The 54,133-nt window shown below is 62.9% G+C and carries 62 protein-coding genes and 1 tRNA gene (2 of these 63 only partly in view); 33 read left to right on the top strand and 30 right to left on the bottom strand.

Going from position 1 to position 54,133, the window contains the following annotated elements; all coding sequences use genetic code 11:
* Window positions 1-637, bottom strand: partial view of a LysR family transcriptional regulator gene (locus RBH77_RS12410; protein WP_311032524.1) — the 5' portion only. The gene continues 317 nt to the left of window position 1, outside the view; only the first 637 of its 954 coding nucleotides appear in the window; the start codon lies at window positions 635-637; its stop codon lies beyond the left edge, outside the window.
* Between the two features lie 128 nt (window positions 638-765).
* Here RBH77_RS12410 and RBH77_RS12405 point away from each other — a divergent pair, with 128 nt between their 5' ends.
* From RBH77_RS12405 to gph, 11 genes are all read left to right on the top strand, one after another.
* Window positions 766-1,827, top strand: a complete 1,062-nt coding sequence (locus RBH77_RS12405) for a class 1 fructose-bisphosphatase (protein WP_311027897.1) — start codon at window positions 766-768, stop codon at window positions 1,825-1,827.
* A 14-nt stretch (window positions 1,828-1,841) separates the two neighbouring features.
* Window positions 1,842-2,714 (top strand): phosphoribulokinase, encoded by an 873-nt coding sequence (locus RBH77_RS12400; RefSeq protein ID WP_311027896.1) that lies wholly within the window; start codon window positions 1,842-1,844, stop codon window positions 2,712-2,714.
* A 20-nt stretch (window positions 2,715-2,734) separates the two neighbouring features.
* Window positions 2,735-2,881 (top strand): hypothetical protein, encoded by a 147-nt coding sequence (locus RBH77_RS12395; RefSeq protein ID WP_311027895.1) that lies wholly within the window; start codon window positions 2,735-2,737, stop codon window positions 2,879-2,881.
* Window positions 2,878-4,884 carry a transketolase gene (tkt, locus tag RBH77_RS12390; RefSeq protein WP_311027894.1) on the top strand — a complete coding sequence of 669 codons (2,007 nt, stop codon included), beginning with the start codon at window positions 2,878-2,880 and terminating at the stop codon, window positions 4,882-4,884. The genes RBH77_RS12395 and tkt overlap by 4 nt, the downstream gene beginning before the upstream one ends.
* Window positions 4,885-4,895: 11 nt before the next feature.
* Entirely contained in the window at window positions 4,896-5,975 is a 1,080-nt protein-coding gene (fba, locus tag RBH77_RS12385) for a class II fructose-bisphosphate aldolase (RefSeq protein WP_311027893.1), read from the top strand.
* Window positions 5,976-6,007: 32 nt separating this feature from the next.
* Window positions 6,008-7,468 (top strand): form I ribulose bisphosphate carboxylase large subunit, encoded by a 1,461-nt coding sequence (locus RBH77_RS12380; RefSeq protein WP_311027892.1) that lies wholly within the window; start codon window positions 6,008-6,010, stop codon window positions 7,466-7,468.
* Between the two features lie 11 nt (window positions 7,469-7,479).
* On the top strand, window positions 7,480-7,899 hold the full coding sequence (locus RBH77_RS12375; protein ID WP_311027891.1) for a ribulose bisphosphate carboxylase small subunit: 420 nt from the start codon (window positions 7,480-7,482) through the stop codon (window positions 7,897-7,899).
* Between the two features lie 211 nt (window positions 7,900-8,110).
* Complete coding sequence (cbbX, locus tag RBH77_RS12370; protein ID WP_311027890.1) at window positions 8,111-9,052, top strand: CbbX protein; 942 nt, start codon at window positions 8,111-8,113, stop codon at window positions 9,050-9,052.
* The gene (rpe, locus tag RBH77_RS12365; RefSeq protein ID WP_311027889.1) at window positions 9,049-9,735 is read left to right on the top strand and encodes a ribulose-phosphate 3-epimerase; all 687 of its coding nucleotides are present in this window, start codon (window positions 9,049-9,051) and stop codon (window positions 9,733-9,735) included. The genes cbbX and rpe overlap by 4 nt, the downstream gene beginning before the upstream one ends.
* 41 nt (window positions 9,736-9,776) lie before the next feature.
* The gene (locus tag RBH77_RS12360; RefSeq protein WP_311027888.1) at window positions 9,777-10,334 is read left to right on the top strand and encodes a thioredoxin family protein; all 558 of its coding nucleotides are present in this window, start codon (window positions 9,777-9,779) and stop codon (window positions 10,332-10,334) included.
* Window positions 10,331-11,035 carry a phosphoglycolate phosphatase gene (gph, locus tag RBH77_RS12355; RefSeq protein ID WP_311027887.1) on the top strand — a complete coding sequence of 235 codons (705 nt, stop codon included), beginning with the start codon at window positions 10,331-10,333 and terminating at the stop codon, window positions 11,033-11,035. The genes RBH77_RS12360 and gph overlap by 4 nt, the downstream gene beginning before the upstream one ends.
* Window positions 11,036-11,090: 55 nt before the next feature.
* Here gph and RBH77_RS12350 read toward each other — a convergent pair whose 3' ends face one another.
* Complete coding sequence (locus RBH77_RS12350) at window positions 11,091-11,474, bottom strand: c-type cytochrome (protein ID WP_311027886.1); 384 nt, start codon at window positions 11,472-11,474, stop codon at window positions 11,091-11,093.
* Between the two features lie 386 nt (window positions 11,475-11,860).
* On the opposite strand from RBH77_RS12350, the gene RBH77_RS12345 reads away from it, so the two are divergent.
* The 6 genes from RBH77_RS12345 (at window position 11,861) to RBH77_RS12320 (ending at window position 16,578) form a co-directional block, all read left to right on the top strand.
* Window positions 11,861-12,070: a hypothetical protein gene (locus RBH77_RS12345; protein WP_311032523.1), complete on the top strand. Its 210-nt coding sequence runs from the start codon at window positions 11,861-11,863 to the stop codon at window positions 12,068-12,070.
* Between the two features lie 35 nt (window positions 12,071-12,105).
* Window positions 12,106-13,089 carry an ABC transporter substrate-binding protein gene (locus RBH77_RS12340; RefSeq protein WP_311027885.1) on the top strand — a complete coding sequence of 328 codons (984 nt, stop codon included), beginning with the start codon at window positions 12,106-12,108 and terminating at the stop codon, window positions 13,087-13,089.
* Window positions 13,086-13,904: an ABC transporter permease gene (locus RBH77_RS12335; protein ID WP_311027884.1), complete on the top strand. Its 819-nt coding sequence runs from the start codon at window positions 13,086-13,088 to the stop codon at window positions 13,902-13,904. Before RBH77_RS12340 ends, RBH77_RS12335 begins: the two co-directional genes overlap by 4 nt.
* Complete coding sequence (locus tag RBH77_RS12330; RefSeq protein WP_311032522.1) at window positions 13,873-14,631, top strand: ABC transporter ATP-binding protein; 759 nt, start codon at window positions 13,873-13,875, stop codon at window positions 14,629-14,631. Before RBH77_RS12335 ends, RBH77_RS12330 begins: the two co-directional genes overlap by 32 nt.
* Window positions 14,624-15,628: a quinoprotein relay system zinc metallohydrolase 2 gene (locus tag RBH77_RS12325; RefSeq protein ID WP_311027883.1), complete on the top strand. Its 1,005-nt coding sequence runs from the start codon at window positions 14,624-14,626 to the stop codon at window positions 15,626-15,628. The genes RBH77_RS12330 and RBH77_RS12325 overlap by 8 nt, the downstream gene beginning before the upstream one ends.
* A gap of 92 nt (window positions 15,629-15,720) precedes the next feature.
* Complete coding sequence (locus RBH77_RS12320; protein ID WP_311027882.1) at window positions 15,721-16,578, top strand: quinoprotein dehydrogenase-associated SoxYZ-like carrier; 858 nt, start codon at window positions 15,721-15,723, stop codon at window positions 16,576-16,578.
* Between the two features lie 69 nt (window positions 16,579-16,647).
* Here the strand turns inward: RBH77_RS12320 and RBH77_RS12315 are convergent, their stop codons facing one another.
* Window positions 16,648-17,010, bottom strand: coding sequence for a hypothetical protein (locus tag RBH77_RS12315; protein WP_311027881.1), 363 nt, complete (start codon window positions 17,008-17,010; stop codon window positions 16,648-16,650).
* A 690-nt stretch (window positions 17,011-17,700) separates the two neighbouring features.
* Between RBH77_RS12315 and RBH77_RS12310 the strand changes: the two genes are divergently transcribed.
* The 9 genes from RBH77_RS12310 (at window position 17,701) to pqqE (ending at window position 25,300) form a co-directional block, all read left to right on the top strand.
* On the top strand, window positions 17,701-19,617 hold the full coding sequence (locus RBH77_RS12310) for a methanol/ethanol family PQQ-dependent dehydrogenase (RefSeq protein WP_371832771.1): 1,917 nt from the start codon (window positions 17,701-17,703) through the stop codon (window positions 19,615-19,617).
* 180 nt (window positions 19,618-19,797) lie between these two features.
* Window positions 19,798-20,322 carry a c-type cytochrome, methanol metabolism-related gene (locus RBH77_RS12305; protein WP_311027880.1) on the top strand — a complete coding sequence of 175 codons (525 nt, stop codon included), beginning with the start codon at window positions 19,798-19,800 and terminating at the stop codon, window positions 20,320-20,322.
* Between the two features lies 1 nt (window position 20,323).
* On the top strand, window positions 20,324-21,199 hold the full coding sequence (locus tag RBH77_RS12300) for a substrate-binding domain-containing protein (RefSeq protein ID WP_311027879.1): 876 nt from the start codon (window positions 20,324-20,326) through the stop codon (window positions 21,197-21,199).
* 42 nt (window positions 21,200-21,241) lie between these two features.
* Window positions 21,242-21,808 carry a PQQ-dependent catabolism-associated CXXCW motif protein gene (locus tag RBH77_RS12295; protein WP_311027878.1) on the top strand — a complete coding sequence of 189 codons (567 nt, stop codon included), beginning with the start codon at window positions 21,242-21,244 and terminating at the stop codon, window positions 21,806-21,808.
* Window positions 21,809-21,951: 143 nt separating this feature from the next.
* Complete coding sequence (locus tag RBH77_RS12290) at window positions 21,952-22,047, top strand: pyrroloquinoline quinone precursor peptide PqqA (RefSeq protein ID WP_311027877.1); 96 nt, start codon at window positions 21,952-21,954, stop codon at window positions 22,045-22,047.
* Between the two features lie 151 nt (window positions 22,048-22,198).
* Window positions 22,199-23,137, top strand: a complete 939-nt coding sequence (pqqB, locus tag RBH77_RS12285) for a pyrroloquinoline quinone biosynthesis protein PqqB (RefSeq protein WP_311027876.1) — start codon at window positions 22,199-22,201, stop codon at window positions 23,135-23,137.
* Window positions 23,134-23,889 (top strand): pyrroloquinoline-quinone synthase PqqC, encoded by a 756-nt coding sequence (pqqC, locus tag RBH77_RS12280; protein ID WP_311027875.1) that lies wholly within the window; start codon window positions 23,134-23,136, stop codon window positions 23,887-23,889. Before pqqB ends, pqqC begins: the two co-directional genes overlap by 4 nt.
* The gene (pqqD, locus tag RBH77_RS12275) at window positions 23,889-24,185 is read left to right on the top strand and encodes a pyrroloquinoline quinone biosynthesis peptide chaperone PqqD (protein WP_311027874.1); all 297 of its coding nucleotides are present in this window, start codon (window positions 23,889-23,891) and stop codon (window positions 24,183-24,185) included. Before pqqC ends, pqqD begins: the two co-directional genes overlap by 1 nt.
* Window positions 24,182-25,300 carry a pyrroloquinoline quinone biosynthesis protein PqqE gene (gene pqqE / locus RBH77_RS12270; protein WP_311027873.1) on the top strand — a complete coding sequence of 373 codons (1,119 nt, stop codon included), beginning with the start codon at window positions 24,182-24,184 and terminating at the stop codon, window positions 25,298-25,300. Before pqqD ends, pqqE begins: the two co-directional genes overlap by 4 nt.
* Before the next feature lie 21 nt (window positions 25,301-25,321).
* Here pqqE and folP read toward each other — a convergent pair whose 3' ends face one another.
* The 5 genes from folP to RBH77_RS12245 all read right to left on the bottom strand — a co-directional run bounded on the left by folP (window position 25,322) and on the right by RBH77_RS12245 (window position 29,119).
* Entirely contained in the window at window positions 25,322-26,170 is an 849-nt protein-coding gene (gene folP, locus RBH77_RS12265) for a dihydropteroate synthase (protein WP_311027872.1), read from the bottom strand.
* A 163-nt stretch (window positions 26,171-26,333) separates the two neighbouring features.
* Window positions 26,334-27,155 (bottom strand): transporter substrate-binding domain-containing protein, encoded by an 822-nt coding sequence (locus RBH77_RS12260; RefSeq protein ID WP_311027871.1) that lies wholly within the window; start codon window positions 27,153-27,155, stop codon window positions 26,334-26,336.
* 45 nt (window positions 27,156-27,200) lie between these two features.
* Window positions 27,201-27,851 carry an amino acid ABC transporter permease gene (locus RBH77_RS12255; RefSeq protein WP_311027870.1) on the bottom strand — a complete coding sequence of 217 codons (651 nt, stop codon included), beginning with the start codon at window positions 27,849-27,851 and terminating at the stop codon, window positions 27,201-27,203.
* 6 nt (window positions 27,852-27,857) lie between these two features.
* Window positions 27,858-28,526, bottom strand: a complete 669-nt coding sequence (locus RBH77_RS12250; protein ID WP_311027869.1) for an amino acid ABC transporter permease — start codon at window positions 28,524-28,526, stop codon at window positions 27,858-27,860.
* A 32-nt stretch (window positions 28,527-28,558) separates the two neighbouring features.
* Complete coding sequence (locus tag RBH77_RS12245) at window positions 28,559-29,119, bottom strand: RraA family protein (RefSeq protein ID WP_311032520.1); 561 nt, start codon at window positions 29,117-29,119, stop codon at window positions 28,559-28,561.
* Here RBH77_RS12245 and RBH77_RS12240 point away from each other — a divergent pair.
* Entirely contained in the window at window positions 29,036-30,151 is a 1,116-nt protein-coding gene (locus RBH77_RS12240) for an IclR family transcriptional regulator (RefSeq protein WP_311027868.1), read from the top strand. The two genes, RBH77_RS12245 and RBH77_RS12240, sit on opposite strands and share 84 nt — an antisense overlap.
* 62 nt (window positions 30,152-30,213) lie before the next feature.
* Here the strand turns inward: RBH77_RS12240 and RBH77_RS12235 are convergent, their stop codons facing one another.
* The 12 genes from RBH77_RS12235 to RBH77_RS12180 all read right to left on the bottom strand — a co-directional run bounded on the left by RBH77_RS12235 (window position 30,214) and on the right by RBH77_RS12180 (window position 42,042).
* Window positions 30,214-30,666: a pseudoazurin gene (locus tag RBH77_RS12235; RefSeq protein ID WP_311027867.1), complete on the bottom strand. Its 453-nt coding sequence runs from the start codon at window positions 30,664-30,666 to the stop codon at window positions 30,214-30,216.
* Window positions 30,667-30,714: 48 nt separating this feature from the next.
* The gene (gene ccmE, locus RBH77_RS12230) at window positions 30,715-31,164 is read right to left on the bottom strand and encodes a cytochrome c maturation protein CcmE (RefSeq protein ID WP_311027866.1); all 450 of its coding nucleotides are present in this window, start codon (window positions 31,162-31,164) and stop codon (window positions 30,715-30,717) included.
* A complete protein-coding gene (hemA, locus tag RBH77_RS12225) occupies window positions 31,165-32,448 on the bottom strand; it encodes a 5-aminolevulinate synthase (RefSeq protein ID WP_311027865.1) in 1,284 nt (427 codons plus the stop codon).
* A gap of 14 nt (window positions 32,449-32,462) precedes the next feature.
* Window positions 32,463-33,413: a tetratricopeptide repeat protein gene (locus tag RBH77_RS12220; protein WP_311027864.1), complete on the bottom strand. Its 951-nt coding sequence runs from the start codon at window positions 33,411-33,413 to the stop codon at window positions 32,463-32,465.
* Window positions 33,410-33,868 carry a cytochrome c-type biogenesis protein gene (locus tag RBH77_RS12215; RefSeq protein ID WP_311027863.1) on the bottom strand — a complete coding sequence of 153 codons (459 nt, stop codon included), beginning with the start codon at window positions 33,866-33,868 and terminating at the stop codon, window positions 33,410-33,412. Before RBH77_RS12215 ends, RBH77_RS12220 begins: the two co-directional genes overlap by 4 nt.
* A complete protein-coding gene (locus RBH77_RS12210; protein ID WP_311027862.1) occupies window positions 33,865-34,425 on the bottom strand; it encodes a DsbE family thiol:disulfide interchange protein in 561 nt (186 codons plus the stop codon). Before RBH77_RS12210 ends, RBH77_RS12215 begins: the two co-directional genes overlap by 4 nt.
* Window positions 34,422-36,425 (bottom strand): heme lyase CcmF/NrfE family subunit, encoded by a 2,004-nt coding sequence (locus tag RBH77_RS12205; RefSeq protein WP_311027861.1) that lies wholly within the window; start codon window positions 36,423-36,425, stop codon window positions 34,422-34,424. The genes RBH77_RS12210 and RBH77_RS12205 overlap by 4 nt, the downstream gene beginning before the upstream one ends.
* Complete coding sequence (gene pdxR, locus RBH77_RS12200) at window positions 36,418-37,917, bottom strand: MocR-like pyridoxine biosynthesis transcription factor PdxR (protein ID WP_311027860.1); 1,500 nt, start codon at window positions 37,915-37,917, stop codon at window positions 36,418-36,420. The genes RBH77_RS12205 and pdxR overlap by 8 nt, the downstream gene beginning before the upstream one ends.
* An 82-nt stretch (window positions 37,918-37,999) precedes the next feature.
* The gene (haoB, locus tag RBH77_RS12195; RefSeq protein ID WP_311027859.1) at window positions 38,000-39,007 is read right to left on the bottom strand and encodes a hydroxylamine oxidation protein HaoB; all 1,008 of its coding nucleotides are present in this window, start codon (window positions 39,005-39,007) and stop codon (window positions 38,000-38,002) included.
* Between the two features lie 21 nt (window positions 39,008-39,028).
* Entirely contained in the window at window positions 39,029-40,732 is a 1,704-nt protein-coding gene (locus tag RBH77_RS12190; RefSeq protein WP_311027858.1) for a multiheme c-type cytochrome, read from the bottom strand.
* Window positions 40,733-40,966: 234 nt separating this feature from the next.
* Window positions 40,967-41,042 (bottom strand) — tRNA-Lys (locus RBH77_RS12185).
* A gap of 82 nt (window positions 41,043-41,124) precedes the next feature.
* Window positions 41,125-42,042 carry a PhzF family phenazine biosynthesis protein gene (locus RBH77_RS12180; RefSeq protein WP_311027857.1) on the bottom strand — a complete coding sequence of 306 codons (918 nt, stop codon included), beginning with the start codon at window positions 42,040-42,042 and terminating at the stop codon, window positions 41,125-41,127.
* Between the two features lie 121 nt (window positions 42,043-42,163).
* On the opposite strand from RBH77_RS12180, the gene RBH77_RS12175 reads away from it, so the two are divergent.
* The 3 genes from RBH77_RS12175 to RBH77_RS12165 are packed head-to-tail and all read left to right on the top strand — an operon-like array spanning window position 42,164 to window position 45,402.
* Entirely contained in the window at window positions 42,164-43,465 is a 1,302-nt protein-coding gene (locus tag RBH77_RS12175; RefSeq protein WP_311027856.1) for an efflux RND transporter periplasmic adaptor subunit, read from the top strand.
* Complete coding sequence (locus RBH77_RS12170) at window positions 43,466-44,194, top strand: ABC transporter ATP-binding protein (protein WP_311027855.1); 729 nt, start codon at window positions 43,466-43,468, stop codon at window positions 44,192-44,194. It begins immediately after the preceding gene.
* Complete coding sequence (locus RBH77_RS12165; RefSeq protein WP_311027854.1) at window positions 44,194-45,402, top strand: ABC transporter permease; 1,209 nt, start codon at window positions 44,194-44,196, stop codon at window positions 45,400-45,402. The genes RBH77_RS12170 and RBH77_RS12165 overlap by 1 nt, the downstream gene beginning before the upstream one ends.
* 246 nt (window positions 45,403-45,648) lie before the next feature.
* Here RBH77_RS12165 and RBH77_RS12160 read toward each other — a convergent pair whose 3' ends face one another.
* Both RBH77_RS12160 and RBH77_RS12155 read right to left on the bottom strand, forming a co-directional pair.
* Window positions 45,649-46,371: an NUDIX hydrolase gene (locus RBH77_RS12160; protein ID WP_311027853.1), complete on the bottom strand. Its 723-nt coding sequence runs from the start codon at window positions 46,369-46,371 to the stop codon at window positions 45,649-45,651.
* A 14-nt stretch (window positions 46,372-46,385) separates the two neighbouring features.
* Entirely contained in the window at window positions 46,386-47,498 is a 1,113-nt protein-coding gene (locus RBH77_RS12155) for an endonuclease/exonuclease/phosphatase family protein (protein ID WP_311027852.1), read from the bottom strand.
* Here RBH77_RS12155 and RBH77_RS12150 point away from each other — a divergent pair.
* Together RBH77_RS12150 and RBH77_RS12145 are read left to right on the top strand one after the other, a co-directional pair.
* Entirely contained in the window at window positions 47,497-47,727 is a 231-nt protein-coding gene (locus RBH77_RS12150) for a hypothetical protein (RefSeq protein ID WP_311027851.1), read from the top strand. The genes RBH77_RS12155 and RBH77_RS12150 overlap by 2 nt on opposite strands.
* A 12-nt stretch (window positions 47,728-47,739) precedes the next feature.
* A complete protein-coding gene (locus RBH77_RS12145) occupies window positions 47,740-48,174 on the top strand; it encodes a BA14K family protein (protein ID WP_311027850.1) in 435 nt (144 codons plus the stop codon).
* A gap of 48 nt (window positions 48,175-48,222) precedes the next feature.
* On the opposite strand, the gene RBH77_RS12140 is transcribed toward RBH77_RS12145, so the two are convergent.
* From RBH77_RS12140 to RBH77_RS12110, 7 genes are all read right to left on the bottom strand, one after another.
* Entirely contained in the window at window positions 48,223-48,513 is a 291-nt protein-coding gene (locus tag RBH77_RS12140; protein WP_311027849.1) for a PilZ domain-containing protein, read from the bottom strand.
* Between the two features lie 80 nt (window positions 48,514-48,593).
* Window positions 48,594-49,382, bottom strand: coding sequence for a DeoR/GlpR family DNA-binding transcription regulator (locus tag RBH77_RS12135; protein ID WP_311027848.1), 789 nt, complete (start codon window positions 49,380-49,382; stop codon window positions 48,594-48,596).
* A 155-nt stretch (window positions 49,383-49,537) separates the two neighbouring features.
* Window positions 49,538-49,864, bottom strand: coding sequence for an integration host factor subunit alpha (locus RBH77_RS12130; protein WP_311032519.1), 327 nt, complete (start codon window positions 49,862-49,864; stop codon window positions 49,538-49,540).
* A gap of 172 nt (window positions 49,865-50,036) precedes the next feature.
* Window positions 50,037-51,008, bottom strand: a complete 972-nt coding sequence (locus RBH77_RS12125; protein WP_311027847.1) for a beta-ketoacyl-ACP synthase III — start codon at window positions 51,006-51,008, stop codon at window positions 50,037-50,039.
* A 12-nt stretch (window positions 51,009-51,020) separates the two neighbouring features.
* Window positions 51,021-52,100 (bottom strand): phosphate acyltransferase PlsX, encoded by a 1,080-nt coding sequence (plsX, locus tag RBH77_RS12120; RefSeq protein ID WP_311027846.1) that lies wholly within the window; start codon window positions 52,098-52,100, stop codon window positions 51,021-51,023.
* Window positions 52,101-52,206: 106 nt separating this feature from the next.
* Window positions 52,207-52,761 (bottom strand): YceD family protein, encoded by a 555-nt coding sequence (locus tag RBH77_RS12115; RefSeq protein ID WP_311027845.1) that lies wholly within the window; start codon window positions 52,759-52,761, stop codon window positions 52,207-52,209.
* Entirely contained in the window at window positions 52,758-53,312 is a 555-nt protein-coding gene (locus RBH77_RS12110; RefSeq protein ID WP_311027844.1) for a ubiquinol-cytochrome C chaperone family protein, read from the bottom strand. Before RBH77_RS12110 ends, RBH77_RS12115 begins: the two co-directional genes overlap by 4 nt.
* Window positions 53,313-53,535: 223 nt before the next feature.
* On the opposite strand from RBH77_RS12110, the gene RBH77_RS12105 reads away from it, so the two are divergent.
* Window positions 53,536-53,958: an outer membrane protein assembly factor BamE gene (locus tag RBH77_RS12105; RefSeq protein ID WP_311027843.1), complete on the top strand. Its 423-nt coding sequence runs from the start codon at window positions 53,536-53,538 to the stop codon at window positions 53,956-53,958.
* A 22-nt stretch (window positions 53,959-53,980) separates the two neighbouring features.
* Here RBH77_RS12105 and RBH77_RS12100 read toward each other — a convergent pair whose 3' ends face one another.
* Window positions 53,981-54,133, bottom strand: partial view of an NAD+ synthase gene (locus RBH77_RS12100; protein ID WP_311027842.1) — the final stretch only. 1,521 nt of this gene lie beyond the right edge of the window; the window shows 153 of its 1,674 coding nt (coding positions 1,522-1,674); its start codon lies off the right edge, out of view; its stop codon occupies window positions 53,981-53,983.

The raw sequence follows: 54,133 nt of genomic DNA, 5'->3' as shown, positions 1-54,133 counted from the left end.
CTTCGCCCAGGAAGATTTCCAGCGAGATGCGTGTGCCGGAGCCCGGCTCGCGGATGATGAAATGCTCTTCGGCAATGCGCTCCTTGGAGATGTCGCGGGTTCCGGCGAGCGGATGATCCGGCGGCGCGATGATAACCAGCGGGTGGTCGCCGAAGGCGGAGGCGCGCACCGGCACGTCCTTCGCCGGTCGGCCCATCAGGGCGATGTCGATATCGCGGTTCTTCAAGCTGGCGATCGTCTCGGCGCGGTTCCCGATGACGAGCCGCATCTCGATGTCCGGATATTCCTTCATGAAGGCCGCCATCAGCCGCGGCGCGAAATATTTCGCCGTCGAGACCGCGCCGAGACGGATGCTTCCCGTCTTGACGCCCCTGATCGCATCCATCTGGTCGTCCAGCATCCGCAGCCGCTCCTCGATCGCCTGCGCTGCATCGAGAAAGGCCAGCCCTGCGGCAGTGGGACGCATACCGTCCGTCGTGCGGTCGAACAGGGTAAGCCCGGCCTCTTCCTCCAACTGCCTTAGCTGGATCGTGACGGCCGGCGGAGAAAGGCCCAAGGCATTGGCGGCATTGATGATTTTCCCGTGGTCAACGATCGCCTGAACCGCCTTCAACTGCTTTAGGGTGAGGTTGCGCATGGCGAAAGATAAATTCATTTTAGCTTGTAAGTAAAGTTATTCAAATTTCCTTATGAAGTATCGTCTGCTCTCATTTTCCCGATCCGGTCGGCCCCAGAAAGGCGGCGCGACCGGTTCGGGAGAGAACGATGTCGGCCGCTACGCTCGATGCATTCCTGAATTCCTGGCTCGATCCTGAGGACCAAATCCGGACGGCGGTCGTGGCCACGATCCGCGAACTGACACAGGCCGCCATCAAGGTCCGCCGCACCATCGATCAGGGCGCGCTCGGCACCGCTTTTGCCCGCGCGCGCGGCAGGAACGCGGACGGCGATGAGCAGAAGGATCTCGACGTCTTCGCCGACGACATCTTCCTCGATGCGATGCGTCACGCGCCGGTTGCGCTCTACGTTTCCGAAGAGCTGGAACTGCCCGTCCTGCTCGACAGCACGGCTCCGCTCGCCATTGCGATCGATCCGCTCGACGGCTCCTCCAACATCGACACCAATGTTTCCATCGGCACGATTTTCTCGCTCCTCCCCGCGACTGGCCTCCCTGTAACTGGCGCGCCGGATGCCGATCCGGCCGCCCCTTTTTTGCAGGCGGGAGTGAACCAGCTTGGCGCCGGCTTCTTCATCTACGGGCCGCAACTGGCGCTGGTACTTTCGCTCGGCAGCGGCACGCATGTCTTCGTCTTGTCGACCCGGCTGGGCACTTTCGTCCAGGCCTATGAAAGCCGCCTCATCCCTGCCCGCACGCAGGAATTCGCCATCAATGCCGCCAACTACCGGCATTGGGACGAGGCTGTCCGGCTCTACATCGACGACTGCATGGAAGGCACCGAGGGGCCGCGCGGCAAGGACTTCAACATGCGCTGGATCGCATCGCTGGTGGCCGACTGCTATCGCATCCTGATGCGCGGCGGCGTGTTCCTCTATCCCGCCGATCAGCGCAGGGGCTACCATCAGGGCCGACTGCGCCTCGTCTACGAAGCCAACCCGATCGCCTATCTCGTCGAGCAGGCCTCCGGCGGCGCCACCGACAGCGTCAACCGCATCCTCGAGATCACGCCCTCCGACCTGCACCAGCGCGTGCCGGTCGTGTTCGGATCGGCGCGGGAAGTCGAGCGTATTGCACGCTACCACACCTCGCCCTCCGGCATCGGCGAGCGTTCGCCTCTGTTCGGCAATCGCGGCCTTTTCCGCGCCTGACCGGAGATTAACCCATGTCGGCCAGGCATCCCATCATCTCGATCACCGGCTCCTCGGGAGCCGGCACGACGTCGGTCAAGCGCATCTTCGAGCAGATCTTTCGGCGCGAGCAGATCGAGGCCGCCTTCATCGAGGGTGACGCCTTCCATCGCTACGACCGCGAAGCGATGAAGAAGAAGGTCGCCGCGGAGGAAAAAGCGGGCAACCCGAACTTCAACCATTTCAACGTCGAAGCCAACGAACTCGAAAAGCTCGAAGAGATATTCGAGGAATATGGCCGCCGGGGCTCGGGGCGGACACGCACCTATGTCCATGACGAGGAAGAGGGCGAGCTTTACGGCACGCCGCCCGGCACCTTCACGGACTGGCGGGAATTCGCGCCGAGCGACCTGCTCTTCTACGAAGGGCTGCATGGCTGCGTCGTCACCGACAAGGTGAACCTCGCCCGGCATGCCGATCTCAAGATCGGCGTCGTGCCCGTCATCAACCTCGAATGGATCCAGAAGATCCATCGCGACCGGGCGACGCGCGGCTATTCCACCGAAGCGGTGATGGATGTGATCCTGCGCCGGATGCCGGACTATACCCGCTACATCATCCCGCAATTCTCGCAGACCAATATCAACTTCCAGCGGGTGCCGATCGTCGACACGTCGGATCCTTTCATTGCGCGCTGGATCCCCACGCCGGACGAATCGATGCTGGTCATCCGCTTCGCCAATCCGCGCGGCATCGATTTTCCGTATCTGCTGTCGATGATCCACGATTCGTTCATGTCGCGGCCGAATTCCATCGTCGTACCGGGGGCGAAGCTCGATCTCGCCATGCAACTGATCCTGACGCCGCTCATCCTGCAACTGATCGAGCGCAGGAACCGCGCGTCCTAGAGCCCAGAGGAGGAACCCCGATGTTTCTGACCCAGATATTTCTGACCATGTTCCTGGCGCTGATGCTCCTGCCGACCGTCGTGCGCCTTGTGATGCAGCCTCCCCTCGATACGCCAGAGTGGCGCCGCATCGCGGTCCGCGCCGTCACGCGGCGGAGGCAGTCATGAGCCAAGTTGCGATCAAGCCACTTGCCGAGCCCGCCGTCTCCGAACAAGACATGGCGAACGCCATACGGGCGCTGGCGATGGACGGCGTGCAGAAGGCGAATTCCGGCCATCCCGGCATGCCGATGGGCATGGCCGACGTGGCGACCGTCCTCTTCAACCGCTTCATCAGGCTTGATCCGTCGAAGCCCGACTGGCCCGACCGCGACCGTTTCGTGCTCTCGGCCGGCCATGGCTCGATGCTGCAATACGCCCTGCATTACCTGCTCGGCTACGAGGACATGCCGGTCGAGCAGTTGAAGCGCTTCCGCCAGCTCGGTAGCCGCACCGCCGGCCACCCGGAATACGGTCACGCGCTGGGGATCGAGACGACGACCGGCCCGCTCGGCCAGGGTATCTCGACCGCTGTTGGCATGGCTCTGGCCGAACGGATGCTCGCCGCACGCTACGGCACCGATCTGGTCGATCACTACACCTATGTGATCGCCGGCGACGGCTGCCTTCAGGAAGGCATCAGTCACGAGGCGATCGACCTCGCGGGACATCTGAAGCTGTCGCGTCTGGTCGTCTTTTGGGACGACAACCGGATTTCCATCGACGGCCCAACCTCGCTCTCGACTTCGATGGACCAGCCGGCGCGTTTCCGCGCCGCCGGCTGGCATGTCGAGGAAGTCGACGGCCACGACATGGAGGCGGTCGCCGCCGCGATCGAGGTCGCGCGCGCATCCGACCGGCCTTCGCTGATCGCCTGCCGGACCGTGATCGGCAAGGGCGCGCCCAATCTCGGGGGCTCGGAAAAGACCCATGGCGCGCCGCTAGGCGAGACTGAGATCGCCGCGACGAGGCTAAATATCGGCTGGCTGCACGCGCCCTTCGAGGTCCCGGGCGACATCCTCTCGGCTTGGCGCGACATCGCCGAACGCGGCAAGGCGGCACGGCTTGCCTGGGAACAGAGGCTGGCGGCATCGCCGCAGCGCGAGGCTTTCGACGCCGCTATTGCCGGCAAAATTCCCGACGCCGTGCTTTCGGCTCTCGATGCTTTCCGCAAGGAGCATATCGAGCAGAAGACCAAGGTCGCCACCCGCAAGGCTTCCGAAATGGTGCTCGGCGTGATCAATGCTGCGACCGATCTGACCGTCGGCGGCTCCGCCGACCTGACGCATTCGAACCTCACCGTCACCAGGGACATGGCACGCATCGCACCCGGTGACTATGCAGGCCGCTATATCCATTACGGCATCCGCGAGCACGGCATGGCGGCGGCGATGAACGGCATCGCGCTGCATGGCGGCTTCATCCCTTATGGCGGCACCTTCCTCTGCTTCGCCGATTATGCGCGCGGCGCGATCAGGCTTTCGGCGCTGATGGGCCAGCGTGTCATCTATGTGATGACGCACGATTCCATCGGGCTCGGCGAGGACGGCCCAACGCATCAGCCGATCGAGCATCTGGCAATGCTGCGCGCGACGCCGAACCTCGACGTCTATCGCCCGGCCGATATCATCGAGACCGCCGAGTGCTGGGAGCTGGCGCTCCAGAGCGAGAACCAGCCAAGCGTGCTGGTGCTGTCGCGCCAGAACCTGCCGATGCTGCGCCAGGCCTATACGGCAGAGAACCGCTCCGCGCGCGGCGCCTATGTCCTGCGCGAGCCGGGTGGGCACCGCGCCGTAACCCTGCTCGCCACCGGCTCAGAGGTTGAGATCGCGGTCGCCGCCGCGGAAAAGCTCGATGCCGAACACGGCATCGCCGCCGCTGTCGTGTCGATGCCCTCCTGGGAATTGTTCGAGGAGCAGGACGCCGCCTACCGCAAGGCCGTGCTCGGCTCGGCCCCGCGCGTCGCGGTCGAGGCGGCGGCCCGGCTCGGCTGGGACCGCTGGATCGGCGAGAACGGCGCCTTTGTCGGCATGACGGGCTTCGGCGCCAGCGCCCCTGCCTCCGACCTCTACCGCCATTTCGGCATCACCCCGGAAGCCGTCGCTCAAGCCGCGCTGAAGCTCATCATCTGAAAGGACGGATCATGGCCCGCATAACGCTCCGCCAGCTACTCGACCACGCCGCCGAGCACGGCTACGGCGTGCCCGCCTTCAACATCAACAACATGGAGCAGGGCCTCGCCATCGTGGAGGCGGCCGCCGCCTGCGACGCGCCGGTCATCCTGCAGGCTTCGCGCGGCGCGCGCTCCTATGCCGGAGACATCATGCTCGCCCGCATGATGGAGGCGCTGGCGGAGACCTGGCCGGCGATCCCGCTCTGCATCCATCAGGACCACGGCAACGACGAGGCCACCTGCCTGTCGGCGATCCGCCACGGTTTCACCTCCGTGATGATGGACGGCTCGCTCGAAGCCGATGCCAAGACCCCGGCGAGCTACGACTATAACGTCGCCATCACGGAACGCGTGGCGCGGATGGCGCATTGGGTCGGCGCCTCGGTCGAAGGCGAACTCGGTGTGCTGGGCTCGCTGGAGACCGGCCAGGGCGAAGCCGAGGACGGCCACGGCGCGGAGGGTGCGCTGTCGCACGACCAACTCCTCACCGATCCGGACCAGGCTGCCGACTTCGTCACCCGCACGGGTGTCGACGCGCTGGCGATCGCCTGCGGTACCTCGCACGGCGCCTACAAGTTCACGCGCAAGCCGGACGGCGACATCCTCGCCATGCATGTCATAGAGGCGATCCACGCCAAACTACCGAACACGCATCTGGTCATGCACGGCTCCTCCTCCGTGCCGCAGGAATTGCAGGACATCATCAATGCGAATGGCGGCGAGATGCCCCAGACCTTCGGCGTGCCGGTGGAAGAGATCGAGCGCGGCATCCGCCACGGCGTCCGCAAGGTCAACATCGACACCGACTGCCGCATGGCGATGACAGGCCAGTTCCGCCGCATCGCCACCGAGAACCCGCGCGAGTTCGACCCGCGCAAATTCCTCAAACCCGCGATGGACGCGCTGCGCGACCTCTGCCGCGATCGCTTCGAACGCTTCGGCACAGCCGGCAACGCCTCGAGGATCAAGGTCATCGCCATGGACGAGATGGCCAGGCGCTACGCCGCGGGCAAGTTCGACCCGCAGATCGCAACCGCCCGGGCCGCGTGAGCGGTCCAGAACAGAAAGAAAGGACCAGAGCCATGGACAGCAAGTCCCAGACCGTCACCGGAGCGGCGCGCTACAGATCCGGTGTCATGGAATACAAGAAGATGGGCTATTGGGAGCCCGACTATGAGCCCAAGGACACCGATATCATTTCGGTGTTCCGCATAACGCCGCAGGACGGCGTCGATCCGATCGAGGCGGCGGCGGCGGTCGCCGGCGAGAGTTCGACCGCGACCTGGACGGTGGTCTGGACCGACCGCCTGACGGCCAAGGAGAAGTACCGCGCCAAGGCCTACCGGGTCGATCCTGTGCCGAACGCGCCGGGGCAATATTTCGCCTATATCGCCTATGACCTCGACCTGTTCGAGCCGGGCTCCATCGCCAATCTGACGGCGTCGATCATCGGCAACGTCTTCGGCTTCAAGCCGCTTAAGGCTCTCAGGCTCGAAGACATGCGCCTGCCGGTCGCCTATGTGAAGACCTTCCAGGGCCCGGCCACCGGCATCGTCGTCGAGCGCGAACGCCTCGACAAGTTCGGCCGGCCGCTGCTCGGCGCCACCGTCAAGCCGAAGCTCGGCCTGTCGGGCCGCAATTACGGGCGCGTCGTTTATGAGGCGCTGAAGGGCGGGCTCGACTTCACCAAGGACGACGAGAACATCAACTCGCAGCCCTTCATGCATTGGCGCGAGCGCTTCCTCTACTGCATGGAGGCCGTCAACAAGGCCCAGGCCGAAACCGGCGAGATCAAGGGTACCTACCTGAACGTCACCGCCGCGACGATGGAGGACATGTACGAGCGTGCAGAATTCGCCAAGGAACTCGGCTCGGTCGTGGTCATGATCGACCTCGTCATCGGCTATACGGCTATCCAGTCGATGGCGAAGTGGGCGCGCCGCAACGACATGGTCCTGCATCTCCATCGCGCCGGCCACTCGACCTACACGCGCCAGAAGAGCCACGGCGTCTCCTTCCGTGTCATCGCCAAGTGGATGCGGCTGGCCGGCGTCGACCACATCCATGCCGGCACCGTCGTCGGCAAGCTGGAGGGGGACCCGGCCACCACCAAGGGCTATTACGACATCTGCCGCGAGGACTTTAATCCCATGCGGCTGGAGAACGGCGTCTTCTTCGACCAGCACTGGGCCTCGCTCAACAAGCTCATGCCGGTGGCGTCCGGGGGCATCCATGCCGGCCAGATGCACCAGCTTCTCGACCTGCTCGGCGAGGATACGATCCTCCAGTTCGGCGGCGGCACGATCGGCCACCCGATGGGGATCGCGGCGGGCGCCACCGCCAACCGCGTGGCGCTCGAATGCATGGTTCTCGCCCGCAACGAGGGCCGCGACTATGTCCGCAAGGGGCCGGAAATCCTCGAAGCAGCGGCACAGACCTGCCTGCCCCTCAAGCAGGCGCTCGAAACCTGGAAGGACGTGACCTTCAACTACGCCTCGACCGACTCGCCGGACTTCGTGCCGGTGGCGACGGCAGCCGAATAAGGAGAAAGACCATGCGCATCACCCAAGGAGCCTTTTCCTTCCTGCCCGATCTGACCGATGACCAGATCAGGGCGCAGGTGCAGTACTGCATCGACAATCAATGGGCCGTCAGCCTGGAATTCACCGACGACCCGCATCCGCGCAACACCTACTGGGACATGTGGGGCCACCCTATGTTCGACAATCCCGATGCCGCGGCGCTGCTGTTCGAACTCAAGGAATGCCGCAAGGTCTATGGCGACCGCTACATCCGCGTCGTCGCCTTCGACGCTTCGCATGGCTGGGAATCGGTGAAGCTTTCCTTCATCGTCAACCGCCCGGCAGACGAGCCCGGCTACCGGCTGGAACGGCAGGAAGCGCAAGGCCGCGTCGTGCGCTACACGACGAAGCCCTACGCAGCCGATCGCCCGACCGGCGCGAGGTATGGGTGACGACAAAGCTGCAGGACCATCGCCTATGAAGTTCGACCCCCACTCCGTCGCGCTTCGCGCGCCACCTCTCCCCCGCTCGATGGGGGGAGAGGAAGCGCTGGCCGCGCGGCCTGGCTCCCTTCCTCTACCCCACGAAAGTGGGGGAGAGGTGGCCGCGAAGCGGACGGAGTGGGGGTAAAGCCGAATCGAACCAGTAGATCGAGAACTAGTCATGTCCGAAGCCGCCATAGCCAATATCGAACTCACGCCGGAGCCTGCTCCCACCTCCGTCGACCTGCGCGCCGAATTCGAGCATTCCGGTGTCAAGGAGGTGCTGGCCGAGCTCGACCGCGACCTGATCGGCCTAGCACCGGTGAAGAAGCGGATCCGCGAAACGGCGGCGCTTCTGCTGGTCGAGCGGGCGCGGCGCAGCATGGGGCTGGCACACGACACGCCGACGCTACATATGAGCTTCACCGGCAATCCCGGCACCGGCAAGACGACGGTGGCGTTGCGCATGGCCGACCTGCTCCACCGCCTCGGCTATATCCGCAAGGGCCATCTCGTCTCGGTCACGCGCGACGATCTGGTCGGGCAATATATCGGCCACACCGCGCCCAAGACCAAGGAAATCCTGAAGAAGGCCATGGGTGGCGTGCTGTTCATCGATGAGGCCTATTATCTCTACCGCCCTGAGAACGAGCGCGACTATGGCCAGGAAGCGATCGAGATCCTGTTGCAGGTGATGGAGAACCAGCGCGACGATCTGGTCGTCATCCTCGCCGGCTATGCGGAACGTATGGACCGCTTCTTCGAGAGCAATCCGGGATTCCGTTCACGCATTGCGCATCACATCGATTTTCCGGATTACACCGATGATGAATTGCTCCGGATCGCGGGAAACATGCTCGACCAACAGAATTATCTGTTCGACAAGCCGGCAAGAAAGGCGATGGCCGACTATATCGCCCGTCGCCGCGCGCAACCGCATTTCGCCAATGCGCGCTCGATCCGCAACGCGCTCGACCGGGCGCGCCTCAGGCAGGCAAACCGGCTGTTCGAGGGTTCGGCAGGCCCACTCGATGCCGCGACGCTGTCGACGATTTCAGCGGACGACATCACCGCCAGCCGCGTCTTCGCCATGAAGCCGGACAGGAAGGGAGAAAGTGCATGAAAAGCGACACCATCATAGCTCCTTCCGTCCTGTCGGCCGACTTCTCCCGCCTTGGCGACGAGGTGGAGGCGGTCGCCGCTGCCGGTGCGGACTGGATCCATCTCGACGTGATGGACGGGCATTTCGTGCCGAATATCACCTTCGGTCCGCCTGTCATCAAGGCGATCCGCAACCGCACCGACAAGGTGTTCGATTGTCATCTGATGATCGCGCCGGTCGATCCCTATCTTGCCGCCTTCGCCGATGTCGGCTGCGACATCATCACGGTGCACGCTGAGGCCGGACCGCATCTCGACCGTTCGCTGCAAGCAGTCCGGAATCTCGGGAGGAAAGCCGGCGTGTCGCTCAATCCGTCCACGCCCGAAAGCGCCATCGAATACGTGCTCGACCGGCTCGACCTCATCCTGTTGATGACGGTCAATCCCGGCTTCGGCGGCCAGGCATTCATTCCGGCGGTCGTAGAGAAGGTCAGGCGCATCAAGGCACTGATCGGCTCGCGCCCGATCGACATCGAGATCGACGGCGGCGTCACGCCGGAGACGGCGCCTCTGGTCACTGCCGCCGGCGCTAACGTACTGGTCGCCGGTTCGGCCGTCTTCAAGGGTGGCACGGAAGCCGCATATCACGACAATATCGCCGCCATCAGGCAGGCAGCAGATGGCGCTATCCGCAAAGCTGCCTAAGTCTGTTTGAATATCGAAGACGCCAGGACAGGAATCGAAGAATGGCGGTAGCACCTCCCCTTTGCGATTTCGGCTGGCCGGCAGTGGACGCCACCCTCCCCGGCGTCGACGGCAAGGCGCATTCCATCCTCGACCAGGCCGGCCCGAACGGCCTTGTGGTGGTTTTCATCTGCAACCACTGCCCCTATGTGAAGGCGGTGATTTCACGCATCGTGCGCGACGCCAACGATCTGAAAGCAGAGGATATTGGGTTCGTCGCAATCAATTCCAACGACGCCGGGACCTATCCGGAGGATTCCTTCGAGAACATGAAATCCTTCGCCGAGGCGCACCGCTTTTCCTTTCCTTACCTTCACGACGAGGATCAAAGCGTTGCGCGCGCCTATGACGCGGCGTGCACGCCTGATTTCTTCGGCTTCAACAGCGACCTGACCCTGCAATATCGCGGCCGGCTCGATGCTTCGCGCCGCGAGGCCGGTCCGCCGGACCTCAGGCGCGATCTCTTTCAGGCGATGCGACAAGTGGCCCGCACCGGCAACGGTCCGCGAGTTCAGATCGCGTCGATCGGGTGCTCGATCAAATGGAAGGAAACCGCATGACCGGCATCGTTGCCGCCCCCTTGTTGCGCAGCCCAAAGGCGATCCTGTTCGATCTGGACGGCACGCTGGTCGATTCCGCGCCCGATATCGCTGCTGCCGTCAACGAACTGCTCGCGACGCGCGGCCTGCCGCCGCTTTCACTGTCCGACATCAAATCGATGATCGGCGACGGCGTGAGGAAGCTGATCGAACGCGCCTTCGCCGCCTCCGGCACTCCCCTCTCCGCTACCGAGCTCGATCAGGCCCATGAGACGATGAAGCCGATCTATCTTCGTCATGTGACCGATCTCGCGACCCTCATGCCGGGCGTTCGCGAGACACTGGCGCATTTCCATATGGCCGGCATCGCGATGGGAGTGGTCACCAACAAGCCGCAACTGGCCGCCCGCCAGGTCCTGCTGCATTTCGGCCTGACCGAATTTTTCGGCGTGATAGTCGGAGGCGATGCCGTCAGTCACCAGAAACCGGCACCGGACGGGTTGCTCATGGCGCTGGATCGGCTGCATGCCAAGCCGGGCGACGCGCTGATGGTGGGCGACAGTATCGCCGATGCCGGCGCGGCGCGCGCCGCCGGCATGTCAGTCGCTCTGGTGCGCGGCGGCTATACGCAGGTTCCGTTGGAGGAGATCGGCGCCGACCTGGTCTGCGACAGCATGCTCGAACTCCCGGCTGCGCTACAGGAGCTTTCTACCGCCGCGTGAATAGTACGAGGAATGCCGGCCGCGCCTCTTCGGCGGCCGGCCCACGCTAAAAAGCCTACTTCTTCGATTCCTGCTCCAGGTAAGCGATGACATTGGCGATGTCCTTGTCATCCTTGAGGCCGGGGAAAGCCATCTTGGTGCCCTTCACCATCGCCTTCGGATCGTGCAGGTATTTCGTCAGTGTGGGTTCGTCCCAGACGACACCCGATTTGCCTGCTTCGATCATGGCGGGGGAATATTTGAATCCCGGGTGCGTGCCTGCGGTCCGGCCGATCACGCCGTGCAGCGAGGGTCCGACTTTATTCTGGTCCTTATCCGCGACATGGCAAATCTTGCATTTGGCAAAGACTTTCTCCCCCGCCGCGGCATCCTGTGCCCGAGCGGAACTTGTGATGAGGACAGCAACGGACAGGGTTGCGAAGACTGCGATTGCACGCATGGCGTTTCCTTCTTGGCTCGTCTGGGTGCCCTGGACGATAGCCGCATGCCTTTATTCGTTCGCTGGCCGTCGGCATGCGCAGTCGGCGGCGAGCAGCCTCGCGGCGCATGGCGACGAGATCTCCCGAAAGGCTAGCCCGCAGCTAGTGGAAGTCAACCGTACAAAGGTTCAGGTTGGTAATGGTCCGCGCTATTCTGGGAGCTCTGGTCATTTCGCCGCCCCCCCGATCCGGCTTGTTGACGAGGAAAAGGTGAGCGCGTAGCCTTTCACCATACGGCTTTCCACCGGCACCATGGGAATCCGAAGAGTTGGCGATCTTGCTCGGAGCCGAACGGCTTCAAATGGCCAATTGAGCGCTCAAGACGCTCGAAACAGAGGTGCTGAAGATGAACCTCGTCGATCTCATCCTGACGGTTTGCCTGACCGCCCATCCCAGCCAGTGCCGCGTCGAACATCTCCATTTCGAGAGCCACGGCTCGCTCATGCAATGCATGCTCCGCGCGCCCACTGAAATCGCGAAATGGTCGCAGGAACATCCGACACTCAAGATAAAGCGATGGAAATGCGCCTTCCCCAGCCCGGCGCGCGACATTTGACCGCCACCGCTACCCGGCCCCGGAACGAGACGGCGATGCTGATTTCGCGGCGTGGCATGTTCTTGCTGGCGCTTGCCACAAGCGCCGCGATTGCAGGGCGTAGCGCGCTTGCCGCGCCGAAAGTGCGCATCGGCATCCTGAAATTCGGCACGGTGAGCTGGGAGATCGACACGATCCGGCACAATAATTTTGATACGGCCAACGGCATCGACCTCGACGTCGGCTATTTCGCCGGCGAGGAGGCGACCAATGTCGGCCTGCTCGCCGGGGCGCTGGACATCATCGTGACCGACTGGCTGTGGGTCTCGCGCCAGCGGTCAGAGGGCGGCGATCTCACGCTCGTTCCCTATTCGACCGCCGTTGGCGCGATCATGGTCAAACAGGGCTCTCCGATCCACACGATCGGGGACCTCAAGGACAGGAAGCTGGGCGTCGCCGGCGGCGCGCTCGACAAGAGCTGGCTCCTGGTGCAGGCGATGGCGAGGCGCGACCACGGCATCGACCTTTCGGCGGAAAGCGAAGTGGTGTACGGCGCGCCGCCGCTCCTGTCGGAAAAGGCCCGGCAGGGTGAGCTCGACGCGGTGCTGAACTACTGGCACTTCTGCGCCCGGCTCGAAGCTGACGGCTTCCGCCGTCTGATCAGTGTCGAGGACGCGGAGAAGGCGCTGGGGGCTTCCGGCCCGGTATCGGCGGTCGGCTATGTCTTCCACGAAAAATGGGCGAACGAGAACCCGCAAGCCGCAAGGGGCTTCGTCAAGGCTTCGGCCGAGGCGAAAAAGCTGTTGGCGAAATCCGACGAGGCATGGCTGCGTCTGGCGCCGATCATGCGCGCCGAGGGCAAGGAACTCGAAAAGCTGCGCGACCGCTACCGCGAGGGCATTCCCGCGCGACCGGCGACCGAGGATGCCGAAGACGCGGCAAAACTCTATCAAGTGCTCGCCGGGATCGGCGGCGAGAAGCTGGTCGGGAAAGCACCCATGATGGCGCCCGGCACATTCTGGCCGAAAATCCTCAAATGATCGGCCAAAGCGCAAATGGCGGCGTTCAAGGCAAGAGTGGCGTCAAGCCTGGTCTTGCAGTCAGCACCGCGCCGGCACTGACGGTAGCGGCTTCGCTGCTTGGGCTGGGTCTCTTGTGGGCACTCGCCGCAAGTGCGTGGCCAAGCCGGGCCTTTCCCACGCCGGGTGCCGTGTGGCGGGTGCTGGTCGACGAAGCGGCGAACGGCGATCTTTTCTACCATCTCGGCGCGACGCTCGGTCGGGTCGCCGCAGCCTACATCATCGCCATGGCCATCGGTTCCGTCCTTGGTGTCTTCCTGGGCCTCCATCGCCGCGCCGACCGTTTTTTCAACCCGTGGGTCGTGCTGTTCCTCAATATTCCGGCGCTCGTGATCATCGTGCTTGCCTATATCTGGTTCGGCCTGAACGAGGCGGCCGCGATCGGCGCCGTGGCCATGAACAAGATCCCCAACGTCATCGTGACGATGCGCGAGGGCGCCCGCGCGCTGGATCCCGCTTATGCCGAAATGGCGACCGTCTACCGCTTCGGCCTTTTCGACCGCATACGTCATATCGTGCTACCACAACTGCAGCCTTATCTCGCGGCGACGTCTCGCTCGGGCATCGCACTGATCTGGAAGATCGTGCTGGTGGTCGAACTGCTTGGGCGCTCGAATGGCGTCGGCTTCCAGATCTACCTCTATTTCCAGCTCTTCGACGTCGCCGGCATCCTCGCCTACACGCTGGCCTTCGTGGCGGTGATGCTCGTCATCGAACTTCTCCTGGTGCAGCCCCTTGAACGACATGCGACCCGTTGGCGCCGCCGCCTCGCTTGAGGTCCGGATCGCCGAAAAGACCTTCATGTCTGCGCAGGGCGTGCCCGTCACCGCGCTCAGCGATCTCTCCTTTGACGTCCGACAGGGCGAATTCGCCTGTCTGCTCGGACCTTCCGGCTGCGGCAAGACCACGACGCTGCGCATCCTGCTCGGGCTCGACAGGGACTTTACCGGCACTTTCCAATTACCGGAGGGCGGCCAATCGCCTGAAGGCGAGACGAAGCGCATCGCCGCCGTCTTCCAGGAACCGACGCTGCTCCCCTGGCGCACGGTGGAACAGAATGTCAGGTTGGCGCTGCCGGGCGATCTCAGGAACAAGGATCTCGATTGGCTATTCGACAGCCTCGGTCTCGCCGGCATGCGATCGCTCTATCCCTCGGAACTGTCGCTTGGCCTGGCGCGCAGAGTGGCGATCGCGAGGGCATTCGCCGTCGAACCGGCGGTGCTTTTCCTCGACGAACCCTTCGTGTCGCTCGACGAACAGACCGCCGAGCGCCTGCGCCATCTGCTCCTGTCTGTCTGGTCGGCACGCCCGACAACGGCGCTGATGGTGACGCACAATCTGCATGAGGCGCTAATGCTCTCCGACCGTATCATCGTGCTTTCGCCAAGGCCGGGTCACGTGCTCGGCCTGTTCGACGTGCGCCTGCCACGGCAATACCGTAACGCACAGGTGATGAGCGATCTCCTCCGATCATTCCGACAGAAATTTCCTGGCCATGTCTGACCATGTGTTGAAAGAACGCCCCCCTGGCCCGATCGACCCGCTGCGGCGCAGGCTGGTCGGCGGTTTCACCTGTGTCGGCTTGAGCACGGCTCTCCTCCCCTGTTGCCTCGGGCATGCCGTTCTTGCGGCGACGGGACAATTCCGGTTCGACCTCAAGGAAATAGCCGACGGCGTTTTCGCCTTCCAAGGTGTGGTCGACCTGGAGACGCCATCCAATGAGGGCGCCATCGCCAATCTGGCCGTGGTCGTCGGAAAAGATGCCGCTGCCGTCATTGACAGCGGCGGCAGCCTTGTCGAGGCGAACGCCTTCATCGAGGCAATCGGGAAGGTGACGGCAAAACCCGTGCGCTACCTCATCAACACCCACATGCACCCCGACCACATCTTCGGCAACGCGGCCTTCCGCGACCTTGGCGCAACCATTGTCGGTCACCGCAACCTGCCACGCGCTCTTGAAGCGCGCGGCGCCTTCTATCTGAAAAGCTATCGCGAGCAGATCGGCGAAGCGCTGATGCAGGGCATCGAGATCGTGCCGCCGACGGTGCTGGTGAGGGATCGGCTTGAACTCGATCTTGGCGGGCGCAAGCTCGAACTCAGGGCATGGGAGGCCGCCCATACGGATAATGATCTGACCGCCTACGATGCCACCACACGCACCCTTTTTGCCGGCGACCTCGTCTTCGTAAAGCACTTGCCGACACTCGACGGCTCTTTGCTCGGCTGGCTGCGCCAGATGGATGCGCTGGCCGCCATCGGAGCCGAACGCGTCGTCCCAGGGCATGGCCCTGTGCCTTCCGCGTGGCCGGATGCGCTGGACGCCGAACGGCACTATTTCGAAATCCTGGCAAGCGACCTGCGCAAGGCGATCGCCGCCGGAACACCGCTTGCGGAGGCAGTCAAGACTGCGGGCCGGAGCGAGGCGGGCAAATGGGCCTTGTTCGACGAATATAACGGCCGCAACGCTACCGCCGCCTATGCCGAACTGGAATGGGAATGAGCGAGGTCGGAATGTTTGCCAACATGCCGGCAACGGCCTATAATTCCTTACGGCCTGGGCACCACCTCTCTCACTCCGGTGGAGGCATCAAGATGCGTATCGGCGCTTTCCGGACCTTGCGGGCTGCCCTGCCCGCTGCTTTGATTTCTTCGACACTTGCTCTGAGCGTCAGCGCGCTCATCGCTTTGCCCGGTACGGCCTATGCCCAGCAGACGCCGGCCTCTTCGGAACAGGTATGGCAGGGCCTGAAGGGCGACGTGTTCGGCGACCGGGCGATCCAGGCCGATTCGGATCTCGTAAGGATCGAGGCGCCGAAACGGGCGCAGGATGCCGCTTTGGTGCCCGTCGATATCAGCATCGACCCGAAAAAGGCGCCGGACGGCATCAAGTCGCTGACCTTGATCATCGACGTGAACCCCTCGCCGGTGGCGGCGACCTTCACGATCGGCAAGGATGCCGGCGTCACGCATCTTTCCACGCGCGTGCGCGTCAACGACTACTCCTTCCTGCGCGTCATCGCCGAGACGCCGGATGGCAAGCTCTATATGACCAAGACCTTCGTCAAGGCTTCGGGCGGCTGCTCGGCACCGGCGGTCAAGAACATGGACGAAGCGAAGAAGACGATGGGCCAGATGAAGCTGCGCCAGTTCGCGGCGGCCGACGGCAAGGCGCCGGAGCTGCAGTTGATGATCCGGCACCCGAACAATTCCGGCCTGCAGCGTGACCCGCTGACCCAATATTTCATTCCCGCTCATTTCATCCAGAAACTGACGATCTCACAAGCCGATCGCCCGATCCTGTCGATGGAAGGCGGGATATCGATCTCGGAAGACCCCAATTTCCGCTTCGACTACAAGCCGCAAGGCAGCGGCGATATCCGAGTGGAGGCGGTCGATACCGAGGGCAAGAGGTTCAACGACCACTGGCCGATCACGGCCGCGGGCCTCTGATAACGCCGAGACGCGCGGCCAACTGGTCCGCGCGTCTCGATGCATTGGCATCGTAAATCGCAGGAATCGCTAGAAACAGCGGACGTCGGCCTCGGCCTGGGCGCGCTTCAGTTCGGTGCGCGACTGCCTGGCGGGCTTGCTCTCTCGAAACAGTCCGGCATTCTCGCCTGTCGTCAGCGACATGCTCTTGAAGGTCTCCGCCCTCTCATACCTGTCGTAGGGAAGGATCGAAGCGATGACGTCGATCGAGCAGGAGCAGCTCTCTAGCGATTGGCGGGTCTGACCATTCGCACGCATGCAGCCGAGCACGTAGTCTACCACCGCGGTGGTGGGATAGTCACCGGCGGTGCCAGCCGGATTGACGGCGCCGGCAGCGCTGGTGAAACCCAGGAGCAGAAGGGGCAGGCTCGAAAGGGCTACCGATCTTTTCATAGGGGATCCTCCGGTCGGCCCGGGACGCGATCGGCCCCGCGGCATTGTCGCTTCGGCCCAGTTGGCGACGTGTGGCAAACCCAGTCAAGCACCCATGACCATGATATAGGACCAAAGGAGGAAGACCGCTTTCACGCGCTCCCTGGCCGGCACAGTGGATGACATGCGCCTTTTGATAAGGCCGACCCGCCGCTCATTTCATTCGCCTTCTACTATCCGAAGTCGTCGAATCGGCCCGATTCCGGAAAGCAAAGCTCCGCAGCAGAAACCAATAAATATTCTCCAAAAAGTAAGTGAATATGTTACGAATATAACATACTTTCTAATATCGGATTCTATAATATACAAAACTATGAAGTTTAAATAATGCCATTATAAGAATAACCACATCAATGTTGCATTGCACCATCAATTTTATTGCGCCGCAAAAGCCACTTCCGGTTTTTGCTTGCTTAGCTCTTTTTAATGACATAGCCTTTCCCTGTTTCCGGCTTCAAGGGCGTCACCGTCTTAGGGAGCGGCGACAGTCTTTCGTAGGCCAAGTGAGGTGGGCAGTAATGGTGCCCTCTGCTCAGCTGGCTTAGGTCGTGACACGCTGCCGGAAATACTTCCCCCGCGCGAATCGCTTGGGCAGGCCCTTGTTGGGCTCACTGGTCGATTCCTCGTCATGAACCTCGGGAGGATTTTTGAATGCGTGTACTTACGAAAGCAACCACTATCCTGGCGACCTCCGCTCTTCTTGCGGGCGGAGTGGTGTTCGCGGCATCGGCCAATGAGGAACTGGCCAAGATGTCCCAGAACGCCAAGGACTGGGTGATGCCTACGGGCGATTATTTCAACCAGCGCTACAGCAAGCTCGACAAGATCAATACGGACAATGTGAAGAACCTCAAGGTCGCATGGAGCTTCTCGACCGGCGTGCTCCGCGGTCATGAGGGCGGGCCTCTGGTTATCGGCGACGTGATGTATGTCAACGCGCCGTTCCCGAACACGGTCTTTGCACTCGATCTCAACAATGACGGAAAGATCCTCTGGAAATACGAACCCAGGCAGGATCCCAACGTCATTCCGATCATGTGCTGCGACACGGTCAACCGCGGCGTTGCCTATGCGCCGGCCGATGGCGACCGTCCCGCCATGATCCTGCTCAACCAGGCCGACACCACGCTCGTCGCGCTCGACGCCAAGACCGGAAAAGTGGTCTGGTCGGTCAAGAACGGCGACGAAACCGACGGCAGCAAGGGCGAGAGCGGCACATCCGCGCCGCAGGTCGTCAATGACAAGGTGCTCGTCGGCATATCCGGCGGTGAGTTCGGCGTTCGCGCCTCGATGACCGCCTATAACCTCAAGGACGGCTCGCGCGCCTGGCGCGCCTATTCCATGGGACCGGACTCCGATATCCTCGTCGATCCGGAAAAGACCATGGATCTCGGCAAGCCGGTCGGCAAGGATTCCTCGCTGAAGACCTGGGAAGGCGAGCAGTGGAAGACGGGCGGCGGCGGTACGTGGGGCTGGATATCCTACGATCCGAAGCTGAATCTCGTCTATTACGGCTCCGGCAACCCGTCGACATGGAACCCGGTCCAGCGGCCCGGCGACAACAAATACTCCATGACCATCTTCGCCCGTGACGCCGATACCGGCATGGCGAAATGGGTCTATCAGATGACGCCGCACGATGAATGGGACTATGACGGCATCAACGAGATGATCCTCGTCGACGGAATGGAAGTAGACGGCAAGAAGCATGATGTTCTCGTTCACTTCGACCGCAACGGCTTCGCCTATACGCTCGACCGGAAGACCGGCGAACTCCTAGTCGCCGCCAAATACGATCCGGCGGTGAACTGGGCGTCGAAGGTCGACATGGATCCAAACAGCAAGACCTACGGCCGACCGATCGTCGATCCGAAATACTCGACCGGCCACAATGGTGAAGACACGAACACGACGGGCATCTGCCCGGCGGCGCTCGGCACCAAGGATCAGCAGCCGGCGGCCTATTCGCCCGATACCGGCCTGTTCTACGTCCCGACCAACCATGTCTGCATGGACTACGAGCCCTACCGGGTGAGCTACACCGCAGGTCAGCCTTATGTCGGCGCGACCGTGTCGATGTATCCGGCGCCCGGCGGCGACACGATGGGCAATTTCATTGCCTGGGATGCCGCCAAGGGCAAGATCGTATGGTCGGACCCGGAGCAGTTCTCGGTATGGTCGGGTGTGCTCACGACGGCCGGCGGCGTTGCCTTCTACGGAACGCTCGAAGGCTATATCAAGGCAGTCGATATGAAGACCGGCAAGGAACTCTACAAGTTCAAGACGCCGTCGGGGATTATCGGCAACGTGACGACCTACGAGCATGATGGCAAACAGTATATCGCCATCCTGTCTGGCGTCGGCGGCTGGGCCGGCATCGGCCTCGCGGCCGGACTGCTTAATCCGGACAACGCGCAAGGCTGGCATAAGGCCGTCGACCAGGGCAATGAGAGCGCCAAGGGCAACATCGTCGGCACGGCCGGTCTCGGCGCCGTCGGCGGGTATGCGGCGCTCGCCGACTACACGAACCTGGGCGGCCAGCTGACCGTCTTCGAGCTTCCCGAATGATGGGAAGCGGAAGCACATGCCCGTGAATTGGGCATGAAACAGGTGGTGACCGGAAGGCTCGGGCAACGGCCCTCCGGTCCCATTTTGCGGTGAAAACGGAAGCCGCTCGCGATAGTGGGCCCCTCCATTCGGCACCGCGCCGTCACAACGAAACGATTGTCCCAGATACGAGGCCAGTGAATGTTCTTCAGACCTGTATTGTTGGCGTGCGCGCTAGCCCTTGTCCCCATGGTTGCCCCAGTTGTTGCCCATGCCGACGACGATGCGCAGAAGGCAAAGGCCGTGAAGGACGAAGGTGGCCAGTATCTAGACGCCGAAGGCAATCCGACCTTCAAGATCAATGGCGACACCGTCGATTACTACACCTATGCCGGTTACATCCGCTATCACTCGGATTGCCATGTCTGCCATGGCCCTGACGCGATGGGCTCCACCTATGCGCCGGCCCTGAAGGACTCGATGAAACATATCTCCTATGCCGATTTCCTCGGCATCGTCGCCGGCGGAAAGAAGGACCTCGGCGGCGGCAAGGAGAAGGTCATGCCGGCCTTCGGCAACAACAAGAACGTCTATTGCTACATGGACGCGCTCTACGTCTACCTGCGCGCCCGCGCCGTCGGCGACATGCCGCGCGGCCGCCCGCCGCACCATGAGGATAAGCCCCAGGCGGCGAAAGACCACGAAAAGGAATGCATGGGTAGCTGAGATGGGTTCCCGCTCGCCAAATTCGCGCCCAAATTCGCGCATCGCATCGCTGGCCGCGGCGGCTCTTCTGGCGCTTGCGGCAGCGTCCATCCCGGCGCAAGGCGCTGGGCTGGGTGCTGCGGGCGAGCTTGTGGATCCGGACGTATTGCGCGTCTGCGCCGATCCGTCGAACATGCCCTTCTCGGACAAGAGCGGTCAGGGTTTCGAGAACAAGATTGCCGAACTCGTAGCGCAGAACACCGGCCGCAAGTCTGTCGCCTATACCTGGTTCCCGGCCGTGATCGGCTTCGTGCGAAACACGCTGACCGCCCATCGCTGCGATGTGATCATCGGCTACGCGCAGGGCGACGAGGTCGTGCAGAATACCAACGCCTATTACCGATCGAGCTATGTACTGATCTACAAGAAGGGCGGCGGCCTGGACGGCGTCGACTCGATCGAGGACCCGAAACTGGCCGGCAAGAAAATCGGCGTGGTCCAGAATACGCCGCCGACCGCGAATATGGCTGCAAATCAGCTTCTGCGTACAGCGAAAATTTATCCGCTGATGATCGACACGCGGCTCCTGCCTTCTATGGGCGAGGTGATGATCAAGGACCTCAATGCGGGCACGATCGATGCGGCAGTGCTGTGGGGGCCGATGGCTGGTTACTATGTCAAGCAATCGGGCGCCGATCTCGCGGTCGTGCCGCTGCTCAAGGAAAAGACCGGCCAGCGCATGGCCTACCGTATCACCATGGGCGTGCGCCCTTCGGATCAAGAGTGGAAGCGCACGCTCAACAAGGTGATCCGCGAGCATCAGGCGGAGATCAACAAGATCCTGCTCGATTACAATGTGCCGCTGATAGACGAACACGACAATCCGATCACGCAATAGCGTGACGGGAACATGCCGGGTCAAAGCGAGATACGGCTGAAAATGAAAGAAAAGGGAAAAGTCTTGCTGCTGGCAGCGACCATTCTGGGTTTGACGGGACCGGCCTTGGCCGGCACCGTCGCTGAGCCCTCCGGCTACCGAATGGATGCGTATCGTGCGCCCGTACCAGACTCTTTGCGCGGCGCAAGGGTCGTCTCGACCGGGGAAGCCGAAGAACTGTGGCGCAAGAAGGAGGCTGTGTTCCTCGATGTGATGCCGCACACGCCGAAGCCTGCCAACCTGCCGGCCGGCACGATATGGCGGGACAAGGTACGCGACGACATTCCCGGAAGCTTGTGGCTGGCCAATGTCGGCTACGGGGCACTTTCGCGTGAAACGGAAGCTTATTTCCGGCATGCCCTTGAAAAGGTCACCGGCAACGACAAGTCACAGCCTCTCCTGTTCTACTGCATGACGGGATGCTGGATGTCGTGGAACGCCGCCAAGCGGGCCGTCGAGTGGGGTTACAGTTCGGTGGTCTGGTATCCGCTCGGCGCCGATGGTTGGGAAGAAGCGAAACTTCCGCTGGAGGAAAACAAGCCATACGTAATGAAAGATCAGGTGAATTAGTGATTTTCTTTTCAAATTTTGAGAACCGAATGCTTCGTTTGTCCATTTAGAATGATGGACTAGCCATTGCGTAACGGTGCCAGGCAATGGTCAACTGTGCTGGAATTGACCCCTTAGGGGGTCGGTAGAAGAGGAGAAGAGTGATGAAGAAAAGCTGGAAGAAGCCGGCCATGTGCCAGGTGGCGGCCGGTTTCGAGATCACGCGGTATCTGCCTGCCGAAGTTACTCCCAAGAGGTAGGCCGCGGTGGTGCGCGTCCCTGGCGACGGGGACGCGCACCGTCCTGCTGCACAGGACTGGTGATGTGCTTTAGTCACCGGCAAAGCCGGTGGCGGTGGGGTTGTATGCTGCCCGCGCCAGCCAGATTTCTCTACGCCAAGCGGACGTTGCGATGCGTTTGAAGATCATCGGATCGGCGGCCGGCGGTGGTTTTCCGCAATGGAACTGCAATTACCGGCTGAGCCGGGAAGCCCGTGCTGGAACACCCGGTATCCAGCCACGGACGCAGTCGAGCCTTGCTGCATCCGCCGATGGCAACGGATGGGTGCTTTTTAACGCCTCGCCCGACATCCGCCAGCAGATCGCCCAGACGCCGGAACTGCAGCCGGCGGCGGACGGACCGTTGCGCTCGACGCCGATCCGGGCGGTGGTGCTTACGAATGCCGATGTCGACCACGTGGCCGGGCTGCTCAGTCTGCGCGAACGCCAGCCAATCGCCATTTATTCGACGACAGAGGTTCTCCGGGTACTGGAGGCCAATTCCATCTTCAATGTACTCGATCCTTCGATTGTGTCTCGGCGCGTGCTGCCGCCCGATCAGGAAACGGCTATCTGCGACGGAGAAGGTCGCGAGACTGGGATCGTAGTGGAGAGTTTCGCCGTCCCTGGAAAGGTGGCGCTCTATCTGGAAGGTACCAGCGACCCTCAGGCGGATTTCAGCTCCGACAAGGGCGACACGATCGGTGTACGCATTGCGAATGGCCAGGACAAGGACGCGGCGTTCTACATCCCCGGTTGCGCGCGTATTGACGCCGGCCTTCGGATGCGCCTGGCCCATGCGGCCTGCGTTCTGTTTGACGGCACGCTCTATACCAACGACGAGATGATCTCGGCCGGCGTTGGCCAAAAGACCGGCGCACGCATGGGGCATATATCGATGGCCGGCGAGAATGGCGCTATTGCGGGGCTGGCCGATCTTGCAATCGGCCGCCGCGTCTTCGTCCATATCAACAACACTAATCCGGTGCTCGACGAAAACTCATCCGAACGCGCCGCGGTAACGGCCGCCGGCTGGGAGATCGGCCGCGACGGAATGGAGATAGAACTGTGAGCGATTTCCATGACGCGGCCCGAAATGGCCTTTCCACGGCCGAACTGGAGACCGTTCTGAGACAGGTGGGAGCCGAGCGCTACCATAACCGGCACCCTTATCATCACAGGATGACCGGCGGCGACCTGTCGAAAGGCGAATTACAGGCCTGGGCGCTGAACCGTTATTGCTATCAGGCAGTCATCCCGCGCAAGGACGCCATGATATTGGCCCGCGCCGAGGATCCGGCCTTCCGCGCCGAATGGCGCAAACGCATCGAGGATCATGACGGCGAGGACGGCTGGAGCGGCGGTATTGCGCGCTGGCTGCATCTATCTACTTCGCTGGGCCTCGATGCCGAAGCGGTGAAAAGCGAGCGACTGGCGCTGCCGGCCACGCGCTTCGCCGTCGGCGCCTATCTGTCCTTCTGCACCAACCGGTCGTTGCTCGAAGCGGTCGCCTCCTCGCTCACGGAACTGTTTTCACCGATCATCATCGGCGAACGCGTGCCGGCCATGCTCGCCAGATACGACTATGTCACGGAAGACACCCTTGCTTATTTCACTCGGCGACCGGAGCAGGCCTCACGCGATTCCGATTTCGCCCTCGCCTACGTCCTGAAGCACGCCGACACGCCTGAGCGTCAGCAATCGGTGATCGACGCGCTGGTGTTCAAATGTGATATCCTCTGGGCCATGCTCGACGCGCTTCAGCACGCTTACGGCGAGGAACGCAACATCCCGCCCGGGGCCTTCAGGCCGGAGGTCGTGTGATGGCTGTGCCTAAAAAAAAGGAAATGGTTTCAGCGGATTCGAAGCCGTTCTTGCCGAGACACGTGCGCATTCAGTTCGATCCCGTGCGGCAGGCCTATGCAGTGCTTTCGCCGGAAAAGGTGTTCTGGCCGAACGAGATCAGCCTCGACATCCTGCGCCACTGCGACGGTCGCTCGACGGTGGACGAGATCGTCACCGACCTCGCTTCCGACTACGATGCTGCCGAGGAAGACGTGAAGGCCGACATCACCGACTTCCTGCAGGAATGGTCGGACAAACTGCTGGTGCGACTATGAGCGCGTCACTACCCCCGATCGGCATGCTGGCGGAAATCACCCACCGCTGTCCGCTGCAATGCCCGTACTGCTCCAACCCGGTTGAACTGCTCAAGGCCAACCGGGAACTCGATACGCGCACCTGGCTCGACCTGTTCGACCAAGCAGCCGATCTCGGCGTGCTACAGGTGCATCTTTCAGGGGGCGAGCCGACCTTGCGCCGCGATCTCGAACAATTGATCGCGAGCCTTGCGGCGCGCGGCGTCTACACCAATCTGATCACCGCTGGCGTCGGCATCGCGGAAGGCCGCATCGAGGCCTTCGCGGAGGCTGGACTCGACCATTTGCAACTGAGTTTCCAAGGAGCGCGGCCCGAGACCACCGACCGGATCGGCAACCACCGCGGCAGCCATGAGAAGAAGCTGGAAACGGCGCGCCGCGCGCGGGCGGCCGGCCTGCCGCTCACCATCAACGCTCCGATCCACCGCCACAACATCGAGGAAGTGCCGGAATTTATCGAACTTGCTTTGTCGCTCGGCGCGGAGCGGCTCGAAATCGCCAACGTGCAATATGCCGGCTGGGCGCTGACCAACCGCGATGCGTTGATGCCGGACCGCGATGCGGTCGACCGGCAGGCCGAAATCGTCGAGGCGGCACGCGAGCGGCTTACCGGCGTCATGAACATCGATTTTGTCACGCCGGATTATTTCGCCACCTATCCCAAGCCCTGCATGGGCGGTTGGGCTCGCGACGCCTTCATGGTGGCGCCGGACGGCGCGGTCCTGCCCTGCCATGCAGCGCGAACCATCCTGTCGCTCACCTTCGAGCAGTTCGGCGAGCGCACGCTAGCGGATATCTGGAACGATTCGCCGGCTTTCAATGCCTTCCGCGGCACGGACTGGATGCAGGAGCCTTGCCGAAGCTGCGAACGGCGCGAGATTGACTGGGGCGGCTGCCGCTGCCAGGCGATGGCCATCGCCGGCGATGCCGCGGCGACCGACCCGGCCTGCGTGAAATCGCCGATCCATGCGCGGATGGCCGCGCTCATCGACGAGGCGCGCCGCGCTGCCGAGGGCACACCGGCGGACGTTCCCTTCATCTACCGTCGCATCGGCACCATCGTGGAGGCTGCGTAGACCGCTATTGGCCTCTCGGCTTCAAAGGTTGTAGCCGCTACCTGGCCGCCTTTCCCGCTCCAGTACAGCGTCGGCGAAAGCCAGAGCGTCACGGTTGACCGCAATGTTATGGACGCGGAAAATGGATGCACCCTTCAGGCGGAGGATCACGCTGGTCGCCGCCGTGCCGATATCGCGTGCCTCATCGTGTTCGCCGACCAGATGGCGCGCCAGGCGTTTTCGGGACGTGCCGACGAGGAGCGGAAAGCCGAGACCGTGCAACTCGCCGAAACGGGCCATGAGTTGGAGGTTCTCCTCGCTGCCCTTGGCGAAGGCGAAGCCCGGATCGAGCACGATGCGGTTGTCCGCAACGCCTTCGGTCCTCGCGATCTCAAGGGATTTTCGAAGGAAAGCAAATTCGTCGGCGATCACGTCCGGCAGCTTTTCGCGGTCGCGGCCGGTATGCATGACGACGATGCCGGCGCCGCTTTCAGCCGCCACACGCGCGATATCCGGTTCGCGTTGCAGGCCGTGTATGTCGTTGACGATATGCGCGCCGGCCGCTACCGCCAGCCGCGCCGTCTCGGCCCGATAGGTGTCCACCGAAATCAGCGCCCTGCCCTCGGCGGAAAGCTGTTCGATGACGGGCAGGATGCGCGCCTGCTCCTCATTGGCCGAAACCGGCTCGGCACCCGGACGGGTCGATTCGCCGCCGACATCGATGATCGCCGCGCCCTCGGCCAGCATCTGCCTGGCGTGAGCAAGAGCGGGCTCCGGGCGATCAAACCGTCCGCCGTCGGAAAAGGAATCCGGCGTGACGTTCAGTATCCCCATCAACACGGATTCGGCGCCGAGATCCAGATGCCGCCCGTGACCGACTTGCCAACGCATGAGTGCCGCCTGCAACCGACATGATGCGCCGATCACTATCCGGAACCGCTGCCGTCGTGTCCAGCAGGACGACAGCTTCGGGCCGAGCGCATGTAGGATGACCGTTCTTGCCGACAGCCGAAGGAATGTGCCCGGCGCCGGGCCGGGCACATGTTCCGCAGGCTCAGAACTTCGGCATCGGCGGCAGCTTCTTCAGCGGGAAGCCGAACCATTTCTCGTTGATCTTGGAGAGCTCGCCGTTCTCCACGATCTGGGCGATGAACTTGTTGGCGTATTCCAGCAAGGCGGTGTCGGACTTGCGGATGGCCATGCCGTTTGCCTGCTCGTTCAACAGGATCTTCGGCTCGATGTTCAGTTGCGGGAAATTCTTGATGAGATGAGCGAGGACGACCGTGCTTGCGCCGAGCGCCTGGGTCTGGCCGGAGATGAGCGCCTGTATCGACGTCGCATCATCGTCATAGATCTTGAGCGGAGTGCCTTTCGGCGCGATCGCTTCGAGAGCGGCCAGTTCCGTCGACGCGCGCGAGACGCTGATCGTCACCGATTTCAGATCCTCTGGCGTCTTGATATCGACGCTCTTCGGCGCCAGCACATAGATCGTCAGCGTGCTGTAGGGATTGGAAAACAATACCTGCTTCAAGCGCGGAGCGGTGATGCCGAGGGTGGCGATCAGCACATCCACCTTGTTGGTCAGAAGATAGGGGATCCGGTTGGGGCCGGTCACCGGAACGAGCTCGAGTTTTACGCCGAGCGAATCCGCCAGGAGCTTGGCGACGTCGGCGTCATAACCCTCCGGGTGCTGCTGGGCATCGATGCCGCCGAAGGGCGGATAGTCCGTCATGACACCGACCGTCAGTTTGCCCTGCGCCTTGATTTCGTCGGGCGTGGCCGCCTGGGCGGGCACAATACCGAGCGAGGCGGCGGCAAGACCGGCCAGGGTCAGCGAGCCGAAATCGCGGCGGCTGATGGATTTAAATAAAGACATGCGACGTTCTCCTCTCAGGTTGGACGGATGTTTTCATCGACACCTTCAGCGTGTGGCGATGCGGAGCCTTTCCTCCAGTCTCCTGCCGTAGGCCGATAGCGGGCGGCAGATGATGTAATAGACAAGCGCGGTGACGGCGAAGATCGTGAAGGCCCGGAAGGTGGCGTTGTTGACCACCTGCGCGGCACGCGTCAGTTCGACGAAGCCGATGATCGAGGTGAGCGATGTGCCCTTGATCAGTTCCACCAGGAACCCGACCGTTGGAGGGATCGCGATCTTGACGGCCTGCGGCGCCACGACTAGCCCCATCGTCGGGGCGTAGCGCAGCCCGAGCGAGGTCGCCGCCTCCCATTGTCCGCGCGGCACGGCCTCGATGGCGCCGCGCCAGATCTCACCAAGGAAGGCGCTGGCATTGAGCGAGAGACCCAGCGCCGCGGCCGTCCAGGGATCGACCGACAAGGCGAACAGTCCCGGCACGAAGAAGGCGAGGAAGAGCTGCATCAGGAGCGGCGTGCCCTGGAAGAGCTTGATGTAGCCGGCCGAAACGATCCGCAGCCATTTGTATTCGCTGGTACGGGCAAGCGCTACCAGCAGGCCGCCGCCCCCTCCGCCCAGGAAGGCGGCCAGCGAAAGTAGCAGCGTCCAGCGCGCCGCCAGGACGATGTAGATGAGATCGGTTGCCTCGAGCGCGCGCATCCTGGGCTACCGCGTGGGGATGCGCAGGAACGCGCGCTCGATCGCGGCGAAGACTGTCCAGAAGAAGATGGACAGGCCGAGATACATCAGCGTGACGACGAAGTAGATTTCGAAGCTGCGGAAATTGCGTGACTGGATGTTGCTCGCTACCGCCGTCAACTCGGTTGCCGCGATCACCGAACAGACGCTGGTGTTGAGCAGCAACATGATGAACAGGCTGGTCAGCGAGGGATAGATCGCCTGGATGGCGGGTTTCAGGACGATGAAGCGGAATATCAGCAAAGGCCGCAGGCCAAGCGCCCTGCCCGCCTCGATCTGGCCCTTCTGGATACTCTCGATGCCGGCGCGGATGATCTCGATGCCATAGGCGCCCACATTGACGACCAGCGCCAGCAGCGCCGCCGCGTTCGACGACAATCTGAAGCCGAGCACCGGCAGACCGAAATAGATCACGAATATCTGGATCAGGAGCGGCGTGTTGCGGATCAGCTCGATATACTCGTTGATGACCCAGCGGAGCCATGCCGGCCCCGAGGTCTTGCCAAGCGCGCCGGCAACCGAGACCGCCATCCCGATGATCATTCCCAGCGCCGAGAGTATCAGCGTCGCGGTCAGCCCCTGCAGCAGCTCCGGCCAGGCCGCGAAGACGTCCGTGAAATCGAACTCATAGCTCATCCGGCACCATTCCGGGCGGTAAGTCGTAATTCTCAGAGGACATGGAATTTCTCGTATGCCTCGAGCAGCCCCATGCCGCCCTTGACGGCATCCCGGAACTGATCCTCCTTGCCCGCCTTTTCCAGCGCATCGGCAAGAACCTCGTCGGATAGCTGCGCCGGCACCACCGCAACGCCGTCCCGGTCGGCGACGATGACGTCTCCAGGCTCTATCGTCACTCCGTCGATCTCGACCCGGATATCGAGGGCGAAGACCTTCTGGCGGTTGAAGCTGTCGTAGGGAGAGATGGAACGCGAGAATACGGGGAAGCCCATCGCATCCATCTGGGCGATGTCGCGTATGGCTCCGTCCGTCACGATGCCAACCGCGCCGCGTTGCATCGCAGCCGTCGTCAGCAATTCTCCCCATATGCCCGCCCGCGAAGAGTTGCCGGTGGCGCAGACGACGATCTCTCCCGGCTCCAGGCTGTCGATCGCCTTGAGTTCGAGGTCATAGGTAGTGGGATCGTCGTGCGCGAAATTCACCCAAAGCAATGTCTTCGCAAAGCCAACGGTCGGTTTCTGCGTGGTACGCGCGAGGATCCCGGGCCGCAGCGCCTGATGCCTGAGGCCTTTGCTATCGAGGATATCGAGAACCAGGGCCGTGCTCAGGCGCTCGGTCGCTTGCAGCCACGACTTGGCGGAGGATCCGGAAATTCTTGCAGCCGCTGTGCTCACGACATCTCCTTTCTGACGAAAACCAAACCTCTCGCCTGGATGGGCACCAAGCCGGGGATTGACAGATCGAACAGAGCATTGGCAGGGTTCCGTGTAAAGAAACCGCTGTTTCGCCTGACGAAAAAAGGAGGCTTCTCGTTGAGATTGCCGAATGAGGACTACATCGTCGCGCCTGTCTTCAAGGCGATCAAAGTGCTGGAATTCATAGCGGAGAGCGGACGCGATGTTTCGTTGACCGAGGTGGCGAATTCTCTCGGCATGCCGAAGACGACGGTGTTCCGCTATCTCCAGACGTTGAGCGCCACGATGTTCCTGTCCCATGACGCCGATCGGGACCGCTATGGTATCGGTATGCGGTTCCGCAATCTCGCCCGCACCGACGGAAGCATGCACCGGTTGCGGCAGGTAGCCGTTCCGGTGATGCGGGAACTCAATCAGACATTCAACGAGACCATCAATCTTGCCATCGAATCCGACGGCCAGATCGTCTACATCGAGATCATCGAATCGACGCGGACCCTGCGCATGCAGGCAAGGGTCGGCAGCAGAAACCCGCTTCATACCACAGCGCTCGGCAAGGCCATCCTCGCGCACCTGAGCGACACCGCACGCGACGCACTCCTCGCCAGGGGGCTGCCGGAGCAGACCTATCGGTCAATCGTGGACTCGAGCGTGCTGCGCCGGCAGTTGAAGGAGATTCGCGCTCGCGGATATGCGATCGAGATCGGCGAGAATGAAGAGAGTGCCATGTGCATAGGCGTTCCCATCCTCGACGATCTCTCCTATCCCATCGCTGCCATCAGCCTGTCCGCTCCGGAGCAACGCCAGACCGACGAACTCATCGAGAGCGCTGGAAGCGCACTGTTGACGGCTGGACGGAAGATCGCGGAGCAGATGGCTGGCGGATAACGATCGCTGCCGGCGGCGTGATGCCACGGCATCACTCCTCGGCAAAACCGGCATCTCTTCAGTCACTCCGGGGCGGTCTTCCCGTATTCCTCGAAGATCGCCTCAAAGGCCTTCTTCGCCTTGCCCGGATGCTTCACCGCCTTGGCGGCGTCCACATTCGCTGGCGTGCCGACGACCACCAGCGCCACCATGCCCATCGGGTAGTGCGGCTTGCATTTCACGCCATAGACGCCCGGAACGGTGAAGGTGACGGTGACGTCCTTGTTCATCTCGCCGGCGAAAGGCTCCGCGCCGTCCGGCAGCATGCCCTCGATGCTCTGCGCATCGTGGCCCTTGTTCACGGCGACGAAATGGACGCTGTCGCCGGGCTGGATGCGTACGAGATCGGGCTCGAACACCATGACGCCCTTTTCGCCCTTGTTGAGCATCTTCACCTCTACTTCGGCCGCGTTCGCGCTCGCTAGAGCGGACCACGTCAGCGCGACGCACGCCGCAGCCATCATCACGTAACGCATGGGGTTCTCCTTTTCGTCGGTGGAATTGCGGGTAGCGATGCCGGCCCGCTATTGCCGGTCGCGAGCCTCGACGTAACCGCCCTTTTCGAGCGCTGCCTTGACTTCCCTCGGCATGTAGTTCTCGTCATGCTTGGCAAGGACGCTCGCCGCCTCGAACGTTCCGCCATGCATCGCGCCCTCCACCACGACGCCCTGCCCTTCGCGGAAGAGGTTCGGCAGGACGCCGCGGTAGGAGACCGGCACGGAGCCGGAACCGTCGGTCACGTGGAAGGTCACATGGAGCCCGTCCGTCGAACGCACGATGCTGCCGTCCTCCACCATTCCGCCCAGCCGCAACTGCTTTCCCTCGGCCGCACCGGTCAGGACTTCGGACGGCGAGCGGAAGAAGACGATGTCGTCCCTCAGCGCCACCAGCACGAGGCCGACGGCAAGGCTGAGCGCCGCGCCGGCTCCGCTGAGCGCGATCAGTCGCCTGGTCTTCCTGGTCCGACCCGCCATTCAGATACCATCCGCCGCAAGCGGCAATCTCAGGTCGCGCCAGCATTCCGAGAGAGCAGCAACGAGCGCTTCCGCCATGGCATCGGTATGGGCCGGCGACGTCGTGATCCGCAGCCTTTCGGTGCCGCGCGGCACGGTCGGATAGTTGATCGGCTGCACATAGATTGCATGGCGCTCGATCAGGAGATCGCTGACGGCCTTGCACCTGACCGGATCGCCCACCATCACGGGCACGATATGGCTCGGCCCGTCAAGGAAGGGGATGCGCGCTTGCCGAAGCAGGCTGCGCAGCTTGCGGACATTCTCGTGCAGTGCCGCCCGCGCGCTTCCGCTGGCCCTCAAATGCCTGACGCTGGCGAGCGCCGCTTCGGCCACCGGCGGCGGCAGGGCCGAGGTGAAGATGAAGCCGTTGGCATGGCTGCGGATGGCGTCGACCATAACCGCGGAGCCCGCGATATAGCCGCCAATGACACCGAATGCCTTGGCCAGCGTGCCCTGAACGAGCCCGACGCGGCTGCCGATGCCGTCACGCTCAGCTACGCCCGCGCCAGTCGCTCCATACATGCCGACCGCATGAACCTCGTCGAGATAGGCCATGGCCCCGTAGCGTTCGCAGATTTCGACGATATCCGCGATCGGGGCGATGTCGCCGTCCATGGAATAGACCGACTCGAAGGCCACCACCTTGCAGCGGGATTTGGGGATGCTGCGCAGGATCTCCTCCAGATGGAGCAGGTCGTTATGCAGGAAGATGCGCTTCTCGGCGCGGCTTGCCTTGATGCCCTGGATCATCGAGGCGTGGTTCAGTTCGTCCGAGACGATGACGCAATCGGGAAGCAACTGGCCGAGCGTCGCCAGCGTCGCCAGATTGGCGAGGTAGCCGCAGCCGAAGACCAGCGCCGCCTCCTTGCCGTGCAGCGCGGCGAGCTCTCGTTCCAGCGCCACGATCGGCGAATGGTTGCCCGATATGTTGCGCGTGCCGCCGGCGCCCGCCCCGAACGTATCGACCGCCTGCTTCATCGCCGCGCGGACTTCGCCATGCTGGCCCATGTTGAGGTAATCGTTCGAGCACCAGACTGTGACCGTGCTCTCCCCCTTGTCGCTGACGGCGACCGAAAGCGGGAATTCGCCGACCAGCCGGCGGTGCTCCTGGAAGACGCGGTAGCGCCCTTCCCGCTTCAGTTCCATCAGCGACATGCGGAAGATGTCGTCGTAGTCCGGACCGGTGCCCCAGAGCTGTATGGGCTCGGTTTCGAGATCGGGCATAGCGCTGAGATGTGCCATTTTCCGGCTCCTGCCTATTTGGGTGGGAGTTGTTGATGTTCGGGAATGTCGAGGCGGTCGAGAAGGCTCGACACCGCCTTGGCCGCCTCGGGGATCTTGGCGACAAGCGGCTGGAGCGCATGCAATTCCTTGCGGGCCTCGTCGATATGGCCTTCCATGACGAGGAACAGGCTGTGGTACCAGCGCGCCTCGGGCAGGTCGGGCTGTGCCGCAAGCATCTCCGCGACCATCTTCTTTGCCTCGGTGAGATCGGCCGGATCGGAACTGCCGAGCGCCGTCTCGACGAAAGTCAGCTTGAGCCTCATGTCGTCCGGAAAGGCCTTGATGGCCTTCGGCAACAGCGCCCGCGCATCGGCGTCCCGACCGAGCGCGCGGTAGCTTCTCAGAAGCATCGCCGCATCCTCGGGCGTATAGTCGCCGCCGTTCACCCTTGCCTCCAGTCGGGCGACCATCGCGCCAATATCCGGCGCGCCGTCGGCTCCGAGGGGCATGCTCGCACCGCCCTTAGCGGCATTTACCGGCATTTCGCCATTCGCATGCGGCGAGCGCGTCCTGTCGATGTCGCCGAGCGAGGCGAAGGCGTGCACGCCATAGGTCGCAGCCATGACCAGCACGGCTGCGGTTGCCGCAACGGGCAGTCTTATGCGGCGCGCGGTCTCCGCTGCCACCGGCGTCAGGCCTTCGCGCGCCCGGCGCAGCCTGACGAGGGCGTGGTCGGCGTCTGCCGCCAACCGCGCCGCGATGGAGGAATGCGCAGCAGCATCGACACGGCCTTCCGCGAGCGCCAGGTCGTTTTCGCGCAATTGCGCGGTCAGCCTGTCCTTTTCCTCCTGCCAGCGGCGGATCGGACTATCATCCTCCAGCCCCCTGCCGAGCGGCTCGTTGCCGCCTTTACGGAACAACGGGCTTACCGTCAGCGCGACGACAGCGGCGCAGAGAAGAAGCGAGACAAGGGTGACAATCATAGTTCGAGCCCCTTCAAATGCTGTTCCGTCAACGGGCTCTGTCCAGATGCGGTAGCATCGAGCATGCCCGAAGCGCGTGTGCTGCGGCGAAGCAGGAGAAGATAGGCCCCGCCGCCGGCAAGAAGCAGAAGGAGGGGCGCGGCCCAGACGAGGCCGCCATACCCCGAAGCCGGCGGCGAGAGCATGACGTAGTCGCCGTACCGGCTGCGGAAGAACTCTACGATCTCGGCCTCCGAGCGTCCCTCTGCGAGTTGTTCGCGCAGGATCGTCATCATCTCCTTTGCCGTGCCCGACTGGGAATCGAGGATGTTCTCGCTCTGGCAGACCGGGCATCTGAGCTTGACCGCGATCGCCCGCACCGTCTCTTCCTGCGCGGCCTCCGTGCGGAAGGAAGCGGGCTCGGCCGAGGCCGTCAGCAGCAGGAAAGCGGCCAACAGGAAGGATAATCTGGTCATGGCTGCGCTCCGATGAGCGCGAGGTTCTTCGCGATGGCCTCTCCGGTCAGCGGACCGACATGCCGGGCGCGCACGATGCCGCCCGCATCGACGAAATAGGTTTCCGGCATGCCGTACACGCCAAAGTCGATGCCGGTGCGGCCGCGCCCGTCGACACCCGACGGGTAGGGGAAGCTCCCGTGCTTTTCGAGATAGGAGAGCGCGGCCGAGCGGCCGTCGCGATAGTTGATGCCTACCATCGAAAAGCTGCCGGAACGGGCGGCCTCATTGCCGAGCGCGATGAGGACCGGATGCTCTTCGCGGCACGAGACGCACCATGACGCCCAGAAATTGACCACGAAAGGCTTGCCAACAAGTTCGCTGGAGGCGACCTTGCCTTCGCCGGAAAGCTTCGCCAGTTCGAATGCGGGAATCTGATGCCCGACGACCATGGACGGGATGAAGGACGGGTCCCTGGTGAGCCCGATGCCGAGCAGGAGCGGTATGGCAACCACCGCGCCGCCGAGCAGCCATTTCCAGCGCGGCGCGGCGCGCATTTTCGCAGCGAGCGCGGTCATTCCGCCGGTACCCCCTCGATCCCCGTCGCCGGCACCGCGCGCGGCGCGCGTTTCCGTCTCGCGCTGGAAAGCGACAACAGCGCGCCGAAGGCGACGACCAGCCAGCCAGTCCATATCCAGTTCACCAGCGGGTTCCAGTAGCCGCGGATGACGATGCCGCCTTCCGCCGTCTCGTCGCCCGCCACCATGTAGAGATCGCCGGCGAGCGAGGAACGGATGGCGATCTCGGTCGTCGCCATCGAGCGCACGCGGTAGAAGCGCTTCTCGGGCCGCATTTCGGTGAGCGGCACGCCGTCTTTCGAGACGCTGAGCGCCGCGGCGCGGCCGCTATAGCCCGGGCCGTTCGCGTCCTCGACGCCGCGCAGCGTGACGACGTTGCCGGCAAGCTCGAAACTGTCGCCCGGCTTGAGCGACACGGTGACGGCGGTCTGGAACAGACCCGACGCGATGATACCTGCGCCGATCAGCGCGATGCCGAAATGAACGATCAGCCCGCCATAGCGCCGCCGGCCGATGGCAAACGCCCGCGCCGCTGCAAGCCATAGCGGCTCGCAGGTGGTTCGTTGCCGTGCTACGACGCCGGTGACGACATCGACGAGGGTCGCGGCGGCGGCAAAGGAGACGGCGAGGATCGCCACGGCAGTCAGCGCGTTGTGAACACCGAAGGCGAGCGTAACGACGAGGGCGAGGACTGCCGCCAGCACCGGGACCCTGAACCCGATCGCGAGCCGTCGCGGGTTCATCCTGCGCCATGGGATCGACGGACCGATACCGAGAAGGAACACGACCGCAAGCATCAGCGGCACGACGACTTTGTTGAAATAAGGCGCGCCGACGCTCAGGCGTTCACCGGAAACGGCTTCCACGAAGAGCGGGTAGAGCATGCCGACGAAGACCGTGGCGGCGGCAACCAGGAGCAGCACGTTGTTGGCAAGGATGGCGCTTTCGCGCGACCAGGCGCTTTCCACCAGCGTGTCCGCCGAAAGCCGCTCGGCGCGCAGAATGATGAGGCCATAGCCGACCAGCATCACCATGGTGAGGAAGCCCAGCATGTAGGCGCCACGTCCGGGATCGACGGCGAATGCATGGACGGAGGTGAGCACGCCGGAGCGCACCAGGAAGGTGCCGATCAGCGTCAGCAGGAAGGTGGTGACGACCAGGAATACGTTCCATGTGCGGAAGAGGCCGCGCTTGTCCTGCGCCATCATCGAATGGAGAAGCGCGGTGCCGGTGAGCCACGGCATCAGCGAGGCATTCTCGACCGGGTCCCAACCCCAATAGCCGCCCCAGCCGAGTTCGTAATAGGCCCAGAAGCCGCCCATCAATATGCCGCTGGTCAGCATCGTCCAGGCGAACAGTGTCCAGCCCCTGACCACCCTCACCCATTCCGTGCCGGCCTGCGTGCGGATGAGCGAGGCGAGCGCGAAGGCGAACGGGACCGCGAAGCCGACATAGCCGAGATAAAGCACCGGCGGATGGAAGACGAGGCCGGGATCCTGGAGCAGCGGATTGAGATCCTGCCCCTCGCTGAGCGGCGGGGTCATCGTCAGGAATGGATTGGACAAGAAGACGATGAAGGCGAGGAAGCCCAACTGAACTGTCGCCAATGTCGCGATCACCCACGGCATGGAAAGCGGATGGTCGCGGAAATGCAGCCAGGCCGCCACCGCCGACAGGATGGTCAGATACCACAGCCACAGCATGAGCGAGCCTTCATGCGCCCCCCACATCGCCGTCAGCCGGTAGATCATCGGAAGCTGCGAACTGCCGTTCTGGGCGACATAGGCGACGGAGAAATCGAGCGTCGCGAAAGACCAGATCAGCATTACGCAGCCGAAACTCACCAGCGCGACATTGGCGTAGAGCACGTTGCGCGCCGCACGCAGCCTTGCAGGCGCTCGGCCCGTGACCGACAGGACGGCCTGGACCACCGCATAGACGCTCAGCACCAGGGCGAGGCACACCGCGAGCTGGCCGAGCTTTATCAGCGAGTCAACCATTGACGAGGACCCTTTCCTGCGCCGCCGCGATCTCGGCGAGTTTGGCCATCGCGGTTCGGATATGCTTTTCCGGCAGCGCCGCGTAGCCGAAGAGCAGCGTGTCGCCGGCGCGCGGATGGTCAGGCGAAATGAAGGCACCGCCCTTTCCGGGCGTGTAGATGCCGACGCCGCGCTGAGCCGCTTCCTTCTCGATCTCCGGTGCGGGGCCGAAGCGGCAGGGCACGCGAAGCGACAGATGCATGCCGCCGCGCAGGCCCTTTATCTCGGCATCGCCGAAGCTTTGTCTGAGCGAGGCAGCCACGAGGTCGCGCCGCGTCTTGTAGATGGCGCGGATGCGCCTGAGGTGGCGGATGAAGCCGCCATTGTTCATGAACTCGGCCATGGCCGCCTGTTCCAGCCACGGAGTTCCGTTGCTGGCGAGCGACTTCCACTCGCGGAAGGAGCGCGCGAGAGACGGCGGCGCCACGATGAAGCCGAGGCGCAGGCCGGCGGCCAGCGATTTGGAGAAGGTGCCGACATAGAGCACGCGCCCTCCCCGATCGAGGCCGCGCAGCGCGGTCAGCGGCGCGCCCTCGTAGCGGAAGTCGCCGTCATAATCGTCCTCGATGATGAAGCTGTCGGTACGCGCCGCCCATTCCAGCAATTTCAGCCGCCGCTCCAGCGACAGCGTCACGCCGAGCGGGTACTGATGCGAGGGCGTGACATAGAGGAGGGAGCGTCTGGTTTTCGGCAGGCGGTCGACATCGATGCCGTCATTGTCGACGGGCACCGGCTGCATGGAAAAGCCGCAGCTCTGGAACAGGAACCGCGCCCCCTGATAACAGGGGTCCTCGTGGACGAAAGTCCTCGCATAGCCGGCGAGAACGCGTGAAATCAGCGACAGCCCGTCCTGCGAGCCATTGACGATAATGATGTGTTCCGGGCTAGCCGAGACGCCGCGCGCCGGTCCTATGTGGTCGGAAATCGCCTGGCGAAGCTCCGGCAGCCCCTGCGGGTCCTGATACTCGGCGAGCCGGGCGCCGCCATAACGCACCTTGGCATCGAGGATGCGCCGCCATTCATTGGCCGGGAAGGTCGACGCGTCGGTCCTGCCGACCCAGAAATCGAAATCGAGCTTGCCGCGATTGGGGCTGATGACCATCTGTGCGCCGACGCCGCAGGAGAGCGGGTGCGTATCGCCGTAATTGTCGTTGGCCTGCTGTTCGGCCTGTCCGGACTGGGACGTCGCCGCCATCACGCGCTCAGGCAGGTCCGAACTCACGAAGGTTCCGACATTGGGGCGGCTTTCGATATAGCCCTCGCTGAGCAACTGCTCATAGGCCAGTATCACCGTGTTGCGCGACACGCCGAGCTGTTCGCTCAGCGACCGCGATGCCGGTACAGGATCCCCGCTACGCAGCTTGTCGTTCAGGATCAGTTCCCTGATCTGGTCGAACAACTGGCGTTGCAGCGTGCGCGTATCACTCGGATCGATCGACAGCACGACCTGCATCTCGAGCCCCTCCTGGTCCCATAGACTATCTTAAATCCGATAAATCCATGAGTCCGGAGTTCTGCAAATCCCTGGTGCCGGGTCAGCCCGTCCGCACGGCGGAAATCCTGTAGACCCAGTAGCCGCCGTTCTGGAAAACGAGCGTGGCGCCCGGCACCAGCCCGAGGTGGGCCGAGTTGAAGGGCAGAAGCTGGCCGAGCAGCGAGGACTTGTCCCTGTCGGCGGCCAGATAATAGGCGCGCACCGCGTTCTCGTCGCGCGGGATCACCGCATAGGCGGCATAGCCTTCCTTCTCGATCCAGCCCTTCACCAATTTGGTGGCGCCGTGCACGTCGGCGGCGCTCGGAAAATCGCGCAAGCCCACCGACAATTTGTCCGGCGCGGCCACCCCGATGTCGAAGGCGTCCCTGACATGCAGGATGATGTAGCTCTCCGCGCCTCCGGCCATGACCTGAAGATGAGCGATGCCGTATTTGTCTTCCGCCGTAAGCGCGTCCAGCAGACCGGCGAACGCCTTGTCGGCAGTCTCGTCTTCCGCTTCCGGGCGCCATTTGCGCTCAGCTTCGAGGATGGCCGCCCGCGCGCCGGTCCAGGGTGCCGGCAACCGGATCGTGGCGCTGTCATCGGCGGTCGCGAGCGGATATTCGGCCGTTGTCATCGCGGCAAGGCGGCGCGAGAGGGCCGGCATCGCGAAGACCGTGCTTTTCGCCGGCAGGTGTTTTTTCAGCGCCGCGACCAGCGCCTCCTCTTCCTTCACCGAAATATCGGATCGGATGAGCGGCTCCCCGACTTTGCTTTGCCAGCCGACGAGGATTTCCTTCCCGTCGGGCAGGTCCAGCACCTCGCCAGCCACGAGCAGCTTGCTTGTCTCAAGCGTCTTCATCTCGATGGTGCGTGCTTTTGCGCCCTCGATATTCCCCGCCAGTGCGGCCGCCGCATCCGACGGCTTGTCCGCCGTCGTCGCGTAGCTGTAGGGGAGCGGCTGGTTGCCGGCCTGGAAAGCGGAGGCCGCCAGCAGACCGCCGGCGACCAGCATCACGGCGCCCAGCCCGATGGCGAGGCCTGTGCCGAGGCGGAGACGCCGGGCCATCTGCGCCCTCCCCGCTCTCGTCTAGCGCTTCCGCCTGCGGCGAACCGCCGGCAGGAGCAGGAGCCCGAGGCCGAGGCCGGCGAGGCCGAAGCCCGCACCGCCGGCCGCCGCGCGCTTCGTCGGCGTGTCGAGATCGAGCCAGCCCTGCTTGCCCTTTGCCTCGAGCGCCTCGACGCGTGCCTCAAGGGCGGCCTTCTCGCGAAGCTGGGTGTCGGCGTCCTTGATGCGCGCCAGGCTGCGGATCAGCTTCGACCAGCCCTGGGAGTAGGTGAATCCGCCGGGATTCACATGGGCGAGGCCCTTGAAGTGCTGCATGATGTGCTGCTCCCACATCTGGGCGAACTCGTAGTCGATCGCCGTCGGGAAGTTGCCGGCCGAGAAGAACAGGCCCGCGAACGCACCGGGGCTGTCGGCATCGGGCTTGGGCGGCGCGGGGCGGTTGGTGGTCTGGCCGACGAGCAGCTTGTCGTCATAGAGCTTCTGCATGACGCCGCGTGCTTCCTTGACCAACTCGATGCCCTGCTTGGTGCCGCTGTCCATCATGCCCAGATAGGACGTGGCGAAGGACGGCGAATGGCACTGCGTGCAGGTCCCTATCCAGGCTTCCTTGCGCTTCTGGAACCACGGATCGTTGAGATTGTCGGCGATCTCGGGCTTCGGCTCGAATCCCCAGCGGACCTTGCGCACGAGGTTGTGGCTGTACTCGCCGTTGAATTCCATGTGGCAGGTCTGGCAGGTCGGGCCGACCTGGCCGCCTTCGCTGAACGCCTTGGCGAGCGGCTTCTGCCAGTCCCAGGTCGAACCTTGAGTCTGGTAGACGACGCCGTGCTTCGACAGCATGAAGGCCTCGAACTCGTTATGGTCGACACCGTTATGGCACGTCGAGCAGGTCTCCGGCTTGCGCGCCTCGACGGCCGAGAATTCATGCCTGGTGTGGCAGGAATTACAGGTGTTCTGCATGGTGTGGCACATTGAGCAGCCGTCGGCGACCTCGCGCTGCGACATGCCGGCCCAGATCGCCGTTTCGACATTCGCCTGCCACGACAAGGCATGCGAAGGCCGTCCGTCCGGCCATTGCTTCTGCGGCCAGCTTTGCGTGTCGCGCTCCGATTCGCGCTCGGCGAACTGCTTCAGATGGCATTGGCCGCATGCCGCCGCGTCGGGCATGTGCAGGTCGGTTTTATGATTGCCGGCTTCCTTGCCGACACCCATGTGGCAGTCGATGCAGCCGACCTCACGCAGTTTCTCGCCTTGCGGCAACAGTCCCATCGAATGGAGATTGTTCTCCACGCCGGTGATCAGTTCCTGCTTGTAGGAGCGTGAATCTTTCGCCGGCAGGCCGCGGATCTCGTCGAGATTGCCGTGAACGCTCTTCTGCCAGGAATGCACCCAGCCGGGTGTGACGGAGGTGTGGCACTCGACGCATTCGGTGCGCTTGACCTCGAAATCCATGTCGGGAGCGACGTAAAGCGTCTTCGGCTCGAGATAGCGGGTGAAAGGGGTGGGCTCCCAAAGATCGGCGAAGGCGCCTTTGCCGTGGCCCTGCTTGGGATCGTAATAGCGCTTGACGATCGCGTCGTAGACTTCCTTCGGCGTCGCATCCTTGGAGAGCTTCAGTGCCTTGTAGAGTTCGTCGGGTATTTCGGCACGGGCGAACTGGGTCGCCGACAGCACGAAACAGGACAAGATAATCGCAATTGCGCGGCAGAGCAGACGTCGAGACATCGGGCGCAATCCCCCATTGATGATCGCAATGGTCGCAGGATATGCGAAAGCCGCTCCCGGCCCTTAGGTCCGACACATGAGAAATCGATGGAGCCGCATCAACCGACTAAGCGCCCCTTGGGTCGGCAATTGCCGGCTATGTCTATTTCCTCGGGACGCGCGGTACACCGCGTGCTCAACGCTCATCGGCCTAACGGCGAATGGTTGCTAAACGTTATATCAAAGAGAAAAAATTGGTGGGTGATACAGGGATCGAACCTGTGACCCGCTGATTAAGAGTCAGCTGCTCTACCAACTGAGCTAATCACCCACCGCGCGCCGAGAGGCGCGGGTCGGCGCCGATATAGCCAGTGCGTTCGGACCTGTCCAGCCCTTGCGAAAATTTCCGGCGTTCAGGCGAACAATGTTCCTTCGGCTATCCTGACCGCATGCCCACCGATACGGGCTGCAATCAGCCGATCGCGCTCGACATCGAGTTCGAGCCTGATTTTCGAGGGCCGCCCCATCTCGACGCCTTGTTCGATCAACAGCCGGGTCGAACCATCCGGCGGCGCGTCGAAACGCATGACCGCTCCGGCGAAGGCCGCCGCGGCGGAGCCCGTTGCCGGATCCTCCGGAATGCCTTCATGTGGCGCCAGCATGCGTGCATGGAAAGAAGCCTCGTGCCCCACCGTCTCGCGGCAATAGATGTAGGGTGCGGCGACGAGATGACCGACATGCGGCGCGAGATTCATCCAGGCATCCACGTCCATCCACGCCTTCGCGGCGGCGTCCAGCCCGCGTACCGGCACCGTCACATAAGGCACGCCGGCGGACCAGGCATCGACGCGATGGTTCTCGAACCCTATTTCCTGCGGGTTGAGATCAAGCGCCGCCGCCACCAGTTCGGGAACGACCTCGAAGCGAACCTTCTCCGGCAGGCGCGGCAGGTCGAACTCGGCGAAAGCCGCGCCCTTGCCGCGCCAGACCGCGCAGCGCACCGGGCCGACGGCTTCCTCGATCACAAGGATTTCCGTCCCTTCGGCCGCCGCTTCGAGCCCCCGCTCCTCGGCGAGCGCGACCGCCGCGCCGACTGTCGGATGACCGGCGAAAGGCAGTTCGATGCTAGGCGTGAAGATGCGCATCGCCGCCGAATGGGCAGGCTTTTCGGGCGTGCCGACAAAGACGGTTTCAGATAGATTGAACTCGCGGGCAATCCGCTGCATCGCCGTCGTATCGAGCCCATCGCTGTCGAGCACGACGGCAAGCGGATTTCCGGCAAGCGGTTTGTCTGCGAAGACATCGTAAACCTTGTATCGGCGCTTAATCACGCGGTCATCTCCGGTTCAGGTGGGTATCGCTATATCATGGACGAAACTCAGGTTGAAAATCGGATATGCCGGTAAAGCCTCAATCCCGCCGAAAAGGCAGGCAGCAGGACAGGAAACGATAATGGACCAGACGGTGGAACGGCCGACGGTCGAAACGCCTTCCAGCACAGGCATCGAGGAGTCGCTGGGGTTGGACATAAAGAGCCGCAGCCATGAGCGTCGCCGCAAATGGACGCTTTGGGGTGCGATCCTGCTTCTGGCCCTCGCGGGAATCGGCATCTGGCAATGGTTCGACCAGGCGCCGGCAAAGATCGTCTATACGACGGAAGCCGCGGCCACTCGTGATTTGACCATCAAGGTATCGGCCACCGGGACGCTGCAACCGCTGACGCAGGTCGACGTTTCGAGCGAGTTGTCGGGCGTGGTGCGTTCCGTCTCTGTCGAGGAAAACCAGGAAGTGAAGAAGGGCGACGTGCTCGCCGTCCTGGACAAGGCGCGCATCCAGGCGCAGATCGAGGGAGCGAAGGCCTCGGTGCAGGCCGCCCAGGCGCAGGTCGAGCAGGCCGCGACGACCCTTGCCGATACGAACCGCACGCTCGAACGCACGAAGCAGCTTGCCGCGAAGGGCATGGCAGCGACGCAGGCGCTCGACACGGCAACGGCCGACCGCGACCGTGCCGCCGCCGCCCTCTCCGTCGCCAAGGCCAACGTCGCGGTGGCTGAGGCCAACGAGAAGCTTCAGGAAACCGACCTCGCCAAGAGTACGATCTATGCGCCCATCGACGGCGTCGTGCTGACGCGTTCGGTCGATCCCGGCCAGACCGTGGCCTCGTCGTTCTCGGCGCCTGTGCTGTTCGTCATCGCCCAGGACCTGAAGAGCATGCAGTTGGAAGCAGCGATCGACGAAGCCGACATCGGCAAGGTTGCCAAGGGCCAGACCGGGCATTTCACGGTGGACGCCTTTCCCGGCCAGGATTTCGACGCCAAGATCAGCGATATCGCTTACGCCTCCGTCACCACCGACAATGTCGTGACCTACCAGGCCAAGCTCGACGTCGACAATTCAAAGCTCCTGTTGCGCCCCGGCATGACGGCGGCCGTCGATATCTTCACGCGACAGGCTAATGGCGTACTCACCGTGCCCAACGCGGCCTTCCGCTACAGCCCCCCTGCCCCGGAGGCCGGTTCCAGCCGCGGCTTCAGCCTGCGCGATCTCTTCATGCCGCGCTTCCGTCGCCATCGCGATCGGGCGGAACCGCCTGCCGCGGCGGACGGGACCCGCGCCCTTTACGTGCTGCGTGACGACCGACCGCACAAGGTCATGGTGAAGCCGGGTGATACGGACGGCGAATTCACCGAAATCCTCTCGGGGCTGAAGGAAGGCGACAAGGTCATCACCGTCTCTTCGCGGCAGGGGAGCTAGATGATGCTGCAAAGATCCCCTCTCCCCGAGCGTGAGACACTGATCCGCTTCGAGAAGGTATGGAAGAGCTACGGCCAGGGCGAAGCGCAGGTGCATGCGCTGGCCGGTGTCGACCTCGCCATCGCGCGCGGCGAGTTCGTTGCGATCATGGGTCCATCCGGCTCCGGCAAATCGACCTCGATGAACATCATCGGCTGCCTCGATACGCCGTCGAGCGGACGCTACGATTTCATGGGCGTCGATGCCGGGCGGCTCGACCGCGGCCGCCGCGCGATACTGCGCAATCTCTATATCGGCTTCGTTTTCCAGGGCTACAATCTGCTCGCCCGTACGACCGCCGCCGAGAATGTCGAGCTGCCGCTCGTCTATCGCGGTGTGCCGGCGCGCGATCGGCGCGAGCAGGCCATGGACGCGCTCGCCAAGGTAGGCCTCACCGGTCGCGAGAAGCACACGCCGGCCGAGCTTTCGGGCGGCCAGCAACAGCGCGTCGCCATTGCACGCGCCATCGTCACCGAGCCGATGCTGCTCGTCGCCGACGAACCGACCGGCAATCTCGACACCGAGCGCACGCATGAGATCATGGACCTTCTGACCGAACTCAACCGCGAGCGTGGGCTGACTATCGTCATGGTGACGCACGAACCGGACGTGGCCGAATATGCCGACCGCTCGATCCACTTCCTGGACGGGCATATCGTGCCCGCCGTCCCTTCCCGCGAGGTGGCGTGATGCTCCTGGAAACGATCCGCCTGGCGCTGCGTTCGGTGAAACGCAACGCGCTTCGCTCCTTCCTCACCCTGCTCGGCATCGTCATCGGCGTCGCCGCTGTCATCGCCATGATCACGATCGGCTCCGGAACGACCGAGAAGGTCAAGGCCGACATCTCCAAGCTCGGCAGCAATTTGCTCGTCGTGCGCTCCGGCGCGCCCTCGAGCCATGGCGCCGCGCGCGAGGCCGCTCGCCCGCTCGGCACGAAGGAACTAGCAGCGCTTTCAACCCAGCTATCCGGTGCCAAGGCCGTCTCGGCGGCGTCGCAGATGCAGGTGCGTGCCGTTTTCGGCACCGACAGCCTGACGACCGGCGTGACCGGCACCGACGCCGCTTATTTCACGGCACGCGACTGGAAGATCGTCGAGGGCCGTAATTTCAGCGAAAGCGAGGCCCGCACCGGCGCCGGCGTCTGCATCATCGGCAACACGGTGCGCAAGCAGTTCTTCGGCGCAGGCAACCCTGTCGGCATGGCGTTCCGTGTCGGCAAGATGAATTGCAAGGTAATCGGCGTGCTTGAGACGAAAGGCTTTTCCGGCTTCGGCACGGACCAGGACAACGTCGTCATGATGCCGCTCCCCGGCTTCCAGCGCCGCATTTCCGGCAACCGCAACATCGACACGATTTACGTGTCCGCGGCGCCCGGCGTCACCACCTCGGCACTTCAGGACCAGATGGAGACGCTGCTTCGCGAAGTCAGGCGCATCGCGCCCGACAAGGAGGACGATTTCACCGTTCGCGACATGACGCAGATCGCCGACGCCATGGCGAGCACGACGGCCGTGATGACCGGCATGCTCGGCGCGGTGGCGGGCGTGAGCTTGCTCGTTGGCGGGATCGGCATCATGAATATCATGCTGGTTTCGGTGACCGAGCGTACGCGCGAAATCGGTATTCGCCTCGCCATCGGCGCTCAGGAAAAGCACATCCTCGTGCAATTCCTAGTCGAGGCGACGGTGCTGTCGCTGCTCGGCGGCATCATCGGTATCTTGATCGGCCTCGGCCTTGCCGGCGCGGCCTCCGCGAGCATGTCGATCCCCTTCGTGCCCAGCCCCGCAGTCATCTTGCTGGCAGTCGGCTTCTCGGGATTGATAGGCATGGTGTTCGGCTTCTTCCCGGCGCTGCGCGGCGCCCGCCTCGATCCGATCGACGCGCTCAGGCACGAGTAATGCCAAAGGCTCCGATGTTGGCCCATGGCTACGATAGTGCGTCCTTCGAGGCTCGCTCCGCTCGCACCTCAGGATGAGGGAGGCAGCGTTGACCCTCCCTCAAGCGTTAATTTCTGGCAGGTTTCTGGGCTTCAATATGCTCGATGGAATGGTTCAGAACTTGGGATGACGACCACCCACCTCCCTCATCCTGAGGTGCGAGCGGAGCGAGCCTCGAAGGACGCACCCAAGCTGAACGCCTTTCCGTCAGCGCTCCACCGGATTGGCGAAATGCCACTCGATCAGAGACGGGATGTGCAGTGCCATATCGGCCGGCAGGTCGCGCGGACCGCGGACGATCACCGGTCCTTCGATCTCGGGCTCTTCCTCGGCCGCCACGAAAGCACGGATATGTTCGGCGACGGCTTCTGCCGGCTCGTCCAGATAATAGCGGCGGAAGATGACGCTCGCACCCTCCGACGAGCGCAGATGATAGATTGGATCGCGTTCGCAATCGGATAGGTCCATTCCGGTTTCCTCGCGAACCTCACGGGCCATGTTGAGGTCGATGTCGGCCATGTCAGCACGAAAATCCTGCGGTTCGAAAGAGCCGGCGGCGAAATAGGCTCGGCCCGCATTCACCGTATGGCCAGCCATACGGATGAGGATCAGCGCATTGTCGCTGGTCACCGGCATGGCATGCGCATAGGCGTGTTCGGCCGAGCCGAACGGCCGGGTCTTGCGCCAGAGCATGAAGGTGGCGAAGCGGACGGCGTGGCACAGCCCGTCGAGCCTGCCGTCGCCATAGGTGAGGCTGGACAATAGCACGACTTTGCCGTCGAAGAGCGCCGGGTTGGCGGCGGTTTCGGCCCGCCAGTTCTCCTCGATGGCAGCGGCGTTTTCTTTCTCGAAAGGGTGCGGGCCAGGATCAAGCCAGACCATGGCGGAGCGGACCGGCACGATGGCGTCGCGAGGCAAGTCGAAAGGCATGGGTTTCCTTGCTCTCAGACGACGTCGAGCGTCACGGCCACCGGACAATGGTCCGAGGCCTTTGGGCGGTCCCAACCGGTGCGCGGATAGCGCTCGACTTCCTGGCCGGGCGGGAACGGCGTGCGCCAGGGCTGACCGGCGCGGATGATGTCGGGGATTGCCGAGGCGTTTGCGCGCGCAAGTGCCGGCGAAAGGCAGATATAATCAAGCTGGCACAGATGCCGCTCCTCCGGACCGCGCGTGTGATAGAGCGTCCAGCGGTCGAGAGCCGGCCTGCGCGCCACAATATTCTCGCCGAAGCCCCCTTCCAGCAATATGTCTACCGAGGAGACAGCCTCTTCCGCCGGCGTGAACGTGTAACCGGCTACATCGTCGCCACCGATGACCAGCCTCTCGCGATAGTCGTTGAAATCGCCGCAGACCGCCCAGTTCTTTCTCGCCGTATGATCGGTGCCGAAGCGGCGTTCGATGATCCGCCGCACCGCTTTCGCTTCGGCGATGCGGACAGGCATGGTCGCCTCGCGACCGGGAATCCCATTGCGAAAGCCGCCCATCGATTTGAGATGAACGAGGTAGAGTGTCAGCGGCCGCCCGCCTACCCGCACATCGACTTCCAGGCAGTCCCGGCGGAATATCCGGTCCTGCGGCTGGATGTTGAGTTCGGTAAGTCCCGGCAGGTAGAGGTCCATCTCCTCGAAAGTCAGCGTGGCGTGGCTGGTCATCCTGACGAACTCGATCGGCTGGCCGTCGTGTGTTTCCGGTCGCATCAGAAGCGCCACATCGATGCCGCGGCTGTCATTGCCCGGCGTGATGACCTTCTGTCGGTAGCCGCTGCCGATCATCTTGAAGAGATAGCCGTATTCGAATGCCTTCAGCGCTTCCAGATTGTCGACTTCCTGAAGACACAAAATGTCGGCGCGGGTGGCCGCGATCGCCAGCGCTGACAATTGCCTTGTATCGTCTGCAGTGGCGACGGCGCGCGCTTGCTCGAGCAGCTTGTATTCAGCCTCGTCCTTTATTTCGTAGAGCGCCAGACTACGGTCCTGATGCAACTCGTTGCGGTAGCCCGAGAAATCGAACCGGTTCATCAGGTTTTCGATATTGAAGGTGGCGAGGCGCAAGGACATGAAGTCGAATTCCGTCTTTTACCGTCGAATAGGATGCAGTTGCCCGCAGGCTTGTCAGCGGCTCAAGAACCTGTTCCAGCAGCCAAACATTCGCCGCCTTGGCAACTTTTGGACACGATTCGCGTTCAAGAACAGCCTTACCCATATTCCCGCGCGACAGGCAACTTCCGCGCGCAAGGCAGCTCAAGAGGCTCTCGAAGCCGAGAATATGGCAGAAGGGCGCTTTTGAAGGAGATGTGTCATGAAAAGGTTCATGGCCCTGGCCTGCTCGGCGGCACTGGCGGCGGGCATGCTTGCGGCAACCGGCAACGACGCTTCCGCGCGCGACTGGCACCATCGCGGCGGATGGCACCATGGCGGCTGGGGAACGGGCGCGGCAATCGGCGCCGGCATCCTGGGAGGGGCGATCATCGGCAGTGCGCTGGCGGGTCCGTATTACGGCTCGTATTACGATGATCCGTATTATGATCCCTATTACAGGCCCTACTACGGTCCGCGTGTCGTTTATCGGCCTCGCGTGATCTATCGGAGCCGCCCCGTCTATCGGTCGGCCGCGCGTATCAGCGATGCCCATGTCGAGTGGTGCTACGATCGCTATCGCTCGTATCGGGCCTACGACAACACGTTCCAGCCCTATCACGGGCCGAGGCAGCAGTGTTACTCGCCCTATGATTGATCAAGCGTGGCCGGCCTGCGTAGGCGGTCGGCCACTTACCGTATCGTCTCAGGCGAAGGAGACACCGACGGAGTCGGGCGAGCGCCAGCGGACGTGCGCCTCGTGCATTTGCTGATCGCCGGCGATCTTCAGTTCGAAGACGGCCGGAACGGCCGATGTGTCGCCGAACGTCAGCTTCGCCCCGTTTTCGGACAGGTTGCGCACGACGCATTCGAATGCGCCATATCCCTTGTTGAAGCGGATGATCGCTCCCTTCAGCACGCGGCGTCTCGGCTGTGACTTGCGCTCGGCGTGATCCGTCCTGGGCGGGCTTTCGGTAATTTTCTTTCTGGCAACCATCACGAAGCACTCCTCTTTGTCGGAGTTGCGATGCGATTTCCATGCCAGAGCAGATGTCCCGGATTGAAACAGCCAGCGGCTTAATCCGCCTCGGCCATTCCGCTTTCCCGCACGGTCTCGATCAGCCGCACATCCGCATCCTCGCAGATGCGGCGGATCGCAGGGATATCGCAGCGATCCGTGATGAAGGTGTTCACCTGCGAGAGATGCCCGATGCGGACAGGCGCAGTGCGCTCGAATTTAGTGGAATCCGACACGAGGATGACATGGCGCGCATTGGCGATGATTGCCTGCGCAACCTTCACCTCGCGGAAATCGAAATCGAGAAGTGCGCCGTCATGATCGATCGCCGAAGTGCCGATCACGGCATAGTCGACCTTGAACTGCTTGATGAAATCGACCGCCGCCTCGCCGACGATGCCGCCGTCCGAACCGCGCACGACGCCGCCAGCGATCACCACCTCGATAGAGGGATAGATACGCATCCGATTGGCGACGTTGATGTTGTTGGTGATGACCATGAGACCGCCATGGTCGAGCAGCGCCTTGCCGACGGCCTCGGTCGTGGTCCCGATATTGACGAAAAGCGAGGAATTATCCGGGATGAGACGCGCGGCAGCCTGCCCGATCGCCTCCTTCTCGTTGGCGGCGATCTTGCGCCTCGCCTCGTATTCCATGTTCTCGATACCGGCCGGAAACAGCGCCCCACCGTGGATGCGGGTGAGCAAATGCTGCTCGCAAAGCTCGTTCAGGTCTTTGCGGATCGTCTGCGGGGTAACGCCGAAATGGGAAGCCAGCGCCTCGACCAGCACCCGGCCATGGTCCTTCGCCATCTGCACGATTTCGGTATGCCGAGGCGGCAGATACATGGCTGACGTCCTCCCCTTTCGTTTTCTGTCCTTTATACGGCAAAACGAAAGGGAGCGAAAGCAGATAGGATGCCGATAGTGAGCCGCAGCGACAGATGCTCAATCGAAGGCATCCCGAAGTCGCCGTTGAATTCACCGATGGAGAACGTAGGCGGCTATTGGCTGCCGCCCTTGGCTTTGCCGTCCTTGTGGGCGCTCAGGATGCGCTGCTTGAGCACGTTCGACGCCTTGAAGGTCATGACCTTGCGCGGGAGGATGGGAACTTCCTGCCCGGTCTTGGGGTTACGGCCGATACGCTCGTTCTTGCCGCGAACCTGGAAGGTCGCGAAAGAAGACAGTTTGACTGTCTCTGAGCGGACAATCGCATCGCATATCTCGTCGATGACCATCTCGACCAGTTGCGCGGATTCTGTGCGGGAAAGTCCGACCTTACGATAAACAGCTTCGGCGAGGTCGGCTCGCGTCAAAGTCTTTGCCCCCATCCGACCACCTAACCGTGCTGAAACATGAACGCCGCAAAAAGAAGAACGGACGTTAAGAAATCGAACCCGGAAGGTCAAGGACTTAGCTTGGAACTTGGCTTGGGCCCGTGATCCGGAAAACGCTGCCACGGGACCGATAGCCATCGGCCTCGAAACGTTTCGTGTCCGTGAACTACCAGCGCAGCAGCACCGCGCCCCAGGTGAAGCCGCCGCCCATCGCTTCCAGGAGAACGAGATCGCCCTTCCTGATCCTGCCGTCGGTGACGGCGGCGGTGAGTGCGAGCGGCACGGACGCGGCCGACGTATTGCCGTGGCGGTCGACCGTCACGACCACCTTCTCCTCCGCGATACCGAGTTTTTTAGCCGATGCGTCGATGATACGTCGATTTGCCTGATGCGGCACGAACCAGTCGAGTTCCTCGGCGGTGATGCCGGCCTGCCGGAAAACGTCCTCGATCACGTCGGTGATCATGGCGACCGCATGTTTGAAGACCTCGCGGCCCTCCATGCGCAGATGGCCGACGGTGCCGGTAGTGGACGGTCCGCCATCGACGAAGAGCTTTTCCTTATGCACGCCGTCGGAACGCAGGCTCGCCGCCAGGATGCCCCGATCGGCGATCGCCCCCTGCCCTTCCGAAGCCTCCAGGACGACGGCGCCGGCACCGTCTCCAAACAGGACGCAGGTGCCGCGGTCGGTCCAGTCCAGGATGCGGGAGAAAGTCTCCGACCCGATGACAAGCGCCCTCTTCGCCTGCCCGCCACGCAGGTAGAGGTCGGTCGTGGTGACGGCATAGACAAAGCCGCTGCAAACCGCCTGCATGTCGAAGGCGAAGCCGTGCCGCATGCCAAGCCGCTCCTGGATCTCCACCGCGGTGGCCGGAAAGGTGTTGTTCGGCGTCGATGTTGCCAGAACGATGAGGTCGATGTCGGCCGGCGTGAGTCCGGCATTGTCCAGAGCCGCGCGCGCCGCAGCCTCTCCGAGTGATGCCGTCGTCTCGTCGGCGTCGGCGATACGCCGCTCACGGATGCCGGTACGCTGCGTGATCCACTCGTCCGAAGTATCGACGATCGCCTCGAACTCGGAATTCTTCATCGAGCGGCGCGGCAGGGCGCAACCGACGCCACGCACGATGGATCTGATCATGGTGCAAGCATCCTAACCGGCATGACGCGCCGTACCGGTCGCCTCGTCCATCGGCGCGGCGGCCGCAATTTCGGGTTGGCCACCATGGAAAAGCTCAAGATCGCGCCGGATACGGCCGAGAAGGTCGCGCCTTGCCATGTCGTATGCCAATTCCACGGCGGCGGCAAAGCCCTCGGCGTCCGTGCCGCCATGGCTCTTCACCACAAGGCCGTTCAGCCCCAGGAACACGCCGCCATTCGTCTTGCGCACATCCATCTTCTCACGCAACCTGTCGAACGCGCCCTTGGCAAGCACGTAGCCGATGCGGGCGAGCAACGTCCGGCTCATGGCCGCACGGAGATACTCGGCGATCTGCCGCGCCGTGCCCTCCGCCGATTTCAGCGCGATGTTGCCCGAGAACCCCTCGGTCACCACGACGTCCACCGTACCCTTGCCGATATCGTCGCCTTCCACGAACCCCCGGTACTGCATCGACTTCATATCGGCCTCGCGCAGGAGGCGACCGGCTTCCTTCACCTCTTCCTGGCCCTTGATCTCCTCGACCCCGATATTCAACAGCCCGACGGTCGGTCGCTGGATATCGAAGATGGACCGCGCCATCGCCGCGCCCAATATGGCGAAATCGATCAGTTGGCGCGCGTCGGCTCCGATCGTAGCGCCGACGTCGAGCACGATGCTTTCGCTGCGCAAATTCGGCCAGATCGCCGCGATCGCCGGCCTGTCGATCTCCGCCATGGTACGCAGGCAGAATTTCGACATCGCCATCAGCGCGCCGGTATTGCCGGCGGACACGCAGACTTCGGCTTCCCCGTCCTTGACCGCCTCGATCGCCTTCCACATCGACGATTTCCAGCGGCCATGACGCAGTGCCTGGCTGGGCTTTTCGTCAGAGCCGACCGCGACCTCGCAATGCACGACCTCGCTGACAGCCTTCAGCCCCGGCATGGTCTCCAGAAGAGGGTCGATCACTTCCCGGCGCCCGAAAACGACGAACCGGATATCGGGCCGGCGCTCCACGACCTTCTTCAACCCAGGCAGCACCACGCCGGGTCCGTGGTCGCCTCCCATGGCGTCAATGGAAATCCTGGTCACGCGACTTTTTCTCGTCTCTCCCGGCGGGAGCCGGTATTGTGAAGTGTGGCGAAAATAGCGGTTTTGAGGCGGGGCACAACCAACTTTCGCAAGCGCGAGCCGGTTTTCAGAGCCTTCGCTTCAATGCGGCCAGCTTTTCCGCCAATGTTCCCAAAGGCTGGTTCTCCTCCTCTACATCAGCCGTCGCAAAAGGCTCAATCCCTTCCTTTCGGGGATATGGGTCGATCCCCAGAGCAAAGAATTGCTCGGCGAGCGCGCCAACGTCGATATGGGTGCCCGAAAAGCTTTCCGGCGCGTCCGGGCCGTCGGGATCGAGAATCACCTCGCTTGCGGAAAACTGGTCGAACCCGCCTAGGTTCGAGCCTTCGGGAATGAAAACGGCCGACACTTCTGCCTCGATATGAGCGTCGATCGGCTCCAGCGTGACCACGCATTCCTGCACGATGTCCCCTTCGACATGTCCGGAAACCGACACGCCGTCGCTCTTCCAGGGAGAAACCACGAGGTTGGCATGGAATTTCTTCACGTCGAGCAGGCCGTGCTCTCGCGCCAGCGCCGCTCGCTGCTCCAAGCTTGCGTCGATCGTAACGGGCATGCCCTTCTTGGGAAGCCGCACGACGCTCGCACGGAAAGATACCGGGCTTTTTGCCGCTCCGTTCATTTCGCCTGCTCCAATGCTTCGGGCCGCTCGAAACGGAAGGTTCCGGAGGAGAACGCGTCCGCGCCGGCTTTCGCGACGTGTTCCCAGGCGGCGAGCACATAATCCGCCAATTGCCCCGCTTCCGGCCAAATTTCCACGTCGGCACGCACGTTGCGCTTCAGGGAGTCCGCCAAGGCCGCCGGATCGTTCTGGTCGAGCGCTTGCCCATAGGCCGCCGCCCTCCCATAGAACATCCTGCCGAGTTTCTTCACACGTCGGGGAATACCGTGATCGCCAATGCCGAGTTCCCGCAGCGAATGGTCGACGTCCAGGAAGAATTCGTCGGTCAGTTCCTGCGCGATCGCCTTCGCCGCGCCCTCTTCCGAACGCAAGCGGTGCAGGATCAGGAACAGATGCAGCGACAACATCTCGAATCGGCCGAGCGGCGTGTCCGGCACATTATAGGCGGCATAAAAGAGAGGCTGCCGCGCGGCTGCCACGATCTCCCCGTAGAGGACATCGGTAACGGCCCGGTTGGTTCGCCGGTTCGATCCGAAAAACCGTGAGAACATGCCCGGCTTTTTCCTTTCCGCACGCTTGGCCGCCTTCGCTCGGTTGCATCGGAGCCAAAGCTGGTTTACCGGTTTCGCGCCCTGCCGCAAGGCGAAGCGGCGCATTGATAGCGGGGAGTTGTCGTTGCAACGGACAAATTTCAAGAGAAAATGGCGTCGGGGTGCCGTGGTTACGGCATTTTCGCTTGTTCCCCTGGCGCTTGCCGGATGCAGCAGCAATGTGATGTCGACCATCAACGGGCATGAGACCTTTACCAAGGGCTACGTCATCGACCAGCAGATGCTCGACCAAGTGCCCGTCGGCTCCAGCCGTGAGCAGGTTCTGCTTGCGCTCGGGTCGCCGTCGACGACCGCGACCTTCGGCAACGAGGTATATTATTACATCTCTCAGAAGCGCTCACGCCGCGCGGAATTCCAGAACCTGCACATCGTCTCGCAGAACGTCCTTGCCGTCTATTTCGGTGACGACGACCGGGTCACGAGGCTCGCCAATTACGGGCTGAAGGACGGCAAGATATTCGACTTCGTCTCGCGCACGACGCCGACGGGCGGCAAGGAAACCACGTTCATCGGGCAGATGATCCGCGGCCTCGAAGGGGCTCCCGACCTCACAAACGGACCGGACGCCCCGCGCGGCCGGTACTGACCTATAGCGGTGCCGGGAGCGTTCAGCCGCGGTCGCGAAACCGATTGGTGATCGGATAGCGGCGGTCGCGGCCGAAGTTCTTTTGCGTGATCTTGACGCCAGGCGCCGCCTGGCGGCGCTTGTATTCGGCGATGTAGAGCAGGTTTTCGACACGCTCGACCGTCGGCCGGTCGAA

The organism is Mesorhizobium koreense (assembly GCF_031656215.1).
Lineage (GTDB): Bacteria > Pseudomonadota > Alphaproteobacteria > Rhizobiales > Rhizobiaceae > Mesorhizobium_L > Mesorhizobium_L koreense.
The sequence above is the reverse complement of the archived record's forward strand: the minus strand, read 5'-3'. Positions and strand labels throughout refer to the sequence as shown.

What these genes read in the sequence shown, in the direction of transcription:
- pqqE (WP_311027873.1), top strand. Translation starts at nt 24,182, where the DNA reads ATGAGCGCGTCACTACCCCCGATCGGCATGCTGGCGGAAATCACCCAC.
- RBH77_RS12345 (WP_311032523.1), top strand. Translation starts at nt 11,861, where the DNA reads ATGAACCTCGTCGATCTCATCCTGACGGTTTGCCTGACCGCCCATCCC.
- pqqD (WP_311027874.1), top strand. Translation starts at nt 23,889, where the DNA reads ATGGCTGTGCCTAAAAAAAAGGAAATGGTTTCAGCGGATTCGAAGCCG.
- RBH77_RS12215 (WP_311027863.1), bottom strand. Translation starts at nt 33,868, where the DNA reads ATGACCAGATTATCCTTCCTGTTGGCCGCTTTCCTGCTGCTGACGGCC.
- ccmE (WP_311027866.1), bottom strand. Translation starts at nt 31,164, where the DNA reads ATGGCGGGTCGGACCAGGAAGACCAGGCGACTGATCGCGCTCAGCGGA.
- pqqB (WP_311027876.1), top strand. Translation starts at nt 22,199, where the DNA reads ATGCGTTTGAAGATCATCGGATCGGCGGCCGGCGGTGGTTTTCCGCAA.
- RBH77_RS12115 (WP_311027845.1), bottom strand. Translation starts at nt 52,761, where the DNA reads ATGAACGGAGCGGCAAAAAGCCCGGTATCTTTCCGTGCGAGCGTCGTG.
- RBH77_RS12375 (WP_311027891.1), top strand. Translation starts at nt 7,480, where the DNA reads ATGCGCATCACCCAAGGAGCCTTTTCCTTCCTGCCCGATCTGACCGAT.
- RBH77_RS12330 (WP_311032522.1), top strand. Translation starts at nt 13,873, where the DNA reads ATGCGACCCGTTGGCGCCGCCGCCTCGCTTGAGGTCCGGATCGCCGAA.
- RBH77_RS12140 (WP_311027849.1), bottom strand. Translation starts at nt 48,513, where the DNA reads ATGGTTGCCAGAAAGAAAATTACCGAAAGCCCGCCCAGGACGGATCAC.
- RBH77_RS12125 (WP_311027847.1), bottom strand. Translation starts at nt 51,008, where the DNA reads ATGATCAGATCCATCGTGCGTGGCGTCGGTTGCGCCCTGCCGCGCCGC.
- RBH77_RS12250 (WP_311027869.1), bottom strand. Translation starts at nt 28,526, where the DNA reads ATGAGCTATGAGTTCGATTTCACGGACGTCTTCGCGGCCTGGCCGGAG.
- RBH77_RS12220 (WP_311027864.1), bottom strand. Translation starts at nt 33,413, where the DNA reads ATGATTGTCACCCTTGTCTCGCTTCTTCTCTGCGCCGCTGTCGTCGCG.
- hemA (WP_311027865.1), bottom strand. Translation starts at nt 32,448, where the DNA reads ATGGCACATCTCAGCGCTATGCCCGATCTCGAAACCGAGCCCATACAG.
- RBH77_RS12380 (WP_311027892.1), top strand. Translation starts at nt 6,008, where the DNA reads ATGGACAGCAAGTCCCAGACCGTCACCGGAGCGGCGCGCTACAGATCC.
- RBH77_RS12175 (WP_311027856.1), top strand. Translation starts at nt 42,164, where the DNA reads ATGGACCAGACGGTGGAACGGCCGACGGTCGAAACGCCTTCCAGCACA.
- RBH77_RS12150 (WP_311027851.1), top strand. Translation starts at nt 47,497, where the DNA reads ATGAAGTCGAATTCCGTCTTTTACCGTCGAATAGGATGCAGTTGCCCG.
- pdxR (WP_311027860.1), bottom strand. Translation starts at nt 37,917, where the DNA reads ATGCAGGTCGTGCTGTCGATCGATCCGAGTGATACGCGCACGCTGCAA.
- fba (WP_311027893.1), top strand. Translation starts at nt 4,896, where the DNA reads ATGGCCCGCATAACGCTCCGCCAGCTACTCGACCACGCCGCCGAGCAC.
- RBH77_RS12210 (WP_311027862.1), bottom strand. Translation starts at nt 34,425, where the DNA reads ATGACCGCGCTCGCTGCGAAAATGCGCGCCGCGCCGCGCTGGAAATGG.
- RBH77_RS12160 (WP_311027853.1), bottom strand. Translation starts at nt 46,371, where the DNA reads ATGCCTTTCGACTTGCCTCGCGACGCCATCGTGCCGGTCCGCTCCGCC.
- rpe (WP_311027889.1), top strand. Translation starts at nt 9,049, where the DNA reads ATGAAAAGCGACACCATCATAGCTCCTTCCGTCCTGTCGGCCGACTTC.
- RBH77_RS12110 (WP_311027844.1), bottom strand. Translation starts at nt 53,312, where the DNA reads ATGTTCTCACGGTTTTTCGGATCGAACCGGCGAACCAACCGGGCCGTT.
- RBH77_RS12340 (WP_311027885.1), top strand. Translation starts at nt 12,106, where the DNA reads ATGCTGATTTCGCGGCGTGGCATGTTCTTGCTGGCGCTTGCCACAAGC.
- RBH77_RS12400 (WP_311027896.1), top strand. Translation starts at nt 1,842, where the DNA reads ATGTCGGCCAGGCATCCCATCATCTCGATCACCGGCTCCTCGGGAGCC.
- RBH77_RS12170 (WP_311027855.1), top strand. Translation starts at nt 43,466, where the DNA reads ATGATGCTGCAAAGATCCCCTCTCCCCGAGCGTGAGACACTGATCCGC.
- RBH77_RS12255 (WP_311027870.1), bottom strand. Translation starts at nt 27,851, where the DNA reads ATGCGCGCGCTCGAGGCAACCGATCTCATCTACATCGTCCTGGCGGCG.
- cbbX (WP_311027890.1), top strand. Translation starts at nt 8,111, where the DNA reads ATGTCCGAAGCCGCCATAGCCAATATCGAACTCACGCCGGAGCCTGCT.
- RBH77_RS12335 (WP_311027884.1), top strand. Translation starts at nt 13,086, where the DNA reads ATGATCGGCCAAAGCGCAAATGGCGGCGTTCAAGGCAAGAGTGGCGTC.
- RBH77_RS12260 (WP_311027871.1), bottom strand. Translation starts at nt 27,155, where the DNA reads ATGTCTTTATTTAAATCCATCAGCCGCCGCGATTTCGGCTCGCTGACC.
- RBH77_RS12105 (WP_311027843.1), top strand. Translation starts at nt 53,536, where the DNA reads ATGTCGACCATCAACGGGCATGAGACCTTTACCAAGGGCTACGTCATC.
- RBH77_RS12320 (WP_311027882.1), top strand. Translation starts at nt 15,721, where the DNA reads ATGCGTATCGGCGCTTTCCGGACCTTGCGGGCTGCCCTGCCCGCTGCT.
- RBH77_RS12190 (WP_311027858.1), bottom strand. Translation starts at nt 40,732, where the DNA reads ATGTCTCGACGTCTGCTCTGCCGCGCAATTGCGATTATCTTGTCCTGT.
- RBH77_RS12205 (WP_311027861.1), bottom strand. Translation starts at nt 36,425, where the DNA reads ATGGTTGACTCGCTGATAAAGCTCGGCCAGCTCGCGGTGTGCCTCGCC.
- RBH77_RS12300 (WP_311027879.1), top strand. Translation starts at nt 20,324, where the DNA reads ATGGGTTCCCGCTCGCCAAATTCGCGCCCAAATTCGCGCATCGCATCG.
- RBH77_RS12145 (WP_311027850.1), top strand. Translation starts at nt 47,740, where the DNA reads ATGAAAAGGTTCATGGCCCTGGCCTGCTCGGCGGCACTGGCGGCGGGC.
- RBH77_RS12130 (WP_311032519.1), bottom strand. Translation starts at nt 49,864, where the DNA reads ATGGGGGCAAAGACTTTGACGCGAGCCGACCTCGCCGAAGCTGTTTAT.
- RBH77_RS12135 (WP_311027848.1), bottom strand. Translation starts at nt 49,382, where the DNA reads ATGTATCTGCCGCCTCGGCATACCGAAATCGTGCAGATGGCGAAGGAC.
- RBH77_RS12295 (WP_311027878.1), top strand. Translation starts at nt 21,242, where the DNA reads ATGAAAGAAAAGGGAAAAGTCTTGCTGCTGGCAGCGACCATTCTGGGT.
- RBH77_RS12155 (WP_311027852.1), bottom strand. Translation starts at nt 47,498, where the DNA reads ATGTCCTTGCGCCTCGCCACCTTCAATATCGAAAACCTGATGAACCGG.
- RBH77_RS12395 (WP_311027895.1), top strand. Translation starts at nt 2,735, where the DNA reads ATGTTTCTGACCCAGATATTTCTGACCATGTTCCTGGCGCTGATGCTC.
- RBH77_RS12325 (WP_311027883.1), top strand. Translation starts at nt 14,624, where the DNA reads ATGTCTGACCATGTGTTGAAAGAACGCCCCCCTGGCCCGATCGACCCG.
- RBH77_RS12315 (WP_311027881.1), bottom strand. Translation starts at nt 17,010, where the DNA reads ATGAAAAGATCGGTAGCCCTTTCGAGCCTGCCCCTTCTGCTCCTGGGT.
- RBH77_RS12290 (WP_311027877.1), top strand. Translation starts at nt 21,952, where the DNA reads ATGAAGAAAAGCTGGAAGAAGCCGGCCATGTGCCAGGTGGCGGCCGGT.
- RBH77_RS12350 (WP_311027886.1), bottom strand. Translation starts at nt 11,474, where the DNA reads ATGCGTGCAATCGCAGTCTTCGCAACCCTGTCCGTTGCTGTCCTCATC.
- gph (WP_311027887.1), top strand. Translation starts at nt 10,331, where the DNA reads ATGACCGGCATCGTTGCCGCCCCCTTGTTGCGCAGCCCAAAGGCGATC.
- folP (WP_311027872.1), bottom strand. Translation starts at nt 26,170, where the DNA reads ATGCGTTGGCAAGTCGGTCACGGGCGGCATCTGGATCTCGGCGCCGAA.
- RBH77_RS12305 (WP_311027880.1), top strand. Translation starts at nt 19,798, where the DNA reads ATGTTCTTCAGACCTGTATTGTTGGCGTGCGCGCTAGCCCTTGTCCCC.
- RBH77_RS12360 (WP_311027888.1), top strand. Translation starts at nt 9,777, where the DNA reads ATGGCGGTAGCACCTCCCCTTTGCGATTTCGGCTGGCCGGCAGTGGAC.
- RBH77_RS12235 (WP_311027867.1), bottom strand. Translation starts at nt 30,666, where the DNA reads ATGCGTTACGTGATGATGGCTGCGGCGTGCGTCGCGCTGACGTGGTCC.
- haoB (WP_311027859.1), bottom strand. Translation starts at nt 39,007, where the DNA reads ATGGCCCGGCGTCTCCGCCTCGGCACAGGCCTCGCCATCGGGCTGGGC.
- tkt (WP_311027894.1), top strand. Translation starts at nt 2,878, where the DNA reads ATGAGCCAAGTTGCGATCAAGCCACTTGCCGAGCCCGCCGTCTCCGAA.
- RBH77_RS12310 (WP_371832771.1), top strand. Translation starts at nt 17,701, where the DNA reads ATGCGTGTACTTACGAAAGCAACCACTATCCTGGCGACCTCCGCTCTT.
- RBH77_RS12165 (WP_311027854.1), top strand. Translation starts at nt 44,194, where the DNA reads ATGCTCCTGGAAACGATCCGCCTGGCGCTGCGTTCGGTGAAACGCAAC.
- RBH77_RS12405 (WP_311027897.1), top strand. Translation starts at nt 766, where the DNA reads ATGTCGGCCGCTACGCTCGATGCATTCCTGAATTCCTGGCTCGATCCT.